This window comes from Streptomyces sp. NPDC034043 (genome assembly GCF_055575675.1).
This window is the reverse complement of record NZ_JBVISF010000002.1, coordinates 625321-681974: the sequence shown is the minus strand read 5'-3', so window position 1 is coordinate 681974 and position 56654 is coordinate 625321. Positions and strand designations below refer to the sequence as shown.

Below are 56654 nucleotides of genomic sequence, written 5' to 3'. Positions count from 1 at the left end.
ACCGCCCAGCCCAGCCTGGTGGATCCCGGCCGGGCACCGGAGGGCAAGCACGTCTTCTGGGCGTACGGCCACGTCCCCTCGGGCTGGGACGGAGACCTCACCGAAGCCGTCGAACGGCAGCTGGAGCGCTTCGCCCCCGGCTTCCGCGACCTGGTGCTGGCCCGCGCCACGGCGGGCCCGCCGCAGCTCGCGGCCCGCAACCCCAACTACGTCGGCGGGGACATCGCCTGCGGCGCCGCCTCCGGCCTCCAGCTCCTGCTCCGGCCCAAGCTCACCCTGTCCCCGTACACCACCGCCCACCCGGCGGTGTTCCTCTGCTCCTCGGCGACCCCGCCGGGCCCGGGCGTGCACGGCATGTCCGGACACAACGCCGCCAAGGCGGTCTGGCGGCACCTGCGAAAGGCCGGCTGATGGTACGCATCACCCTCGTCCAGGGCGACATCACGGCCGAGGAGGCCGACGCGATCGTCAACGCGGCGAACTCCTCGCTGCTCGGCGGCGGGGGAGTGGACGGCGCCATCCACCGGCGCGGCGGCCCCGAGATCCTCGCCGCCTGCCAGGACCTGCGCCGCTCCCACTACGGCAAGGGCCTCCCGACCGGCCAGGCCGTCGCCACCACCGCCGGCCGGCTGCCCGCCGAGCACGTCATCCACACCGTGGGCCCGGTCTGGTCACGGGAGGAGGACCGGTCGCACCTCCTCGCCTCCTGCTACCGGGAATCCCTGCGCGTCGCCGACGGGCTGGGGGCGCGTACGGTGGCCTTCCCGGCGATCTCCACCGGCATCTACGGCTGGCCGATGGACGACGGCGCCCGCATCGCGGTCGAAACCGTCCGGACCGCCCGCACGTCGGTGGAGGAGGTCCGCTTCGTCCTCTTCGACGCCGCCGCCTACGCGGCCTTCGAAGCCGCCACGACCTAGTCGCCGGCTGGTCCGCACGCGCCGGGGCCATCGCGGCCGGCGCGGCCACCATCCGGCCCCGGCATGCGACTGGGAGCCTCCGGCGGCAGCACGATGCACGCCGTGCCGCCGGTCAGGTTGACGCGGGAGCGGCGTGGCGGCGCACCGTCGCTCTCGTCGTCCCGCCTCAGCAGCTCCACCCGCCGCTGCTCCAGCTCGGCCGTCTTGTTCCCGTTCACGACCGCCGTGAACTCGTCGAAGGCGATGCTCGACAGCGACCGGCCCGTGCGCCTGCGTACCCACGGGATCAGGCCCAGCCCCGTGAACCATCGCCACACGCTTTCCACCACGGCGAACACGGCCAGCAGGCATACGAACGCCGGGAGCGACCCGAGCCAGACCGCCATGGATGTCCCCGCTTCCTCATCGTCCTCGGCCAACCCGTGGACCACTGTCCGGGACCCGCGGCGCGCGGGCATCAGACCGGCGCACGATCAGGCTCCCCCGTGCGGGGGAGGGCCGCCGCCCCCCGGCGCCGAGCCGCGCACCCCCGTGCCGCGTCCTTCCGCCCGGCCCGCCCTCAGGGGGTCCGCGCGGCGCCGCCCGGGGTGGGGCGCGGATAGGTGCGGGACCGCTTCACGCTGCCGTACGCGAAGCTCGACTCGATCGACGCGATGCCGGGGATGGCGTGGATGCGGTGGCGCACCAGGGACTCGTACGCCTCCAGGTCCTCGATGACCACCCGGAGCAGGTAGTCGCTGCTGCCCGCCATCAGATAGCAGTCCTGGATGTGCTCGATGACGGCGACGTGCTCCTCGAACAGGGCGACGGCCTCCGCCGTGTGCCGTTCCAGGCGGATGCGCACGAAGACGGTGATCGGGAGCCCGAAGGACACCTGGTCCACCACCGCCGTGTAGCCGCGGATCAGGCCCGCCTCCTCCAGCCGGCGGACGCGGCGCAGGCAGGGGGAGGGGGAGAGGCGGACGCGGTCCGCGAGGTCCTGGTTGGAGAGGCGGCCGTCGGCCTGCAACTCCCGGATGATCTGCAGATCGACCGCGTCCACGGTTGCTCCTGGGGCTTCTCCGCCATTCCTTGGCAGATCCTGCCCCAAACGTATGTCCGAGCGGCAGAACTGGCAATCGGCTGCCCCGGCACAAGCCCTAACGTTGCCATGGAACGGGCCGGACCGGCCCGCTCTCACAGGCTGGAGCAGATTCCTTGGTCGCGACCAACACCACCGGCGCGGCCGCGCCCCACGACACGGCGGTCCCGCCGGCCGGAAACCCTCGCCGGCGCGGACCGTCACCGCAGGCCCGGGGGATGGCCGCGCTGCTGGTGACCGTGGCGATCTGGGCGGCCTTCGCCCTCAGCGCGCGCGGCCTGAGCGCCTCCACCCTCGAGCCCGCCGACGCGGCCCTGCTGCGCTTCGGCGTCCCGCTCCTCGTCCTGCTGCCGGCCCTGTGGCGGCGCAGGCGCCGCATCGCCGCCGTGAAGCCGGCCGCCGCCGTCAAGATCGTCTGCGGGGCGGGGGTGCCGTTCTTCCTCGCCGCCATGCACGGCGGATCCCTGACCTCGGCCGCCTTCGTCGGATCGATCGTCCCCGGCATGGTCCCGCTCTTCGTCGCCGCGCTGATGGCCGCCCGGGGCCACGGACTGCCCAGGGGCACGCAGGTGGCCGGACTCGCGCTGATCGCGGCCGGGGTGGCCGCCCTCGTCTGGCGGTACGTCGTCCCCGTGGACGCCGGCGTCCTGGAGGGAGCGGGCACGCTCCTGGTGGCCAGCGGCCTGTGGGCGCTGTACACGGTGGGGCTGCGGGACGTGGACCTCGACCCCGTCGGGTCGATCGGGCTGCTGTGCCTGCCCTCCTTCGCCGTGATCGGGCTGCTGGTGCTGACCGGAGTCCTCCCGACCGGCCTCGCCCACGCCACGGGCGGCGACATCGTCACCTTCCTCGTGGTGCAGGGGCTCGGGGTCGGGCTGTGCGCGGGCCTGCTGTACGCCTTCGCCATCCGCCGGCTCGGCGCCGAGCGCAGCTCCGTCGTCGGCAGCCTCAGCCCCGTCGCCGTCGTCCTCCTCGCCATTCCCGTCCTCGGCGAGTCCCCGACCCCGGCCGTGCTGGTCGGCGTACCGCTGATCACCGCCGGGGTGGTGCTGGCCAACCGCCGCCGTACACCCGTCCCTCCCCGTCCCCCCGTCCGTCCGCGTCCCCGCCCCGAGGTCCCCGCAGATGCTTGAGCTCCTTCCCCCGCCGCCCACCGACCCGCTGTGGGACCTGACCTACGAGTTCGGCTCCGACGAGCGGGCCGAGCGGCTGAACCTGGTCCTCGGCGTCTACCGCGACCACACCGGCCGCACCCCGGTCATGGCCGCCGTCCGCGAGGCCGAGATACGCCTCGCCGAGCGTTCCGAGTCCAAGGAGTACCGGGGGCTCTCGGGCAACGCCGCCTTCAACCGGGCCCTGCTGGACCTGGTCCTCGGCCCGCAGGGGCCGTCCGACCGCGCCGCGGCCGTGCAGACCGTCGCCGGCTCCGGCGCGCTGCGCCTGCTCGCCGACCTGATCTGCCGGACCCGCCCGGGCACCACCGTGTGGATCAGCGACCCCGCCTACGTCAACCACCGCCCCATCCTGGAGGCCGCGGGCCTGGAGGTCCGTACCTTCGGCTGGTGCGACGCCGAGGGCGGCTTCGACGCCGCCGGGGTCCTGGACGGCCTCGCGGGGGCGCGGCGCGACGACGTCGTCCTGCTCCAGGGGTGCTGCCACAACCCGACCGGGGCCGACCCCGCGCCGCGGGACTGGGCGGCGCTGGCGGAGCTGGCGGCCCGGAACGGCTGGGTCCCCTTCATCGACCTCGCCTACCACGGACTCGGCGACGGGCTGGAGGCCGATCTGGCGGCCACGCGCCTGCTGGCCGAGCGGGTCCCGGAGATGCTCATCGCCGTGAGCTGCTCCAAGAACTTCGGCCTCTACAGCGACCGCACCGGCTGCGCCATCGTCCTCGGCGCGTCCGCGCGGGCGGTGCGGCACGCCGAGACGGCCCTGCAGAACGCCGCCCGGACCCTGTACTCGATGCCGCCCGAGCACGGGGCCGCCGTCGTCACCACGATCCTGGACGACGCGGGGCTGCGGGACCTCTGGCGCGCGGAACTGGACGCGATGCGCGGCCGGATCGAGGCCAACCGGGCGGACCTGACCGCACGCCTGGACGCCATGGGGCACCAGGCGCAGGCGCGTTCACTCGCCCGGCAGCGGGGCATGTTCTCGATGCTGCCGCTGACGGCGCAGGAGATGCTCCGGCTGCGCCGGGAGTACGCGATCTACGGGACCACCGCCGGGCGCATCAACATCGCGGGCATCCCGGCCGACCGGATCCCCTGCCTCGCGCGGGGCATCGGGGGAGTGCTGGCGGGCCGCTGACGCGCCGAGGGGGGCGGCGGGTGCCGGGGAACGGGAGCGCCGGGGGGCACGCGGGCGGCGGAACGCGGAAGTGAGGGAACGCGCAACCCGTTCCGCAGGCACCCCCGACGTGACAGTCCCCGGTCGCCTCGCCGGTGCCATGAGCCATCCGCCGTCGCCGATGGCTCCCGTGGTCCGCGAGGACGGCCGGGGGCCTGGCCAGAGCCTGGACAAGGGTCACGCGGGCCCCGGGACGTCTCCCGAGGGAGGTGCGGCTCTTTCCGGTATTCCGGTGTATCACCGATTTTCCTCCGCGTCATCCCATAGTCAAGGGGAATGGGCGGATGAAATCCAGGAGCGAATGGCCGGATAGAACTGGCCTTGCGCAGGGCTGAGTTGGGGTGTGGCATCATGGCCGCATTGTCCGACCGCTGGGTTCGCCGGAGGACTGAGGGATGAAGTTACCTGGCTCCGCGTTACCGGCGTCGGAGGACAGGCGGCTCAGGCGCCGTCTCAAGAAGGTCCGCCAGACCTGCGAGGGACTGCTCGCGCAGTGGGGCATGGAGCACGGATGCGGCATCGACGAACTCCACGCATATCTCAGCGAGCAGCGCGGACGCCCCATCCATTTGATTCCGACGGCCTTCCCCGAGCGGCATCTCTTCGGCGTATGGCTGAAAACCGATGACTTCGACATCATCGCCTTCGAGAAGGCCGCTTCGGCGTCGCACAAGGAACACATCATTGCCCACGAGCTCGCCCACATCGCCTTCGACCACAACGGATCCGTCCAGCTCGATCAGCTCGGTGGCCCCGGCGCGGCACCAGAGGCCCCGGCGGCCGGCGCCGACGGCTCCGGCGGGCTGTTCTCGGACGTCGACCCGGACGCCGTCCGCGGCGTGCTGATGCGTTCCCGCTACAGCGACGACGAGGAGCAGGAGGCCGAGACCATGGCCTCGCTGATCCTCGCCCGCGCCACCAAGCGCTGGACCGAGCGCGCCTGGGGCGTGCCGGACGAGGCCGCCGAGATCGTGGCCCGGATCGAGAGCGGGCTCGGCAGGCCCGACCAGGGGCCCGCGTGATCTACACCGTCCTCGCGTGGGTCTGCGCCTTCGTGGGCCTCGCGGCCTTCGCCTACCGGCTCCCGGACCTGCTGCGCCGGAGGAACGACATCGCCCTGTGGGCGCTGTGCACCTACTTCCTGTGCTCCGGGATCAGCTTCCTCGTCGACCTGGACCAGCTCAGGCTGCACATTTCCGCCTTCTTCGGCCTGCCCAACATCACCTCCCTGATCACCCAGGCCGCCGTGGTGGTGCTGACCGCCGCGCAGCAGGTCGTCCTCGTGTACTGGTCCTCGCCGCCCGCCGAGGCCCGGCGCATGGCACGCCACCGCGTCCTGTTCTTCGGAGCGGCCCTCGCGGTCCTGGTCGTCAGCTCCTTCGCCGTCGGTCCGGTGGCGCACTCGGAGACGGCCACCTCCACGATCCTGCTCAGCATCCAGCACGGCAGCTACGCCCTCTACATGTCCTTCTACCTGCTGATCTGCGCCGTGGGCCAGTTCGAGACGGTGCGGCTGTCGCTGCGCTTCACGACGATGGCCAACCGGCAGTGGCTCAAGGTCGGCATGCGCACCGTCACCGTCGGCGCCAGCATGATCCTCGTCTACTGCGTCACCCGCGGCATCCAGATCGCCGGGACCCGCCTGGACTACGACGCGGCCGTGCTCGACCCCATCCAGTGGACCTGCGGCAGCGTCGGCGCCCTCCTCCAGATCGCCGGCTGGACCATCCCCTCCTGGGGGATCCGCATCACCCGCGCCCGGGGCTGGGCCCGCAGCTACCGCTCCTACCGGCGGCTGCGGCCCCTGTGGTGGGCGCTGTACGAGGCCACGCCCGACATCGCGCTGGACCCGCCGCGCTCCTGGCTGCGCGACCTGGTGCCGCCCCGGGACCCGCACTACCGCCTCTACCGGCGCGTCATCGAGATACGCGACGGCCAGCTGATCCTGCGCACCTCCCTCTCCCTGGAGGACTTCGTCCGCGTGGCCCGCTCCCTGGACCTCCCCGAGGACCCCACCTCCCCCCTGGGCGAGGCGCTCCAGGTACGCGCCGTCCTCAGCCGCCCGGCCGAGGAGCGGGCGGAGCGCGCCGAGCGGGCCGACACCTCCGACATCCCCGTACGGCCCCCGTACGAGGACTTCCGCGACGAGGTGGACTGGCTCAGCAAGGTGGCCTCCTCCTTCGACGACCTCGGCCGGCGCCGCGTCGGCGGGGTCGACGCCGGCCTGCTGTCATGACGGCGCCGGCCGGCCCGCCGGGCGGCGCCGAGGCCCGTGACGCGGCGGTCCGGCTCGCCGTACGCACCATCGGCCGACTCGTGGCCCTGGACACCGAGCGCGGCGCGACGGCCGCCCTGCCCGCCGTACGCGAGGCCGTGCGGCGGATCCCGGAACTGGCGGCCGGCCCCCCGGCCCTGCGCGCGTACGACCCGGACAGGCTCGCGGCCCTCGCCGAGCTGAGCGAGGTCATCGGCTGGATCCTCTTCGACGCGGGCCGCTACCGGCAGGCCGGCCGCATGAACGCCCGGGCACTGGCCCTGGCGGAGCTCTGCGGCGACCGCTGGACGGCCCGGCTGGTCCTGCTGAACCACAGCATGCTCACCGCCCACACCGGACGGCCGCGCGCCGCTCTGGAGGCCGCGGCCCGGGTGGGCGGGCCACGGCCGCTCCCCGCGAGGGTCGCGAGCCTCGTCCTGATCCGGCAGGCCCACGCGACGGCCCTGCTCGGCGGCCGGAAGGAGCCGCTGGAGCTGGTGTCCCGCGCCCGCAGCAGGTTCCTCGACGGCGTCTCCCGCCGGGATCCCCACTGGGCCTGGTGGATCGACGAGACCGAACTGCTGGGCCACGAGGGCTGGGTGCAGGCCAGGCTGCGCCGCTGGGACCGGGCCGTCCCGCTGCTGCACCGGGCGGCCACCGCCCCGGGCCCCTCCTACCGGCACCTGTTCACGGCGCAGCTGCTCGCGGCCCTCGCGGGCGCCGGGGACTGGCGCGAGGCGGAGGAGCTGATCGCACGGGTCGCTCCGGGCGCCGCCGCCATCGGGTCGGTACGGACCACCGAGACCCTCGGCGGGACGGCGCGCGCCCTCCGCCGTGACGCGGGCGTTCCGGCCCGGCTGCGGGACGCGGCGGCCTTCCTCCAGGAATCGCTGCCCGCATAGAACCCCGCAGGACCGGCAGCCGGACCGCCCGTCGGGCGGGGCCGCGGACCAGCAGGTGCGCGGATCACCGGACAACACACGGACAGACAGGACGACCTCATGCGCCCCTTAAGGATCTCCACGCCCGCCGCCGGCCTGCTGGCGGCGGCCGCGCTCCTCTTCGCCTTCGGCGGACCGGTCTCACAGGCCTCCCTCGGCACCGGCACCGCCTCGGCGGCGTCGGCGGAGGCGGACGCCGCCGCGACGGGGAGTGCGTACATCTCGACGCACCTCTACTTCGGCACGGGCAGGCACAACGGGCACCCGCCCATCACCGAGGAGCAGTTCAACCGGTTCATCGCCGACGTGGTCACGCCGCGCTTTCCTTCCGGGCTGACCCTTCAGGAGGGCCGCGGCCAGTGGCGTGACAAGGAGGGCGACATCAACCGGGAGAGATCGTACGAGCTGACGGTCATGTACCCGGTGCGCGAGGCCCACGCCCGGAACGCCGACATCGAGTACATCCGCAACCTCTACTGCACGATGTGGGAGCTGGAGTCGGTCGGCCGGGCCGATGTGCGGGCGGCGGTCGATTTCTGACGGACGACCGGTCCAGGGCCGTCGGAGGACGACCGCCGTTCCGGCGCGGCCCCGGTCCGCGCACCCGCGGACCGGGGCCGTCCGCCACCCCGCGCCGTGCCGCCCGTCGGCGGTGGCACCGGCCGCTTCCCGCGGCCCGGAAAGCCGGGTACGGTGATCGCCACGACGGGCCGACCCGTGTGCCGCCCGCGGCGCCGACCGACCGGCCGACCGGCCGCGGCGCCGAAGGCCGCCGGCCGCCCGCACCGGGTGCCGGGCGCTCGACGCAGAGCCCCGCGCCGGGCCCTCGGATAGGGTGAATCGGTACGAATCAGGCCCCCCGGGGTGAGGTCGGTGCATTGGACACTTACCAGTCGACGAGCAAGGTGCCCGATCCGCCGACGGCGGCGGTCGGGTACGCCGGCGTACTGCGCGAACTGCTCCCGATCGCCCTGTGGCGTGAGGACGCGGACGGCCGCGTCGTGGAGTGGTCCCTGGCCGCCCAGGACCTGCTGGGCCACCGCCCCGAGGACATCCTCGGCCGCCCCGGCACCGCCGTGCTCGTCCCCGAGGCCAACCGCGAGCTCGCCGACGACCTGACCCGCCGGGTCCAGGCCGGCGAAACCGTCGTCGGCACCCTGCCCGTGCGCCACCGCGACGGCCACCGGGTGGCGATGGAGATGTGGATCGTGCCCGCCGCCGACCCCCAGGGCCGTACGGGCGCCATGCTCATCGCCGTCGAGACCTCCGAGGTCCTGCGCATGCGGGACTCCCTCGCCGCCCTCCAGAGCCTCTTCACCCAGTCACCCATCGGCCTCGCCACCCTCGGCCCCGACCTGCGCTTCCTCCGCGTCAACGACGCCCTCGCCCGGATGAACGGCGTCCCCGCCGCCGAGCACCTCGGCAAACGCCTCACCGAGGTCGTACCCGGCGTCAACGCCACCGCCCTGGAGGCCACGATGCGCCAGGTGCTCGAACGGGGCACCGCCGTCGTCGACGTCCGCCGCACCGGCCGCACCCCCGCCGACCCCGACCAGGACCGCACCTGGTCCTGCTCCTACGCCCCCCTGCTCGACGGCGGCGGCCGCCCCCTCGGCCTGATCGCCTCCCTGATCGACATCACCGAGGGCCAGCGGGCCCAGCAAGAGGCCGAGCGGGCCCGGTCCCGCTTCGCCCTGCTCGCCGAGGCCGGCACCCGCATCGGGACCACCCTCGACCTGCGCCAGACCGCCCAGGAGATCGCCGACCTGCTGGTCCCGCAGCTCGCGGACTCGGCCGACGTACAGCTCCTCGAGGCCGTGCTCGACCCCGACGAGAGCGCCGTCGCCGCCGCCTCCACCCACGGGCTGCTGCGCAGGCTCGCCGCCACCTTCCCCGACCCCTCGGCCCCCACCTCCCGCCTCGCACCGGGCCAGACCTTCCGCATCCCCGCCGGGACCGTGTACGAGCGCGTCATCGCCGACGGCGTGCCCATGAACCTGTACGTCTCCGACATCCCCGCCCTGATCACCGACCCGCGCGCGGACGCCCTGCGCCAATACCTGGCCACCCTCGGATCGGCCCGCATGGTGCCCCTGGTCGCGCGCGGCAAGGTGCTCGGGGCGGTCGCCGTGACCCGGCTGCGCTCCCGCGAGCCCTTCGACGCGCAGGACTGCGTACTCATCGACGAACTCGTCGCCCGGGCCGCCCTCAACATCGACAACGCCCGGATGTACACCAGCCAGCGCCAGGCCGCCCTCACCCTCCAGCGCAGCCTCACCAACAGCGCCCTGCCCGACGTGCCCGGCCTGGAACTCACCGGGCGCTACCTGCCCGCCAGCGAACACGACGTCGGCGGCGACTGGTTCGACGTCATCCAGCTGCCCCGCGGCCGCACCGGACTCGTCATCGGCGACGTCATGGGCCACGGCATCCACGCGGCCGCCGTCATGGGCCAGCTGCGCACCGCCGTGCGCACCCTCGCCCGCCACGACGTACCGCCCGCCCAGCTGCTGCGCTCCCTCGACGCGGTCGTGGCCGACCTCGGCGAGGACGTGATGGCGACCTGCGTCTACGCCGTCCACGACCCGGCCGAGGGAGGCTGCGTCATCGCCCGCGCCGGCCACCCGCCGCCCGCCGTGGCCGGTCCCGACGGGCGGGTCGCCTTCCTCCAGGGCCCGCCCAACACCCCGCTCGGCACCGGCGGGCGGGAATTCCGCACCGAGGAGGTCCCGCTGCCCCCCGGCAGCCTGCTCGCCCTCTACACCGACGGGCTGATCGAGTGCCGTGACCGGGACCTCGACGAGGGGATGGACCGCCTCGCCGGGGTCCTGAGCGGGGCGGGCCGGCCGCTGGAGGAGCTGTGCGACGGCATCCTGGCGCGGCTGCTGCCCGCCGCCCCGCAGGACGACGTGGCCGTACTGCTGGCCCGCACCGCCCGCACCGCCCCCGCCGGGTGACGGCCCGCCGGGGCCGAGCTCACCAGCCCAGGTCCTCCAGGGCGTCCATGTCCAAGCCCAGCGGCAGCGGGGCCTCACCGCCCGACGGTGACAGCTCCGCCCAGATGACCTTGCCGCGCTCCGTGTAGCGGGTGCCCCACCGTTCGGCGTACTGGGCCACCAGGAACAGGCCCCGGCCCCCTTCGTCGGTGGTGGCCGCGTACCGCAGGTGCGGCGAGGTGCTGCTGCCGTCGGCGACCTCGCAGATCAGGTTCCGGTCGCGCAGCAGGCGGACCCGGATCGGTTCGTTCGCGTACCGGATGGCGTTGGTGATCAGCTCGCTGAGGATCAGCTCGGCCGTGAAGGACGCCTCGTCCAGCCCCCAGTCCCGCAGCTGGGCGGCGGCCTCCCGGCGCACCCGCGAGACGGCCGCCGGATCGTCGGGCACGTCCCACTCGGCGATCCGGTCCCGCTCCAGCCGCCGGGCGTCGGCCACCAGCAGCGCGATGTCGTCGCTCGGCGCCGGGAAGAGCATCGCCGCCAGCACGTCCGCGCAGGCCTCCTCGGGGCTGCGGCCGCGCCGCGACAGGGTCTCGCTCAGCAGCGTCAGCCCGCTGTCGAAGTCCCGGCCGCGGTCCTCCACCAGCCCGTCCGTGAACAGCACCAGCCGGCTCCCCTCGGGCAGCACCAGCCCCGCCGTCTCGAAGGGCATGCCGCCCACCCCGAGCGGGAGCCCGGTGGGCAGCTCGGGGAACTCCACCCGCCCGTCGGGGTGCACGAGGGCGGGCCCCGGGTGGCCGGCGCTGGCCATCGTGCACTGCCCCGACACCGGATCGTAGACGGCGTACAGGCAGGTGGCGCCCGTGATCCCGGCGGGCGGCTCCTCGGTCCCCCCGGCGAGGCCCGTGCCCCCGGCGTCGCCCTCGGCGGGCCCGCCGTCCTCCAGCTGGTCGATCCGGTCGGTCAGCTCGTCCAGATGGCCCAGCAGTTCGTCGGGCGGCATGTCCAGCGTGGAGAAGTTGTGCACGGCGGTCCGCAGCCGGCCCATCGTCGCCGCCGCGTGCACCCCGTGGCCGACCACGTCACCCACCACCAGCGCCACCCGCGCCCCCGGCAGCGGGATCACGTCGAACCAGTCCCCGCCCACCCCCGCCTTCGCCGGCAGGTACCGGAAGGCCGTGTCCACCGCGCTCAGCTCCGGCAGCACCCGGGGCAGCAGGCTCCGCTGGAGGGCCACCGCCGTCGCGTGCTCGCGGGTGAACCGGCGGGCGTTGTCGACGGAGACCGCCGCCCGCGCCCCCAGCTCCTCCGCGAAGGACAGGTCCTCCTCGTCGAAGGCCTCCGGGGTGTCCGCCGCCCGCCAGAAGTTGGCCATGCCCAGGACCACGCCCCGCGCCTGGAGCGGTACGGAGATCAGCGAGTGGAGCCCGTAGTCCAGGGCCTGCCTCGTCCCCGCCTCGTCCTGGGCCCGCCAGCCCATCGCCGCGTTCAGGTCGGCGGCCAGCACCGCGTGCCCGTCGGCCAGGGCCGCCGCCATCGGGGCCGTCGGCACCTCGAAGCGGATGATGTCCCCGACCGGCTGGAGCGGCTGGTCGGTGCGCGTGCCGCTCATCGCCGCCCGGCGCATCTCCGTGTGCACCCCCGCCGCCGGCGAGGGCTCGTCCCCGCGCAGCACCGGCTCCAGCAGCTCGACGGTGACGAAGTCCGCGAAACGCGGCACGGCCACCTCCGACAGTTCCTCGGCCGTCCGCACCACGTCCAGGGTGGTGCCGATCCGCACCCCCGCCTCGTACAGCATCTGGAGCCGCTCCCGGGCGACCTCGGCGCGCCCGGACAGTGCCGCGAGCTCGGTGGTGTCGCGCAGGGTGGTGACGCTGCCCGACGGCCGTCCGGCGAAGGGCTCCGTCGGGCGTACGTTGACGGCGAGCAGCCGGTCTCCCGCCAGGTGGACCTCGTCGGTGGCGACCCGCCCCGACAGCAGCAGCTCGGTGGTGCGGGGGTCCAGGCCGAGGTCGCCGACGTGCCGCTGCTCGGCATCGGGCGGCAGGTTCAGCAGCCGCCGGGCCTCGTCGTTGGCCAGCAGCAGCCGGTGATCGGCGCCGACGATCAGCACGCCCTCGCGCACGGCGTGCAGGACCGCCTCGTGGTGCTCGTTCATCCGGGCCATCTCCACGGCGCCCAGGCCGCGGGTCTGGCGCCGCAGCCGCCGGCTGACCAGGGCGGCGCCGCCGGTGCCCAGCAGCAGGGCGCCCGCGGCGGCGCCGACGAGCAGCGGCAGCTGCCCCTCCACCGTCTCGCCGACGTTCTCCACCTCGATGCCGGTGGCGACCAGCCCCACGACGGTGCCCCGGGCGTCCCGTACGGGGACCACCGCGCGGACCGCGTCACTGGGGTCGCCCGTGAACACCTCCGTGAAGGACTCCCCGGCCGCCGCGCGGGCGAGGTCTCCCGTGGCGCGCTGCCCGATCAGCTCGGGCCTGGAGTCCGTGTAGCGGACCCCGTCGGTGGTCATGACGGCGACGAAGTCCACCCCGGAGGCGCGGCGGGCGCCGTCGGCGAGCAGCTGCAGCTCGGCGGTGGGGTCGGGGGACTTGAGGGCCGCGGGCAGGCCCGGGGCGTGGGCGAAGGCCTCGGCGGCGGCCAGGGAACGGTCGCGGGCGTTGCGCTGGCTGTCGTAGCGCGCCTGGAACACCAGGGCCAGCGCGGCCGCGGTGATCAGTACCAGCACGATGACGGCGGTGACGGAGAACACCTGGCCGGCGATGCTGTTCCGGGCCAGCCAGAGGCGCGCGGGCAGGCTCGCCGGCCGCGTCTCCCTGTGCCGACCCGAACGTCCGGTCATGAGCCCTTTCTAACACTGTCGCCGCTCGCCGGAGCGGCGGCCGCGGCCGCCCGGTACGCGCGGGGGCTCAGACCGAAGGCCGCGCCGAAGTGCTGGCGGAAGGTGACCTCGCTGGCGAACCCGGCGCGCCGGGCCACTTCGGGCACCGGATGGTCGGTGCGTTCCAGGAGTTTGCGCGCCTCGTCCAGACGGCGGCTCAGCAGCCATTTGTGGGGTGTGGTGCCGGTGGCGGCGGTGAAGTGCCGGGCGAAGGAACGCGGGGACATGCCCGCCCAGCGGGCCAGTGCGGCCACGTCCAGCGGCTCGTGCAGCCGGCGCAGGGCCTGCTCCCGTACGGCGGCCAGCGCCTCGGCGGTACGGTCCGCCGCCGGGGTGGGCCGGTCGAGGTACTGGGCGTGGTCCCCGGTCCGGAAGGGGCCGGTCACCATCGAGCGGGCGATGGCGGCGGCGGCCTCGGCGCCGTGGGCCTCGCGGACCAGGTGCAGGCACAGGTCGATTCCGGAGGCTACCCCGGCGGAGGTCCACAGCCCGTCGTCCTCCACGAAGAGCGGGGCCTCCTCGACCAGCACCGCCGGGTAGCGGGCCGCGAGCTGAGGGGCCAGCCACCAGTGCGTCACCGCCCGGCGGCCGTCCAGCAGCCCGGCCTCGGCGAGGACGAACGCCCCGGCGCAGAGCGCGGCCACCGGCACCCCGCGGGCGTGCGCGGCGCGCAGGGCGGCGAGGACGGGCTCGGGCGTCGGGTCGGCCGGTTCGGCCAGCGCCGGTACGACGATCAGGTCGGCCCGGCCGAGCCAGTCCAGGCCCCGGTCGGGCATCAGGGTCAGCCCGCCGGGCAGACGGATCGGCCCGTCGTCCAGGGCGCAGCGGCGCAGCTCGAAGGGGGGCACCCCGGAGCGGCTCCGGTCCGGCCCCCAGACCTCCGTGATGACGGCGAGGTCGAAGCTGCGGATCCCGGGCTGGGCGACGATGGCGACGCGCTGCATGCGGCCACTGTGCCAGAGCCGGACGGGAAACGACTGCCAAGCTGGCAGGATCTCATCGTTTCCCGGCCCCGTCGCCCCTGGGGCGGGAGCGGCCGCGGGGACACGATGGAGCCATGACAGAGAACGCGATCGAGATCGCAGCCGACAGTGCCCTCCTCGTCATCGACGTCCAGAAGGGCTTCGACGACGCCTCCTTCTGGGGGCCGCGCGACAACCCGGACGCCGAGGAGAACATCGCCGCCCTCATGGACGCCTGGCGGGAGACCGGCCGTCCCGTGGTGCTGGTCCGGCACGCCTCGCGGCCCGGCTCGGTACTGGCCCCGGACCGCCCGGGACACGCCTTCAAGGAGTTCGTCGAGGAACGGCGCGGACAGGAGGCCCTGCTGGTCACCAAGACCGTCAACTCCGCCTTCTACGGCACTCCGGACCTGGCCGGGTGGCTCGACGGGAACGGTGTCCGCCAGCTGGTCGTCGCCGGGATCCAGACCAACATGTGCGTCGAGACGACGGCCCGGATGGCGGGGAACCTCGGCTACGAGGTGCTGGTCCCGCTGGACGCCACCCACACCTTCGACCTGGAGGGCCCGGACGGCCTGTCCCTCACCGCCGGCGAGCTGGCCGCCGCGACCGCGGTGAACCTCCAGGGCGGCGGCTTCGCCCGCGTGGTGACCACGGCCCGGCTGCTGGAGGCCGCCGCGGCCGTTCGGACCCCGTAGTGGCCTTCGCGCCCCCGTCCCCGGGAGCGGAACGCCCGAGGCCCGGCACCCCCGGGCGGGGGCGCCGGGCCTCGTGGGTCCGGGACGGGGTGCGGAAGGGGCTCAGAGCACGTCGGCGGCGATGTGCTCCGCGACCCGCTCCAGCAGGGGGCCGGCGTTCGGGATGGACTTCGCCGGGTCGGGCTCCAGGTCCGTCAGCGGGTACGCCTTGCGGATGCCCGCCGCCTCCAGCGCCTCCTGGTCCAGCAGCAGCCGGCCGCAGACCGCCACCACCGGCTTGCCCGCGGCGCGCGCCGCGGCGGCGACCCCGGCCGGGGCCTTGCCGTGCAGGGTCTGCTCGTCCAGGGAGCCCTCGCCGGTGATGACCAGCGTGGCCCGCTCCAGCGCGGGGGCGAAGCCCAGCACCTCCAGCATCAGCTCGATGCCGGGCCGGAACGTCGCGCCGAGCAGCAGGGCCCCGTAGCCGATGCCGCCCGCGCCGCCCGCGCCCGGGAGCACCGCGCAGTCCGCGGCCTTCGCGCCGATCGACTTCTCCAGCACCACCGCGAAGTGCGCCAGCGCCGCGTCGAGCGTGGCCACGTCCTCGGGCGAAGCGCCCTTCTGCGGGCCGTACACCGCCGCGCAGCCCTTGGGGCCGGTCAGCGGGTTGTCCACGTCGCTGGCCAGGACGAAGTCCACCTCCGCGAAGCGGGGGTCGACACCGGAGAGGTCCGCCGACGCCAGGGACGCCAGCGCGCCACCGCCCGGGCCGACCGGTTCGCCGTTCGCGTCCAGGAACACGGCGCCCAGCGCGGCCAGCATGCCCGCGCCGCCGTCGGTGGTGGCGCTGCCGCCCACGCCGAAGACGATGGAGCGCGCACCGGCGTCCAGCGCGGCCTTCAGCAGCTCGCCGGAGCCGTACGTGGTCGCCGTCAGCGGGGCGAAGGTACCCGCCGGCAGCAGCTGGAGCCCGGAGGCCTCCGCCATCTCGACCACGGCGGTGCCGTCGCGCAGCGCGAAAGCGGCCGTGACCTGCTCGCCGAGGGGTCCGGTGACCCGTACCTCCCGGCGTTCGAAACCGGCCGCGACGGCGGCCGCGACCGTACCGTCGCCGCCGTCCGCGACGGGGAGGGTCTCGACCTCCACGCCCGGGACGGCCCTGCGAAGGCCGGCCGTCACCCGCTCGGCGACCTGAACGGCCGTGAGCGAACCCTTGAATTTGTCCGCGGCGATGAGCACGCGCGCGGCCTCAGTTACTGCTCCGTCCGTCACCTTGCTATCCCTTGCTATCGAACAGTGCAGTCGCGCCACCATGAGCTTATCCGGAGGATCCTCCTATGCCCACGAGTGGCCTGGGCCACATGCGGCGCGCCATACAGGTAAATAGGGATATATGCCTGCATAGTGTGGCCGCATGAGCGCGGAATCACTGGAACAAGCAGCTCCGGACGCCCCCGCAGCGGGGCCCGGCGGCCCGGCGGACGGCTCCCCCGACCTCGGCGTCGTCACCGTCGGAGTGCTCGCCGTGCTCGCCGTCGTCGCCTGGGCGGCCCTCGGCAAGGAATCCTTCGACACCGCCTCCGGCACCGCGCTCGCCTGGGTGCTGAACAACTTCGCCTGGCTGTTCGTGATCGCCGCCGACGTCTTCCTCGTCATGTGCGTCGTCCTCGCCATCAGCCGCTTCGGCCGGATCCGGCTCGGCGCCGACGACTCCGAACCGGAATTCGGCAACCTCGCGTGGATCGCGATGATGTTCAGCGCGGGCATGGGCATCGGCCTGATGTTCTACGGGGTGGGGGAGCCCCTCACCCACTACCTGAACCCGCCCCCCGCCAGCGGCGCCGCCCCCGGCACCGGCGCCGCCGCCCGCGCCGCCCTGGACTACTCCTTCTTCCACTGGACGCTCACCCCCTGGGCCATCTACGGCATCGCCGGCCTCGCCCTCGCCTACGCCACCTTCCGCAAGGGCCGCGGCAACCGCCTCAGCTCCGCCTTCGTCCCCCTCATCGGCGAGGCCAGGGCCAACGGCGGGCCCGGCCGGGCCATCGACCTGCTCGCCGTCTTCGCCACCGTCTTCGGCACCGCGACCAGCCTCGGCCTCGGCGCCCTCCAGGTCGCCAAGGGCCTCAACATCACCACCGGCATCCAGGACACCACCGGCGTCGAGCTGATCATCATCGCCTCGCTCTCGGCCGCCTTCGTCCTGTCGGCCTTCTCCGGCCTGCACCGGGGCGTGAAATGGCTCAGCACCCTCAACATCGTGCTCGCCGCCGCCCTCATGCTCTTCGTCTTCGTCCTGGGCCCGACCGTCTACGTCCTCGACGTCATCCCGGCCGGCGTCGGCAGCTACCTGCACGAACTGCTGCCCATGGCCTCCCGCACCGGCGCCTTCACCGACAGCGCCTGGCTCGGCGCGTGGACGATCTTCTACTGGGCCTGGTGGCTCTCCTGGGCCCCCTTCGTCGGCACCTTCATCGCCCGCATCTCCCGCGGCCGCACCATCCGGGAGTTCCTCGTCGGCGTCCTGCTCGTCCCGAGCGGAGCCACCGTCGTCTGGTTCTGCGTCATGGGCGGCACCGCCATCCGCCTCGACTCCACCGGCGCCGCGGACCTCGCCTCCAAGGTCAAGGAGGGCGCGGAGGCCTCCCTGTTCGCCATGCTCGACGCGCTTCCGCTCGGCACCCTCACCTCCTGGGTGGCCATGGCCCTGGTCATGACGTACTTCGTCACCAGCGCCGACTCCGCCTCCCTGGTCATGGGCTCCCTCACCAGCCGGGGCTCCCTGCACCCGCCGACCTGGCTCGTCGTCACCTGGGGCGTGCTGATGGCCGCCGTGGCCGCCGTACTGCTCGTCGCGGGCGGCCTGAAATCCCTGCAGACCGCGACCATCCTCGTCGCCCTGCCCTTCGTGATCGTCATGCTGCTGCTGTGCTGGGCCCTGCTGAAGGAACTGCGCGCGGACCCCGGCGCGGGACCGGCCCGCCACCCCGCCCTCCACGGACTGCGGGACGCCGTCAAGGCCGTGGTCGGCGACGCCATCACCGAGCAGGGCCAGACCCGCCACCCCCGGCTGCGCCGCGTCGCCGAATCCCGCGGACGGGACCGCGAGGACGGCGGCGACACCCCTTAGACCCCCTGCGCGGAGATCGGCGCGGGCCCGCCCGGGACGGCGGTTCCGGACGGCGGCTAGGGTGGCCGCGTGACCACCACGGATGACTTCGCCACCTACGTCGCGAGCCTGCCCCGGGTGCTGGCCGGCGCCGCCGCCCTCTACCGCGATGCCGACGGCCGCGTCCTGCTCGTCGAGCCCAACTACCGTGACGGCTGGGCCCTGCCGGGCGGAACCATCGAGTCGGACCGGGGCGAGTCACCCCGGACGGCCGCTCGGCGCGAGAGCGCCGAGGAGATCGGCATCGACGTCCCGCTCGGCCGGCTCCTCGCCGTCGACTGGAGCCTGGGAGCCGGCCGCCCGCCACTGGTCGCCTACCTCTACGACGGCGGCGTGCTCGACGCCGGACAGCTCGCCTCCATCACCCTCCAGGAGGACGAACTGCTCTCCTGGAAGCTCGTCGGACCCGACGAGCTCACCCATTACCTCCTCGGACCGCTCGGCCTGCGCGCCCAAGAGGCGTACCGCGTCCTGGAGTCGGGCGAGGGCACCGTGGAACTGGAGAACGGCCGAAGGCCCGTCAACCGCTGAACCCCGCGCATCCGCACTCCTGCGACCAGGGCAGAATCAACAGATGATCACGATGTACGCCTGGCCGAGCACGGCCGACGGGCCCGACGCCCTTCCCATGGTCCACTTCACCACCGACGAACAGTCGGGCGGCGAGGTCTCCGAAGAGGGAATGCCGGTCTGGCTGTTCGACACCGCGATACGCGAGGGCGGCTGGTCCTCCTTCGAGGACTTCGAGGGCTGGTCCGCGCCCGCCGAGGGCTGGCAGGCCTTCTACCGCCGCGAGGACGACGTCCTCGCCGTCACCGGCCCCGGCACCTGCGAGGGCTGGTACCAGGGCCGGCTCGGCGCCGACGACGACTGGATCAAGGCGGCCGCCACCCAGAACAGCGTGGTCCTGCTCGCCGCCCCCGTCCAGCACCCGTCCCTCTACGCCTACGCCGTCGAAGCCGGCGCCGGCTTCGCGCTGCTCGTCCCGCTGGTGGTGATCTGACCCAGGGCCGCCGCGCCGCTCTCGAACTCCAGCAGCCGCACCTTGCGCTCGATGCCACCGCCGTATCCGGTCATCGAGCCCGAGGCCCCGATCACCCGGTGGCAGGGGATGATGATCCCGACCGGGTTCTTGCCGTTGGCCAGGCCGACCGCGCGCGAGGCGTTCGGCTTGCCGAGCTCCGCCGCGAGCCGCCCGTACGACCACGTCTGCCCGTACGGGATCCGTACGAGCTGCTCCCAGACGCTGCGCTGGAAGTCGGTGCCCTCCAGCCGGACCGGCACGGTGAACTCGGTCAGCCCGCCGGCGAAGTACGCGGCGAGCTGCCGCACCACTTCGGGGAACGGCTCCTCGGCCGCCGAGACCCGCTCGCCGAAGGACTCCTCGGCCGGCCGGTGGCGCTGGCCGGTCATGTAGAGCCCGCTGAGGACCCCGTCCGTGGCGACCAGGGTGAGCGACCCGTAGGGGCTGTCCACGACGGTGTACTGCTTGCTGCCGGTGCTGCTCACGACTGTGCTCCTCGTTCGGGCATGCGGTTGATCGGGTGGGCTTCGGTGGCCCACAGGTACTGGACGGCGTACGCGCGCCAGGGCCGCCAGTGGCCCGCGCGGGCGGTCAGGGCGGCGGGTGTGGACGGCAGCCCCAGCCCCCGGGCCGCCCGGCGGACCCCCAGATCGGCGGGGAGGAAGGCGTCCGGGTCGCCCAGCGCCCGCATCGCGATGATCTCGGTGGTCCACGGCCCGAAGCCGGGCAGCGCGGACAGCCGCGCGCGGGCCGCCTCCCAGTCGCTGTCGATCCCGAGCGGCAGCGAACCGTCGGCCAGGGCGGCGACCAGGGTGGTGAGGGTGGTGCGGCGGCTGCGCGGCATCGACAGGGCCTCCGGGTCGATGGCGGCCAGCGCCGCGGGGGACGGGAACAGGTGGGTCAGCCCGCCGTGCGGGTCCTCGACGGGCTCCCCGTACGCGGTCACCAGCCGGGCCGCGTGCGTACGCGCGGCCGCGGTGGACACCTGCTGCCCCAGGACCGCCCGTACGGCGAACTCCGCCGCGTCGACGGTACGGGGAACCCGGCGCCCGGGGCCCTGGTCCACGAGCGGGGCCAGCAGCGGATCGGTGCGGAGCTGACCGTCGACGGCCTCCGGGTCGGCGTCCAGGTCCAGCATCCACCGGCAGCGGCTGATGGCGATGGTCAGGTCCCGCAGGTCGGTCAGCGCGAGCCGGCAGCCGATGTGATCGGGGCCGGGCGACAGCGCGACCACTCCGGAGCCGTACGGGAGCCTCAGCGTCCGCCGGTAGGCCCCGTCACGCCACTCCTCGACCCCGGGGACGGCGGTCGCGGCGAGGTGCCCGAAGAGGTTGTCGGGGTTGAGCGGGGCCCGGTACGGCAGCCGCAGGCTGATCGTCCCGGGGATCCGCGGCTCCCGCCGCCCCGCCCGCGCGGCACGCAGCCGCAGCTCGCCGGGGGTCAGCGCGAAGACCTCCCGTACGGTCTCGTTGAAGTTCCGGATGGAGGAGAAGCCGGCCGCGAAGGCGACGTCGCCCATCGGCAGCTCGGATGTCTCGATGAGCAGCCGGGCGGTCTGCGCGCGCTGCGCCCGGGCCAGGGCCAGCGGCCCGGCCCCGAGCTCGGCGTTGAGCTGCCGTTCCACCTGCCGGGTCGAGTACCCGAGCCGCACGGCCAGGCCCGGGACCCCCTCGCGGTCGACCACCCCGTCCCGGATCAGACGCATGGCGCGGGCGACGGCGTCGGCGCGCGCGTTCCACTCGGGGGACCCCGGGCTGGTGTCGGGCCGGCACCGCTTGCAGGCCCGGTACCCGGCCTGCTGGCAGGCGGCAGCGCTGGGCAGGAAGCTCATGTTCTCGACCTTGGGCGGAACGGCCGGGCAGCTGGGCCGGCAGTAGATGCCGGTCGTCCGGACCGCGGTGAAGAACCACCCGTCGAACCGGGCGTCCTTCGACTGCACGGCCCTGACGCAGCGGTCGGTGTCGGTGTACATGGCTCCAGCATCCCGTCCGCCCCCGGCCGGGGCTGGCGGTTTTCCGACATCAAGACTACGCCCGCCGTACCGTCAGGCCTGTGTCACCATTGCTCGATCCCGGCAACGGTCTGCGAGATCACCTCCACCACCTGGTTGACCCCGGCCACGTCGAGGGTGACGTTGTCCACGGTGAGGAAGCACTGGTAGGCGCCCTTGTTCCCCGCGCTGCGCCGTACTCCCGGCAGCTTGCTCACGATCCGGTCAAGGCGCAGATTTATCGACTGGCGGGCGGACTTGCCCGAGGTGAGCGAGGGGACGGGGATCCCGGAGGTGACCGAGAGCTCGATTTCGAGTGACGCGCGTCCCAGACTGGTGAAGTTCTTGATCCGTACGACGATTTCCACCTGACGGGACCGGCTGTTCATCCGGCACTCGCCCTCGCTGGCGGCGTATTCGTTCATGCCGGCGTACAGGTGCCCGATCCGCCGGCACAGGTCCTGCTCCGGGACGGCGTCCGTGCCGCTGGCCATCTGGATGATGGACTCTGCCTCGCGCAGTACGCTGACGAAGAGCCCGACGTTCTCCGGACGCTGGCCGGGGTTCTTGTCCGTAGCTTGTCGGTAGAGGCCGATCAAGGCGTCGGCGGCCCGGTCGTCGATCCATTCGCCCAGGTCGCGGGTGAGGATCTCGATGTTCTTCGTGAAGTTCTCTCCGCTCGGGTCCCGGCCGGTGACCACGAAGAACATCAGCTGGGCCAGGCTGAAAACGTCCACGGTTTCGCTACGGGCGGTTTTGGCATTGGGTTCGAACAACTGTTCTGGTGCGGCGTAATTGATCACTCCGCCGACACCGATGTTGGTGGTGACGGTCCTGTTGGTCTCGTGATAGGCGAGGTCGAAGTCGGTCAGATACGGCTGGAGCCGTCCGGTTTCGCCGTCGTACGTGGCGATGATGTTCTCAGGTTTGATGTCCCGGTGACGGACCTGCTGCGAGTGGGCGTGCCTGACCGTTTCGCAGATGTCGATCATCAGCTGGAGAACCACTTCGGGTTCCTCACGGTTGATGTAGGCCTTGCGCAGGTTGTCGCCGGGGATGGCGTCCATCAGGAAGCCGTACGGTGCCGAGATCATCTCGTGCACCCGCACGATGTGCGGGTGGGCCAGCTTGCGCATGTTGTGGTAGCCGTTGGCGAAGCGGCGGACCTTCACCTCGTCGTCGAGTTCGTTGCCGTGGAAGACTTTCAATGCGTAGGCCTTGCCATCCTGGTCCTCAAGCAGCCACACGTGGCCGTAGCCGCCGTGGCCGAGAGGTCGGACCACCCGCCCGAACCTGGTCTCCTCACCCACGCTGAGGTCCCCGAGATTCTTGCGGAACTCCCGTACGCGGGCTGTCAGGGACTGCCAGTCGGGGTTCCGCTTGACGTCCGGCAGCGCCTTTTCGGTGTCGTCGAACCACTTGACCAGGGAGACCAGCTGGGCCGAACAGTGTTTGGCGCCGTATTTGAGCCGTACGTTGCGTTCTGACAGCTCGCTCAGCTGAAGGTAGTGGTACTCATCGACCAGGGAGTGGGCTTTGGCGAGATTGTGCGCGAGCTCGTCCTTGCCGATGGGCGGCCCCTCCCTGGGCGGGAAGCCTCGCCCGAGGACGACGGTGCCGGCGATGTCGCCCTTGAAGACAGGCGTCTGAATGTCTTCCGCCACGACCCCGGCCACGTAGTCGTAGACGCCCAGGAGGGTGACTTCGCCGCTCCAGTTCACGGCCGACCCCATTAGGGCCTCGGTCAGGGCAGTGGTGAAGACGCCGCGTCCGGAGAGCTCCAGCGCCGTCTGTTCGGGGCGGCAGGCAGCGAGGATGCAGCGGCTTTCATTGACGGCCGGTACCTCGCGCTCGATGTCCCCGGCTTGGAGCGGCCGGCTGCTGGTCCAGGTGAAGGCCGAACCTGAGTGACAGCAGTCGAGGACGGTGACGACGTGCTTGTATCGGTGACTCGCCGACTCCATCAGCTGACCGAGGTGGCTCAGCGAGATGCCGAGGTCGAATGCCTCCCCGTCGTAGGTGACCAGATGTCCTGCCTGCCCGAGCACCGCGCCGTGTCCGGCGAAGTAGAAGAGCAGGGTCTCACCCTCTTCCTCGCCGTAGGCGAGCTCGGACAGGGCGCGGACGATGTTGCCGCGAGTGGCCTGCGAATCGACCAGCAGCTTGCAGTCGAAGTCGAACTCGGGGAAGGACAGGCAGGTCGCCATGTCCCTCGCGTCGTTGACGCACCCCGCCAAGGGGGCCTCCCCGTAACGGTCGATCCCTACGATCACGGCTCTGTTCACGTGACTTCCCCCGGGGCAGGACGAGTGCTTCGTTGTGCTGCGAATGCTAAACAACCCACCGCCGAGCGCTAGCCCCGCGGACAGGAGTATCCATTCGGCAGCACGCAAAGTTTGCCGTGCTGCTGTGCCGCGCGGTCCTGGAGGTCTGATGGGTGCTGCGCTCCGCTGTGGTTGGAGTGTGTCCTGATACGACGAGGGCCCCCGACGCCTCATGGCGTCCGGGGCCCTCGTGTGTACAGCTCGGCGCGGCGTTACGGCAGCTGCGCCGCGCGTGCCTCGCGCCGGTTGTGGCGGAACGTGTTCGCGCGACGGGTCGTCGCGAACAGCGGGATGGTCGCCGCGAGGGCGATCTGCAGGGCGCAGCCGGTCTGGAGGAGCAGCTGGCCGCCCGGGGCGTCGAACGCCCAGGCCGCCAGGAGGCCCATCGCCCCGACGATCCAGCTCAGCATCGCCGCCGCGAGGACACCCCGCGGCTTGGGGTACTCGACCCGGCTCACCATCAGCCACGCCACCCCGATGATCGCCAGCAGCGTCGGGATGAACGGGAGCTCCAGCAGCACGATGGAGACCACCGTCAGCGCGCCGAAGGGGCTCGGCATGCCCTGGAACATGCCGTCCTTCATCGTCACGCAGCTGAATCTCGCGAGCCTGAGGACGACCGCCAGCAGGACCACGATCGCCGCGAGCGCCGACATCTTCTGGTGCGCGTCGTCGGCGACCATGCCGTAGACCAGCACGAAGTACGCGGGCGCCAGCCCGAAGCTGATCAGGTCGGAGAGATTGTCCAGCTCCGCGCCCATCGGCGAGCTGCGCAGCTTGCGGGCGACGATGCCGTCGAAGAGGTCGAAGACCGCCGCGAGCAGCATCAGTATCACCGCGGTCGCCGCGCTGTGCCGGGCCATGCCCGACTCGCCGCTGCCGGTGAGGTGCGGGATGAGGATTCCGGTGGTGGTGAAGTACACCGCCATGAATCCGCACGTGGCGTTACCGAGGGTGAGGGTGTCCGCTATCGACAGCCGCAGCGAGAGCGGCATGTCGTCCTCGGCGGACTCCTCCTCCGCGGATTCGGGCACCCAGCTGGTGGCAGGAGTCTCGGGGTCAGTCACGGTCAATTCGGGTCACCCCCGCGGTGGTGGCCTGACCGACCTCGACCGCGACCTCGACGCCCTCCGGGAGGTAGATGTCGACGCGGGAGCCGAAGCGGATCAGACCGATGCGTTCGCCCTGCTCCACCTTGGTTCCGGCCGGCAGGTACGGGACGATGCGGCGCGCGACGGCGCCGGCGATCTGCACCATCTCGATGTCGCCGAGCTCGGTGTCGAAGTGCCAGACAACGCGCTCGTTGTTCTCGCTCTCCTTGTTGAACGCCGGGACGAACCCGCCGGGGATGTGCTCCACGGACGTCACCGTGCCCGCCAGGGGCGCGCGGTTGACGTGGACGTTCAGCGGGCTCATGAAGATCGCGACGCGGGTGCGCCCGTCCTTCCACGGCATGATGCTCTGCACCACACCGTCGGCGGGCGAGATGACACGGCCCTGGGCGATCTCGCGCTCGGGGTCGCGGAAGAACCACAGCATGCCCGCCGCGAGAGCGGTGACGGGCACGGCCGCCGCGGCCCAGCGTCCGGACTTGCGGGCCCGGGTGAGGCTGAGCGCCGCGGTGGCGACGGTCGGCAGAAGCCACGGCGATGCTCCGCGCGCGAGGCGTACGCCGGTAAGGCTGTCGCGGTGTGCAGAGGTTTGGCTGTGGGGCATGGATGACCTTCGTAGCGGGTGATTGCCGCGCCGCAAACGGGGGGACGGGACGGCGGCTTTACTGGAATGCTATCGGTTGCGCGCAACAACTGGGCAAGCCAGAAGCCGAGTCGATGGCCGTCGGCCAGTGACTGCTGGTGACTCTTCTGCGGTGGATCATCGGATGATCCACCGCAAAAGGGACATTCAGCCCTGGAGTCGGTACTCCTCGAGCAGGCGTCGCCCGATGATCATTTTCTGGATCTCGGCGGTTCCTTCACCGATCAGGAGCATCGGTGCTTCGCGGTAGAGGCGCTCGATCTCGTACTCCTTCGAGAACCCGTACCCGCCGTGGATACGGAAGGCGTCCTCGACGACCTCCTTGCAGTATTCGGAGGCGAGGTACTTCGCCATCCCGGCTTCGAGGTCGTTTCGTTCCCCGGAGTCCTTTTTGCGTGCCGCGTTCACCATCATGGCATGGGCGGCCTCGACCTTGGTAGCCATCTCGGCCAGCTTGAACTGGATGGCCTGGTGCTCGGCGATCGCCTTGCCGAAAGTGTGACGTTGCTGGGCATACGAGACACCCAGCTCAAAGGCACGCTGTGCGACGCCGCAGCCACGGGCCGCCACGTTGACCCGGCCGACCTCGACGCCGTCCATCATTTGGTAAAACCCTCGGCCCGTCCGGCCGCCGAGGACCCGATTGGCCGGAATGCGCAGTCCGTCCATGATGAGCTCGGTCGTGTCGACGCCCTTGTAGCCCATCTTGTCGATCTTGCCCGGGATGGTCAGGCCCGGACGGACCTCACCGAAGCCCGGCTCCTTCTCGACGAGGAAGGTGGTCATCGACTTGTGGGGCGCCGTGCCCTCGGGGTGTCCTTCGTCACTCCGGACCAGAACGGCCACGAGGGTCGAGGAGCCGCCGTTCGTCAGCCACATCTTCTGGCCGTTCAGGACGTACTCGTCGCCGTCCTTCACCGCCTTGGACGTGATGGCCGACACGTCCGAGCCCAGCCCGGGCTCCGACATCGAGAAGGCGCCGCGCACCTCGCCCAGGGCCATGCGCGGCAGGAAGTGGTCCTTCTGCTCCTGCGTGCCGTGCTGCTTGAGCATGTACGCGACGATGAAGTGGGTGTTGATGATGCCGGAGACGGACATCCAGCCCCGCGCTATCTCCTCGACGCACAGCGCGTAGGTGAGCAGCGACTCACCCAGGCCGCCGTACTCCTCGGGGATCATCAGGCCGAAGAGGCCGAGCTCCTTGAGGCCGTCGACGATCTGCTGCGGGTACTCGTCGCGGTGCTCCAGCTCGGTCGCGACCGGGATGATCTCCTTGTCGACGAACTCCCGGACGGTCTTGAGGATCTCCTGCTGGACGTCCGTGAGCCCGGCGGTCTGGGCGAGTCGTGCCATGGCTACTTCCCCTGTTCCTTCAGCTGAGGCCGGCCGGGCTGCTCGCCGCCGCGCGCCGTGATGTACGTCTCGGTCGGGACCATCACCTTGCGCCGGAAGACGCAGACGAGGGTGCCGTCCTGCTTGTAGCCCTTGGTCTCCACGTAGACGATGCCGCGGTCGTCCTTGGACTTCGACGGGGTCTTGTCCAGGACCGTGGTCTCGCCGTAGATCGTGTCGCCGTGGAAGGTCGGCGCCACGTGCCGCAGGGACTCGATCTCCAGGTTGGCGATGGCCTTCCCGGAGACGTCCGGCACGGACATGCCGAGCAGCAGCGAGTAGATGTAGTTGCCCACGACCACGTTCTTGCCGAAGTCGGTCGTGTTCTCGGCGTAATTGCTGTCCATGTGCAGCGGGTGGTGGTTCATGGTCAGCAGACAGAAGAGGTGGTCGTCGTACTCCGTGACCGTCTTCCCGGGCCAGTGCTTGTAGACCGCCCCGACCTCGAACTCCTCGTACGTGCGTCCGAACTGCATGGGATCAGCCCTCCGGGATCTCGAACTTGCTGGTGCGCTGCATCCCCGCCGCCCGGCCCTTGCCGGCGATGACCAGGGCCATCTTGCGGCTGGCCTCGTCGATCATCTCGTCGCCGAGCATCGCGGACCCCTTCTTGCCGCCCGCCTCGGAGGTGCACCAGTCGTACGCGTCGAGGATCAGCTCGGCGTGGTCGTAGTCCTCCTGGGAGGGGGAGAAGACCTCGTTGGCCGCGTCGACCTGACCCGGGTGCAGCACCCACTTGCCGTCGAAGCCGAGGGCCGCGGCGCGCCCGGCGACCTCGCGGTAGGCGTCCACGTCGCGGATCTGCAGGAAGGGGCCGTCGATGGCCTGGAGGTTGTGCGTACGGGCCGCCATCAGGATCCGCATCAGGATGTAGTGGTAGGCGTCCGCCGGGTAGCCGGGCGGCTGCATGCCCACGACCAGGGACTTCATGTTGATCGAGGCCATGAAGTCGGCCGGGCCGAAGATGATCGTCTCCAGGCGCGGAGAGGCGGCGGCGATCTCGTCGACGTTCACCAGGCCCTTGGCGTTCTCGATCTGCGCCTCGATGCCGATCTTGCCGACCTCGAAGCCCATGGTCTTCTCGATCTGCGTCAGCAGCAGGTCCAGGGCGACGACCTGCTGGGCGTCCTGCACCTTGGGCAGCATGATGCAGTCGAGGTTCTGGCCGGCGCCCTCGACGACGGTGATGACATCGCGGTACGTCCAGTGGGTGGTCCAGTCGTTGACGCGGACCACGCGGGTCTTGCCGGTCCAGTCGCCGTTGTTCAGCGCGTCCACGATCGTGTGGCGGGCGCCTTCCTTGGCGAGCGGGGCGCAGGCGTCCTCCAGGTCGAGGAAGACCTGGTCGGCCGGCAGGCCCTGGGCCTTCTCCAGGAACCGCGGGTTCGAGCCCGGGACCGCGAGGCAGGAGCGGCGCGGACGCAGCCGGTTCACGGGGGAGAGGGGCGTGGTCATGCGGGGACCTCCGTGCTTTCAGCGATGGTGAGGGGGTGGAGCTTGTTGGCCTTGCGGATCTCGTCGACGATACGTCCGATGATCTCCGTGATGCCGAAGTCCTTGGGGGTGAACACGGCGGCCACCCCGGCGGCCTTCAGCGTGACGGCGTCGGCGTTCGGAATGATGCCCCCGACGATGACGGGGATGTCGCCCGCCCCCGCCGCCCGCAGGCGTTCCAGGACGTCCGGGACGAGAGCGCTGTGCGAACCGGACAGGATGGACAGTCCCACGCAGTGCACGTCCTCGGCCAGCGCCGCCGAGGAGATCTCCTCGGGGGTCAGCCGGATGCCCTGGTAGACCACCTCGAAGCCGGCGTCGCGGGCCCGCACGGCGATCTGCTCGGCGCCGTTGGAGTGCCCGTCGAGGCCGGGCTTGCCGACCAGCAGGCGCAGCCGGCCGGAGCCGAGCTCGTCCGCCGTCCGGGCGACCTTCTCGCGGACCAGGGCCAGCGGGGTGCCCTCCTCGGCGGTGACCGCGACGGGGGCCGAGGAGACCCCGGTCGGGGCGCGGAACTCGCCGAAGACCTCCCGCAGGGCACCGGCCCACTCGCCGGTGGTGACACCGGCGCGGGCGCACTCCAGGGTGGCCTCCATCAGGTTCTCGGTACCGGCGGCGGCCTCCTTCAGCCGGTCCAGGGCCTGCCCGGCGGTCGGGAAGACGAACGGGTCGCCGCCGCCCTGCCGGTCGGAGGACTCCTGGCGCTCGGCCCGCCAGCGGACGATGCGTTCGACGGTGAGCGCCTCCACCGCGGGGTCGACGGTCATGATGGCGCCGTCGAGGTCGGCGGTGAGCGGGTTCTCCTCCGTCTGCTGGAAGCAGTTCACCCCGACGATCTTGTCCTGGCCCGCCTCGATCCGGGCGCGGCGCTCGGCGTGGGAGGAGACCAGCTGCGACTTCAGGTACCCGGACTCGACGGCGGCCATCGCGCCGCCCATCTCCTGGATCCGGTCGATCTCGGCCAGGCAGTCGGCGACCAGGGAGTCGACTTTGGCCTCGATGACGTGGGAGCCGGCGAAGATGTCCTCGTACTCCAGCAGGTCGCTCTCGTGGGCCAGGACCTGCTGGATGCGCAGCGACCACTGCTGGTCCCAGGGCCGGGGCAGGCCCAGCGCCTCGTTCCAGGCGGGCAGCTGCACCGCGCGCGCCCGGGCGTCCTTCGAGAGGGTGACCGCGAGCATCTCCAGCACGATCCGCTGGACGTTGTTCTCGGGCTGCGCCTCGGTCAGGCCGAGGGAGTTCACCTGGACGCCGTAGCGGAACCGGCGCTGCTTGGCGTCCTCGATGCCGTAGCGCTCCTTGGTGACCTTGTCCCAGATGCGGCCGAAGGCGCGCATCTTGCACATCTCCTCGATGAAGCGGACGCCCGCGTTCACGAAGAAGGAGATGCGCGCGACCACCTCGCCGAAGCGCTCTTCGGGCACCTGGCCGGAGTCGCGGACCGAGTCGAGCACGGCGATCGCGGTGGACATCGCGTACGAGATCTCCTGGACCGGGGTGGCCCCGGCCTCCTGGAGGTGGTACGAGCAGATGTTGATCGGGTTCCACTTCGGGATGTGGTTGACCGTGTACGCGATCATGTCCGTCGTCAGGCGGAGCGAGGGCCCGGGCGGGAAGACGTGCGTCCCGCGCGAGAGGTACTCCTTGACGATGTCGTTCTGGGTGGTGCCCTGGAGCTGGGAGATGTCGGCGCCCTGCTCCTCGGCGGCCACCTGGTAGAGCGCCAGCAGCCACATGGCCGTGGCGTTGATCGTCATCGAGGTGTTCATCTGCTCCAGGGGTATGTCCTGGAACAGCCGCCGCATGTCGCCCAGGTGGGAGACCGGGACCCCGACCCGGCCCACCTCGCCGCGGGCGAGGATGTGGTCGGGGTCGTAGCCGGTCTGCGTCGGGAGGTCGAACGCGACCGACAGGCCGGTCTGGCCCTTGGCGAGGTTGCGGCGGTACAGCTCGTTGGACGCCTCGGCCGTGGAGTGGCCGGCGTACGTCCGCATGAGCCACGGACGGTCCTTCTGGCGCTCTGTCATCTCAGGCGATCCTTATGGCCTTTGAGCGGACTCAGACGTTACGGAAGCGGTTGATGGCGTCGAGGTGCTCGGCCCGCATCTCGTGGTCGCGGACGCCGAGGCCCTCCTCGGGGGCGAGCGCGAGGACGCCGACCTTGCCCTGGTGGAGGTTGCGGTGGACGTCGTAGGCCGCCTGGCCGGTCTCCTCCAGGGAGTAGACCTTGGACAGGGTGGGGTGGATCTTGCCCTTGGCGATCAGGCGGTTGGCCTCCCACGCCTCGCGGTAGTTGGCGAAGTGCGAGCCGATGATGCGCTTGAGGGACATCCACAGGTAGCGGTTGTCGTACTCGTGCATGTAGCCCGAGGTGGAGGCGCAGGTGGTGATCGTGCCGCCCTTGCGGGTGACGTAGACCGAGGCGCCGAAGGTCTCGCGGCCCGGGTGCTCGAAGACGATGTCGATGTCCTCGCCGCCGGTCAGCTCGCGGATCTTCGATCCGAAGCGCTTCCACTCGCGCGGGTCCTGGGTCCGCTCGTCCTTCCAGAACTTGTAGCCCTCGGCGTTGCGGTCGATGACCGCCGTGGCGCCCATCTTGCGGCAGATCTCCGCCTTCTCCGGGGAAGAGACGACACAGATGGGGTTGGCGCCGCCGGCCAGCGCGAACTGGGTGGCGTACGAGCCGAGGCCGCCGCTGGCGCCCCAGATCAGGACGTTGTCGCCCTGCTTCATGCCGGCGCCGTTGCGGGAGACCAGCTGACGGTACGCGGTCGAGTTGACCAGGCCGGGGGAGGCGGCCTCCTCCCAGCTGAGGTGGCCCGGCTTCGGCATCAGCTGGTTCGACTTGACCAGGGCGATCTCGGCGAGGCCGCCGAAGTTGGTCTCGAAGCCCCAGATCCGCTGCTCGGGGTCGAGCATCGTGTCGTTGTGGCCGTCGGAGGACTCCAGCTCCACCGACAGGCAGTGCGCGACGACCTCGTCGCCCGGCTTCCAGGAGTTGACGCCGGGGCCGGTGCGCAGCACGACGCCCGCGAGGTCGGAGCCGATGACGTGGTACGGGAGGTCGTGGCGCTTGGTGAGCTCCGACAGGCGGCCGTAGCGCTCCAGGAAGCTGAAGGTGGACACCGGCTCGAAGATCGACGTCCACACCGAGTTGTAGTTGACCGAGGAGGCCATGACGGCGACCAGGGCCTCGCCCGGACCGAGCTCCGGAACCGGGACCTGGTCCAGGTGCAGGGACTTGCGCGGGTCCTTCTCGCGGGTGGCGAGCCCCGCGAACATCTCCGCCTCGTCCTTGTGCACGGTGACCGCGCGGTACGAGTCGGGGAGCGGCAGCGCGGCGAAGTCTGCGGCGGTGGCGGACTGCGACTGAATCGCGTCCAGGATGTCCTTCACGGTATTGCCTCCTGAGGGTCTCCCCGGACGGAGTTGGGGGAGGGCGCTGATGAGGGTGCGCTGAGGGATACGCGGGTGCGTGTGTGACGGGTGTTGCGGGTGCCGTCGGTCCTGGGGTCCCCGGCCGAGGACCGGGGGAGGAGCTGTGGTGCTGGCGCGCCTGTGGTGGGGCGGGCGGGGGCCTGGTGACGCAGGCATCCGGGGCGCGTTCCTTGCCGAGTGGGCGCGGGCCGCGGGGACATCCGGACGGGACTCAACGTATGGCACCCCGTGTCACTCGGCAAGGCACTGCGTGCCAAAAATTTCTCTCACTTGCCGATTGACCTGCGCAGATGAGCGATGATCGATCAGAGTTACCGGCGAGTAGGGGCAACTCGGACAAACGAAAACGGCCGCCCCCGGAACGGGAGCGGCCGCTGTGACGAGGGTCGCCCGGTGGTGCTCCGGGGGCGACCGCCTACTTGTTCTTGAGCGCCTCTTCGATGGCCCGCATGACCTCGTCGAGCGGAGCGTCCGTACGCGCCACCGCGACGAGCACCTCGCCCTCCGTGCGCACCGCCGCGCTCGGCACCCCGGCACCCGCGCCCGGCGTGCGTCCGGCGCCGATCCCGGAGCCGAAGGTCTTGCGGACGATCGCGAAGGCGTGGTCCAGCTGCGTCTCCACGTCCCCCTGGCCCCCCGCCCGCAGCCAGCGCCGCAGCACGTGGTTGTGGGCGGTCACCACCGCCGAGGCGGCCACCTCGGCCAGCAGCGGGTCGTCGTTGCCGTCGTGGTGGTCGGTCTCGTCGAAGTGGGCCAGCAGATAGCGGGTGAAGAGCCGCTCGTAGCGGGCCACCGAGGCGATCTCCCGCTCCCGCAGCGCCGGCACCTCGCGGGTCAGCCGGTAGCGCTCCACCGACACCGCCGGCGAGGCGGCGTACATCTTCATGACTTCCTTGATCCCCCGGCACACCGTGTCGAGCGGGTGCTCGTGCGCCGGGGCCACGTCCAGAACGGCCTCGGCACGGGTCAGGGTGTCGTCGTGGTCCGGGAAGATCGCCTCTTCCTTCGAGCGGAAGTGCCGGAAGAAGGTCCGGCGCGCCACCCCGGCGGTCGCGGCGATCTCGTCGACCGTCGTGGCCTCGTACCCCTTGGTCGCGAAGAGCTCCATGGCCGCGGCCGCGAGCTCGCGGCGCATCTTGAGCCGCTGGGCGGCCGCCCGGGTGCCGGCGGCGCTCTCCTGGGAGTCGCCGGCCGAGGCGGCGCGGGGTGAGGTCTTGGCGGGCTGGGACATAGAGCGAAAGTACTTCATTCGGGCAGGCGCGCGCGCCGGAGGGGGGTGAGAGGGGGGTGGATGCGGGGGAGGGCCCGCACTGGGCTCGGGAGGGTGTGTCCGCCGTGAGGGTCCGGCGGACCCGAGCAGCCCTCCCCACGCATCCTGCTCAGGGCCCGGCCGGGGGTTACCGGCGGGCGTACTCACGGAATCCGCGGCCGGTCTTCCGGCCCAGGCAGCCCGCCGCCACCAGGTGCTCCAGCAGCGGCGACGGTGCCAGGCCCGGGTCGCGGAACTCCTGGTGGAGGACCTTCTCGATGGCGAGCGACACGTCCAGGCCGACCACGTCGAGGAGCTCGAAGGGCCCCATCGGGTAGCCGCCGCCCAGCTTCATCGCGGCGTCGATGTCGTCGATCCCCGCATAGTGCTGCTCGACCATCTTGATCGCGTTGTTCAAGTACGGGAACAGCAGCGCGTTCACGATGAAGCCGGCCCGGTCCCCGCAGTCCACCGGGTGCTTGCGCACCTTGGCGCAGACCTCGCGGACCGTGGCGTGCACGTCGTCGGCGGTCAGGACGGTCCGGACCACCTCGACCAGCTTCATGGCCGGCGCCGGGTTGAAGAAGTGCATGCCGATCACGTCCTGCGGACGCGAGGTGGCCCGCGCGACGGCGATCACCGGCAGCGAGGAGGTGGTGGTGGCCAGCACCGCACCGGGCTTGCAGACCTTGTCCAGGCCCGCGAAGAGCTGCTGCTTGACCTCCAGGTCCTCGGCGACCGCCTCGACAGCCAGGTCCACGTCGGCGAAGGCCTCCAGCGACCCGGCCGGGGTGATCCGCTCCAGGGTCCGCGCCGCGGCCTCCTCGGTCAGGCGGCCCCTGGACACCGCACGGTCCAGGGACTTCCCGATCGCGGCCTTCGCGGCCCCGGCCTTCTCCTCGCTGCGGGCGGCCAGCACCACGTCGTAGCCGGCCTGGGCGAAGACCTGGGCGATGCCGCTCGCCATGGTCCCGGAGCCCGCGACGCCGACCGAAGAGACCGGACGGCCCGCGCCGAGCAGGGACCCGTCCAGCGGGGTCTGCAGGTCGCGGACGACCACCGGGCTGCCCGGAGCCTCGTACGTGTAGAAGCCGCGCCCGGCCTTCTGCCCGGTCAGGCCCGCCTCGACGAGCTGGCCCAGGATCGGCGCCGGGGCGTGCAGCCGGTCGCCGGAGGAGGCGTACATGGCCTCCAGCACGGTGCGCGCGGTGTCGACGCCGACCAGGTCGAGCAGGGCGAGCGGGCCCATCGGCAGACCGCAGCCGAGCTTCATCGCCGCGTCGATGTCCTCGCGGGAGGCGTACTTGGCCTCGTACATCGCGGCGGCCTGGTTGAGGTAGCCGAAGAGCAGGCCGTCGGCGACGAAGCCCGGCCGGTCGCCGACGGCGACGGGCTGCTTGCCGAGCTCCAGCGCCAGCCCGGTGACGGCCTCCACGGCGGTCGGCGCGGTCAGCACGCTGGAAACGATCTCGACGAGCTTCATCGCCGGGGCCGGGTTGAAGAAGTGCATGCCGAGCACCCGCTCGGGGTGCAGGGACTCGGCGGCGAGCCGGGTCACCGACAGCGCGTTGGTGCCGGTGGCCAGCACGGCGTCCGGCCGGACGATCGCGTCGAGCTCGCCGATCACCCGGCGCTTGAGGTCGTAGTCCTCCGGGACCACCTCGATGACGAGGTCGGCCTCGGCGGCCGCCCCGAGGTCCGTGAAGGCGCGGAAGCGGGCCAGGACCGCCTCGCGCTCCTCCTCGGTGAGCTTCTGCTTGGCCACCGAGCGGGCCGTGGCGGCCGCGAGGGACCCGGCGGCGCGGCGGGTGGCGGCCTCGCTGACGTCGATGCCGATGACCTCGCGGCCGGCCCGGGCGAGGACCTCGGCGATGCCGGTGCCCATCGTGCCGAGGCCGACGACGGCGACGGTGCGGAGGGAGGAATGACTGGACGTGGACGGAAGGTCCATCGCGGGACTCCAGTGGAAGAGGGTGACGACTGGGGAGCGCGCGGCGCACAGCGCGCGCGGATGCCGTACGGAAGAGCCGTGCGGAGCACGCCCGGCGGTGCGCCCGGAGAGGGAGAGGGGGCGCGGCGGGCGGAACGGCGGAACCCTGTCCCGGGGTCCAGCCGTAGCGGTGGAACGGACGAGCGGACGAACCGACTGGTACGGGGCGGCTGCGTCACCAGGCCGGCTCCGTACGTGTGGAGTGACATTAACCCGGTGGTAACTGGTCCGCCAGAGCGCGGAGATGTGACCTGTACCGCCCAAATGTACCGATCATCGATCATCGATCAACGAGGTCCGCAGAAGGCGGCCTGCCGGGGCCCGCGTACCCCTAGGGTGGCGGCGTGAACGACGTCCTGGAACGCCTGCGGGCGGAGGCCGGCGGATCGGCGGCGTACGCGGAACTGTGCGCGGCGGAGCCGGACGCGCTGGCCGCCTCCCTGACCTCCGCCGGGCTGCCCCTGTGGGCCCGCGAACTGGCCGCCTACCGACTGGGGATGGGCGGCGACCGGCGGGCCTTCGAGCCCCTGGTCCTGCTCCTCAACCACCGGGACCCGGCCCGCTGCGCCGCCGCCGCGCAGGCGCTCGGCGTCCTCGGGGACCCGCGCACCGCCCGCGCGGCGGCCGCCCTGGCGACGAACTCCCTGCGCACGGCCTACGCCCTGCACCCGGTCAGGCTGCTCACCGCGCTGCGGGCTCCCGAGTCGGCCCCGGCCCTGATCAAGACCCTGTCGCGGCTGCTCGCCCCGCACGACCCGTACTGGCGGGTGGCCCTGGCCTGCGTCGAGGGCCTGGGCACCCTGGCCGACGCCCGGGCCCGCGACGTCCTGGTCCGCGCCCAGGCCCACCCCCGGCTCGCCCTGGCGGCGACGGACGCCCTGAACCGGCTGACGGTCCGGCACCCGGACGCGTAGGTCGGACGCAGGGACCTACCCGGCCGCCGGCACCACGGCGAAGGCCTCGACCTCCAGCAGGAGCTCCGGGCGGAACAGGGCGGCGACCTGGACCGCCGAGGAGGCCGGCAGCCGGTCCGGGGCGATGACCTCGTCCCGGGCCGCCCGGACCGCCGGCAGGTGGGCCACGTCCGTGACGAAGTACGTCAGCTTCACCACGTCATCGAAGCCCGCCCCCGCCGCCGCCAGGCACCGCCGCAGGTTCTCGAACACCTGCCGGGCCTGCGCGGCGGGGTCGCCCTCACCGACCACCTCGCCCTTCTCGTCGAAGGCGCACTGCCCCGAGACGGCCACGAACCGCCCGGTGCCCCAGACGACGTGGCTGTACCCGGTGCCGGGGCTGACGCCCTCGGGCGCGGCGATACGGGTGAGGTGGCTGTTGCCGCTGTTACCACTGTTGCTGCTCTGTTCGAACGAGGTCATGCGGACGATCTTGCCCGCCAGGTGTCAGCCGCGGAAGCCGAGCAGGCCGTGGAGGGCCGCACCGCCCGCCGAGGGCGGCACCGCGCGCGTCGCCGTGGTCGGCTTCGGGGCCGGCGGCGCCGGGCACGTCGCGTCCGCCGCCCGGCCCGTCCTCAGGTACGCCGCCAGCTTCTCGTCGAGGCACTTGTTGCCGCTCAGGGCGATGCCGTGGTTGCCGCCGCCCTCCTCCACCACCAGCGCCGAGCCCGCCAGCTTGGTCCGCATGCTCACCGCGCCCTCGTAGGGTGTGGCCGCGTCCTCCGTCGCCTGGAACAGCAGCGCCTGGGGCAGCTCGGTGTTCGTCACGTCCGTGGCCTGGAGCGGCTGCGCCGGCCAGAACGCGCACGGCGCGTTGTACCAGGCGTTGTTCCAGGTCATGAAGGGCGCCTTCGCGTGCGTGCGCCACATGTCGGCCCGCCAGCGGTTCCAGTCCCTCGGCCAGGCCGAGTCCCGGCACTGCACCGCCGTGTACACGCTGTAACTGTTGCCCGCCGCCGGGTCCACCGCGCCCAGCCGCTCGTACGCCGCCACCAGCGGCTTGGCGTCCCGCTTCACCGCGTACGCCGAGAAGGCCTCGGCCAGCGACGGCCAGTAGCCGTTGTAGTAGGCGCCCGGCATGTACGTGTCCTCCAGCTCGGCCGGGCCCACCTTCCCGCCCGCCGGGGCGGTGCGCAGCGCGTCCCGCATCTCGTACCAGCGCGCCTCGACCCGGGCCGGGTCGGTGCCCAGGTGGTACGTGGAGTCGTACTGGGCCACCCAGGCCAGGAACGCCTTGTGGCGGGCGTCGAAGGCCAGGTCCTGCGCGAGGTTGTCCTCGTACCAGACGCCGCCCGGGTCGACCACGGAGTCCAGCACCAGCCGGTGCACCCGCTCCGGGTGCAGCTTGGCGTACACGGCGCCCAGGTAGGTGCCGTAGGAGTAGCCGAAGTAGCTGAGCTTCGCCGCGCCCAGGGCGGTGCGCAGCACCTCGATGTCGCGGGCCGCGGAGACGGTGCCGACGTGCGGGAGCACGTCCGCGTGCTTCTCCTGGCAGGACACCGCGAAGGAGCGCACCCGCACCAGGTTGGCCCGCTCGGTCGCCCCGTCCCTGGGCACGGAGTCCGGCCGTACCGGTGTGAAGTGGCCGGGCCCGCAGTCCAGCGCGGGCTCGCTCTTGCCCACGCCCCGCGGATCGAAGCCGATCACGTCGTACTGGGCGGCGACGTCCTTGGGCAGCGCGGAGGCGACGAACCCCGCCAGGGCGCGGCCGCTGCCGCCCGGGCCGCCGGGGTTCACCAGCAGCGGCCCCTGGGAGGTGGCCGCGGTGTGCGGGACGCGGGTCAGGGCCAGGGAGATCTGCCGCCCGGCGGGCTGCCCGTGGTCGAGCGGGACCTTGAGGGAGGCGCACTGCAGGGTCGGGTAACGCGGGGTCGCGCAGCCGGTCCAGTTCAGCCCGGCGGCGGCCGCCGGGGCGGGCGCGGCGGCGGGTGCCGCGGCGGTGACGGGGGTCGCGAGGGCGGCGGCGACGGTGGAGATCGCCAGCAGGACGGCGGCGCGCTTCTTCGCGGGGCGCAGCTTCGAGGGGTGGAGCATGGGGCCTCCCAGCCGAGGGTTCTGGGCGGAATCGTCCCGGAAACCCTGGCGGGAAGACGGGATTGGGCCGCTCATTGGCCCGATGTGATGACCCGTCGGGAGGCGTCCGGGTCAGGGCGCGGCGCGCGGCGCGCTCACATCAGCGTCAGCTGCGTCGGTCCGGCGGGGGCCGGGCCGGCCGTCCGCTCCCGGGCGGCGGCGGCCCGTGCCGCCCCGCGCCGGGCGGGGCCGATGCCGAATTCGGCGGCGAGCTCGTGGACTTGGCGGGTGATCCGGCGCTGGTACCAGGTGGGGGCGTACGACCCGCCCGCGTACATCCGTTCGTACCGTCCGGTCAGGTGCGGGTGGTGCCGGCCGAGCCAGGCGGTGAACCACTCGCGCGCTCCGGGCCGCAGATGGAGTACCAGGGGTGTCACGGACGTCGCCCCCGACGCGGCGATCGCCCGGACGGTCGCCCGCAGCTGCTCGGGGGAGTCGCCCAGGAAGGGGATCACCGGCGCCATCAGCACCCCGCACTCCAGCCCGGCGTCGGTCAGGGCCCGTACGGCGGCCAGCCGGGCGGCGGGGGAGGGGGTGCCGGGCTCCACGGTCCGCCACAGGCCGGTGTCGGTGAACCCGACGGAGACGCAGACGCCGACCTCGGTGACCTCGGCGGCCTGCCGCAGCAGGGGGAGGTCGCGCAGGATCAGCGTGCCCTTGGTGAGGATGGAGAAGGGGTTGGCGCGCTCGCGCAGCGCCCCGATGATCCCGGGCATCAGCCGGTAGCGGCCCTCGGCGCGCTGGTAGCAGTCGACGTTGGTGCCCATCGCGATGTGCGCGCCGGTCCAGCGCGGCGCGGCCAGCTCGCGGCGCAGCAGCTCCGGGGCGTTGACCTTGACGACGATCTGGGAGTCGAAGCCGGTCCCGGTGTCCAGGTCGAGGTAGCCGTGGGTCTTGCGGGCGAAACAGTAGACGCAGGCGTGACTGCAGCCGCGGTAGGGGTTGACCGTCCATTCGAACGGCATCCGCGAGGCGCCGGGCACCCGGTTGAGGACCGAGCGCGCCCGCACCTCGTGGAAGGTGATCCCGCGGAACTCGGGGGTGTCGAAGGTGCGGGTGACGACGGAGCCGGCCCCGAACAGGGCCGCCGGACCGCTGCCCGGTGTCCCGGTCAGATTCTCCCAGCGCATGATGCCTCCTCGGTGACGGGCTCCCGAGAATAGAACAAATGTTCCCATGATCGTGCGGGAGGCTTCGCCCAGGGGCGGCGGGGGCGGAGGCCGGGCCCGGATCCGGGGCAGGGGCCCGTACGGCCGGGCGGGACGCCGCCCCCGGATTTGGGCGGCCGCCCCGGAGGTGGTTGGCTTGCCGCGACGCACGATCCCAACTGCTGGAGGAACAGGTATGGCGCAGGTCGAGGCCACCACGGAGCGCATCATCGAGGCCGACGCGGACACCGTGTTCGACGCGCTGGCCGACTACACCGGCACCCGGGGCAAGCTGCTCCCCGAGCACTTCAGCGAGTACGAGGTGCGCGAGGGCGGCGACGGCGAGGGCACCCTCGTCCACTGGAAGCTCCAGGCCACCAGCAAGCGCGTCCGGGACTGCCTGCTCGAGGTCACCGAGCCCACGGACGGCCAGCTCGTGGAGAAGGACCGCAACTCCTCCATGGTCACCACCTGGACCGTCACCCCCGCCGGCGAGGGCCGCTCCCGGGCCGTGGTCAGCACCGTGTGGAACGGCGCCGGCGGCATCGGCGGCTTCTTCGAGCGCACCTTCGCCCCCAAGGGCCTCGGCCGCATCTACGACACCGTGCTCGAGAACCTCGCCGAGGAAGTCAAGGGCTGACCGGCGGGACCCGGCGCGGGCCGGGGCCGACGGCGGCACAACCCCCGGGGACGGCTCACCGGTTCGGGTGGAATTCCCGCCCGCAGTGAGCCGCCCCCGAACCGGCGCCCGCCACCGCCCGGCCCGGGCGTGGCCCAGGGCCCGCGGGGCGCCGGGGGGCTAGGGTGGGGCTCCGCGACCCGACCCACCGGGGGGCCCGTTGAAGATCCTCGTCTCCGCCGACATGGAAGGCGCCACGGGCGTCACCTGGCCCGCCGACGTGCTGCCCGGGACCCCCCAATGGGAGCGTTGCCGGGGCATGTTCACCTCCGACGTCAACGCCGCCGTGCTCGGCTTCTACGACGGCGGCGCCGACCGGGTCCTCGTCAACGAGGCCCACTGGACCATGCGCAACCTCCTCCTGGAGAAGCTCGACGCCCGCGCCGAGATGATCACCGGCCGCCACAAGTCCCTCTCCATGGTCGAGGGGGTCCAGCACGGCGACGTCGACGGCATCGCCTTCGTCGGCTACCACACCGGCGCCGGCAGCGAAGGGGTCCTCGCCCACACCTACCTCGCCAACTCCATCACCGGCGTCTGGCTGAACGGCCTGCGCGCGAGCGAGGGCGTCCTCAACGCCCACGTCGTCGCCGAGTACGGGGTACCCGTCATCCTGGTCACCGGGGACGACCTCACCTGCGCCGACGCCGCCGGATACGCCCCGGACGCCCGTACCGTCGCCGTCAAGGACCACGTCTCGCGCTACGCGGCCGTCTGCCGCACCCCGGCCCGCACCGCCGCGGACATCCGCGCCGCCGCCACCGAGGCGGTCAAGCTCGCGGTACGGCACGAGCCGGTGCGCGGCGGCCCCTTCGCGATGGAGGTGGAGTTCGACGCCGAACACCTGTCGATGGCCGCGACCGTCGTCCCGGGCGTCGAACGCTCCGCGGAGCGCAGGGTCGCGTACACCAGCGGGACGATGTACGAGGGGATCCGGACCTTCAAAGCGGTCACGACGGTCGTCTCGGCGGCCGTGGAGGAGCAGTATGGCTGACATGCAGCGGGTGGAAGGCGCCCCCCGGGAGGTCGCCCACGCGGAACACGGAGGAACGGCACCGCGGGACGGCGGCCCCGGCGGCGGCCTCGACGCCGCCGCCCTCGACGAGGTGGTCGAGTTCACCTCCGGCCTCATCCGGATCGACACCAGCAACCGCGGCGGCGGCGACTGCCGGGAGCGGCCCGCCGCCGAGTACGCCGCCGAGCGCCTCGCCGGGGCCGGACTGGAACCCGTACTGCTGGAACGCACCCCGGGCCGCACCAACGTGGTGGCCCGGATCGAGGGCACCGACCCCTCCGCGCCCGCCCTCCTCGTCCACGGACACCTGGACGTGGTCCCCGCCGAGGCCGCCGACTGGAGCGTCGCCCCCTTCTCCGGAGAGGTCCGCGACGGGGTGGTCTGGGGCCGCGGGGCCGTCGACATGAAGAACATGGACGCGATGGTGCTGGCCGTCGTACGCGCCTGGGCGCGCCGGGGGGTGAGGCCGCGCCGGGACGTCGTCATCGCCTTCACCGCCGACGAGGAGGACAGCGCGGTCGACGGGTCTGGCTACCTCGCCGACGAGCACCCGCACCTCTTCGAAGGCTGCACGGAGGGCCTCGGCGAGTCCGGGGCCTTCACCGTGCACCCCCGGCCCGGCCAGGCCCTCTACCCGATCGCCGCGGGCGAACGCGGCACCGCCTGGCTCAAGCTGACCGCCCACGGCACCGCCGGGCACGGCTCCAAGCCCAACCGGGACAACGCCGTCAGCCGGCTCGCCGCCGCCGTGGCCCGCATCGGCGCCCACGACTGGCCGGTCCGCCTCACCGACACCGTCACCGCCTGCATCACCGAACTCGCCGCCCTCCAGGGCCTCACCGTCGACCCGCGCGCCCCGGGCACCGACCTCGACGACCTCCTCGGCAAGCTCGGCCCGGCCGCCGCCCTCGTCGCGCCGACCATCCGCAACAGCTCCAACCCCACGATGTTCAGCGCCGGTTACAAGATCAACGTCATCCCGGGCCACGCCACCGCCCACGTCGACGGACGCACGGTGCCCGGCGGCGAGGCGGAGTTCACCGCCACCCTCGACGAGCTCACCGGCCCCGGCGTGCACTGGGAGTTCGAGCATCGCGAGGTGGCCCTCCAGGCCCCGGTCGACGGGCGGACGTACGAGGTCCTGCGCGAGTGCGTCGAACACTTCGACCCCGACGGGCACGTGGTCCCCTTCTGCATGGCCGGCGGCACCGACGCCAAGCAGTTCTCCCGGCTCGGCATCACCGGCTACGGCTACTCCCCGCTCAAGCTGCCGCCGGGCTTCGACTACTGGTCCCTCTTCCACGGCGTGGACGAACGCGTCCCCGTCGACGCCCTGCACTTCGGGGTCCGCGTCCTCGACCGCGCACTGCGGGCCCTGTGATGGGGCCCCGGTGAGGGCGGCGGCCGGCGTCGCGGGCCCCTACGGCAGCTGGCCCTCCCCGATCGCCGCCGCGCACGCCGCCGCGCACGACGGCCGGCCCGAGTACGTGGGCACCGTCGGGGCCGAGGTGTGGTGGACCGAGCCCCGCCCCGCGGAGGGCGGCCGCCGCACCCTGGTGCGCCGGCCCGCCGGCGGCGCGGCCCCCCGGTCGGTGCTGCCCGCGCCGTGGAACGTGCGCAGCCGCCTCACCGAGTACGGCGGCCTGCCCTGGGCGGGCACCGAACGCGCCGAAGGCGGCCCACTGGTGGTGTTCGTCCACCACGCCGACCAACGGCTGTACGCGTACGAACCCGACGCGCCCGGCACCCCCCGGCCGCGCCCGCTCACCCCCGTCCCGGCGGTCGGCGGCGGGCTGCGCTGGGCCGACCCGGTGCTGCGCGGCGGCGAGGTCTGGTGCGTACTGGAGGAGTTCACCGGCCCCGCCCCCACCGACGTACGGCGGGTGGCGGCCGCCGTCCCGCTGGACGGCTCCGCCGCCGGGGACCGGGCCGCCGTACGGGAGCTCACCGACGACCGGCACCGCTTCCGCACCGGGCCGAAGCTCTCCCCCGACGGGCGCAGCGCGGCCTGGCTGGTGTGGGACCACCCCCGGATGCCCTGGGACGGCACGGAACTCCAGCTGGCCGCGGTACGCCCCGACGGCACGCTCGGCACGCCCCGCACCGTGCTGGGCGGGCCGGCCGAGGCCGTGGCCCAGGTGGCGTGGGCGGCCGACGGGACCCTGCTCGCGGTGAGCGACCGCAGCGGCTGGTGGAACCCGTACCGGGTGGACCCCGACAGCGGGGAGGCGGTCAACCTGTGCCCCCGCGAGGAGGAGTTCGGCGGCCCGCTGTGGAAGCCGGGGCTCAGCTGGCTGGCCCCGCTGCCCGAAGGGCCGGTGGCCGTCCTGCACGGGCTGGGCGCCCCGGTGCTCGGCGTCCTCGACCCCGGCACCGGCGACCTCGTCGACGCGGCCGGGCCCTGGACGGCCTGGCAGCCGGCCCTGGCCGTCAGCGGCACCCGCGTCTACGGGGTCGCCGCCAGCCCGCGCAGCGCCTACGAGGTCGTCGAGCTGGACACCGCCACCGGCCACGCCCGGGCCGTCGGAGCCCGCGCGGCCGACCCGGTGGACCCGGCGTACTACCCGGAGCCGCAGAGCCGCACCTTCCCCGGCCCCGGCGGCCGGGACATCCACGCCCACGTCTACCCGCCGCACCACCCCTTCCTGCGGCCGCCCGCCGACGAGCTGCCCCCGTACGTGGTGTGGGCGCACGGGGGCCCCACCGACCACGTGCCGCCCGTACTCGACCTGCACATCGCCTACTTCACCTCACGCGGGATCGGCGTCGTCGAGGTCAACTACGGCGGGTCCACCGGCTACGGCCGCGCCTACCGCGAGCGGCTGCGCGAACAGTGGGGCGTGGTGGACGTGGAGGACTGCGCGGCCGTGGCGCGGGCACTGGCCGCCGAGGGCACCGCCGACCCCGCCCGGCTCGCGATCCGCGGCGGCAGCGCGGGCGGCTGGACGGCGGCGGCCTCCCTGGCCGCCACCGACCTGTACGCCTGCGCGGCGGTCATCTACCCGGTGCTCGACCTGCGGGGCTTCGCCGCCGAGACCCACGACCTGGAGTCCCACTACGCCGACGGCCTGGCGGGACCGCCGGGCACCCTGGCGGTCCGCTGCCGGGAACGCTCCCCGGTGGCCCGCGCCGACCGCATCACCGCCCCCTTCATCCTGCTCCAGGGGCTGGACGACCCCGTCTGCCCGCCCGCGCAGGCCGAACGCCTGCTGGCCGCCCTGCGCGGCCGCGAGCCGGCGGTCCCGCACGCGTACCTCACCTTCGAGGGCGAGGGCCACGGCTTCCGCCGCGCGGACACGATGGTGCGGGCCCTGGAGGCGGAGCTGTCGCTGTACGCGCAGGTCTTCGGCATCGAGCGCGATGACGTGCCCCGGCTGGAGCTGCGTACGGAGTGAGTTCGGAAACGGCCTAGGACAGGAACCGTTCGAGGGCCTCCCGGGCGCGCGCGTTCGAGGCCGCGGCGTCCGCCAGGGCCCCGGCCAGGGCGCCGATCCACTCGTCCAGGCCCACCGGACGCCGCGAGAGGACGATCCCCCGCACCTCGTGGCAGACCTCGCCGATGGTCCGGCCCCGGTCCGTGCGCAGGGTCAGCCGCTGCTCCCCGAGCACGACGTCCAGTCCCTCGACCGGCCCCTCCCGCCCCGCCAGCCGCCGCGCCACGGAACGCCTGCGGCTGACCCGGACGGCGCCGGGCGGCAGCGAGTCGGCGAGGGTCGCCGACAGCACGCCGGCATAGAGTTCCAGGTCGGCGCTGTCCCGGCGCAGCGCCGCGGCCAGCAGTCCCACGTCCACCCGGGCCGTCCCCTTCCCGTCAGTCATCGAGGCCCAGCACCATGGCCGGCCGGTCGATGACGTGGTCCTCGCGCAGCGGCCGCACAGCCGTCCCGACGGCGAAGAACTCGGTGGTGTGCGACCCCCAGCCGTGCGAGTGCTGCTTCAGCCGCACCGCCACGATCCCCTCGGCCCCCAGGGCCTTCCCCTCCGCCCGCATCCGGCTCATCGCCAGCTCGCGGGCCTCGTAGAGGGCCTGGGTGAACGGCTCGATCTCGACGTTGCGACCCGTGTTGCCCAGCGCCTGCACGAAGCCCTGGTGCGCCACGTGGTAGACGCAGGAACCCATGACCAGGTCCAGCGGGGCGTACCCGGCGCGGACCAGCGTCCAGAACTCCTGGCCGGAGAGGTCCGAGGTGAACGGCTTGCCCTTGTTGTTGAGCCAGGTGCCGGCCGGCCCCGGGTCGGCGCCCGCCGCCTTGACGGCCGTGCCCACCGCGATGAACTCGGCGAGGTCCGAACCGAATTCCTTGAACTCGATGTCCAGCCGGACGCCGACGATCCCGTCCGCCCCCAGCGCGCTCGCCTCGGCCTCCATCCGGCTCATCGCGAGCTCGCGGGCGTCGTACATGGCCTGGGACAGCTTGGTCAGCTCCTGGTTCTTCGACCAGCGGCCGACCTGGAAGCCGACGTGGTAGACGGAGCAGCCGAGGACCAGGCCGAGGGGGCGGAAGCCGGCCTCCCGCACCAGCAGGAACTCGTTCACCGTGAGGTCCGAGGTGAACATGGGGCCGCTGTCGTCGTCCGGCCGGAGCTGCGCCAGGCGCCGCATCGCGTCCTCGGACAGGTCTCGCCCGTCCGGTATCCGTTCCGTTTCCCCGGTCGTGTTCTGCCCGGTCATGTCAGTGCTCGCGCTCCAGTCTCATGATGGTCAGCGGCCCTGCCGCGGCGGGCCGCCGGGACCGGCCGAACCGGGTGATGGAAGTGCCGACGAAGACGGCTTCCGCGATGACGTCCCGCGCGCCCCCGCCCTCGGAGCCCAGGCACTCGGTCCTCCGCAGCCGGAGGCCGACTTCGTCCACGACGACCCCGTCGCCGGCGCCGCCGCCGTGCTTGCGGGCGTCGAGGGCGAGGCGGGCACGGGCGTCCTGGCGGACGTGGTCGGTCAGCCGGGTGTAGCCGTCGACCTCCTGGTTCCCCACGAACCGGCGGCCGGCCAGCCGGGAGGCGCGCCAGTCGTCGTGCCGGATCGCGAGTGAAACGCCGAACGCGAGGCCGGTGGGGACCCAGCCGCCGTGCAGCAGCCGGGCGAGGTCCTGTCCGCCGAGGTGCGAGGTGAAGGGCTGCCGCGGGCGGACGCGGGAGCGCGCCCGGACGGCGGTGCCGATGACGGTGAACTCCGTTGCGTCACCCAGGTGTTCGCGCGACACCAGCCGTACCGCGACGATCCCGTCGCCGCCCAGCGCGCGGCATTCGGCCACCGCGCGGCTCAGCGCCAGCCTGCGCGCCGCGGAGACGGCCCTCGTCAACGGCGCCAGGGAGGGGCTCGAGGGCGAGGACGGCCCCGAGGGGCCGCTGGCAGCCGTCCACGCGCCGGGACATCCCCAGGCACCGGTGTCGCCCAGGTGGAAGACGGCCGTGCCCATCACCTGCCCGACCGGTGCGAACCCGACGCCGGTGACCGCGGCGAACTCCCGGGCCGACAGGGTCGAGTCCCAGGTGCCATCCGGCTGTTGGTACGTCGTCGTCCGGAAGCGTATACGAGAGGCGAACGGATACGCCTAGTCGGTGTGCAGCCAGACCCGCAGCTGGCCGAGTGGGGTGAACCCGGCGCGTACGGCCGTGTTGAGGTCCTCGCCGTGCTCGTAGCCCACGACCGGCAGTTCCGGCCAGTGGCGGGCGGCCGCGTCGAGGGCGGCAGTCCAGGCGGCGCCGGTGTCCGCGTCGTCGTGGGCGAACACGTTGGAGACGCCGACGGCCCCGCCGCCGGTGCTGACGACGGCCCCGGCGGTGATCCGGGCCCCGTCGCGGCCCGCGAGGAAGACGATCCCCTCCCGCAGCAGCCCCTCGTGGAACAGGCCCGTGCTCCCCTCGCCGTCCCAGGCGGCCTCCCAGGCCGACAGCTCCGCAGGGCTCTCCACCTCGTCCCACTCCAGCCGGCCGCCCCGCGCCGCCTCGGGAACGGCGGCTCCCGCCGGGCGGTGGATCCACTGGGCCTCGAACAGCACCTCGAAGCCGGCCGGGGCCAGGTCGAGCGCGGCGAAGCTGTCCTTCACCGAGCAGCCGGGGGCGGCGGTGTCGACACCGGCCAGCACGTCGGCGGCCGTGGCGTCGGGGGCGAGGGTGACGGCGTCGGGGTAGAGCGGCGGGGTACGCCTCGGGCTGCACCAGAGGGAGTCGCGGAAGTGGCCGGCGCGGGAAACGGCCGCGCACCACTCGGCGTTGTTGCGGGCGGCCGCGCGCAGCAGCCCGCCGGTGCTCGGGATGATGGTCACTCCGGGATGCTGTCACAGTGCTTAACCTGGGGCGATGCCTTATTCCACCGAGTACGTCCGCACGGGCCGGCGGGTCGGCCTGCGGCCCCTGTCGCCCGCCGACGGCCCCGAGTTCACGGCCCGTGCGCGGGAGAGCCGTGCGCTGCACCGGCCCTGGCTGTTCCCGCCGCAGACCCCCGAGGAGTACGGGCCGTACGCGGCCCGGCTGACCGGCGGCGACGGGAGCCGGGCCGGGTTCCTCGTCTGCGAGCTCGCCACCGGGGCCGCCGCCGGCTTCGTCAACGTCAACAACATCGTCCGCGGAGCCTTCCAGTGCGGGGCGCTCGGCTACGGGGCCTTCGCGCACGCCGCGGGGTGCGGACTGTTCGGCGAGGGCTTCGACCTGCTGCTGGCGCACGCCTTCGCCGAGCCGGGGGCGGGTCTCGGCCTGCACCGCCTGGAGGCGAACATCCAGCCGGGCAACGACGCGTCCATCGGCCTGGTCCGGGGCCGGGGCTTCCGCCTGGAGGGCCTCTCCCCGGAGTTCCTGTACGTCGACGGCGCCTGGCGCGACCACGAACGCTGGGCATTGACGGCGCCGGCGGGGTGAGGGCGGCGCCGGGGGCCGCGCCGGTGGGGTGGGGGCCGCGCCGGCGAGGCGGGGCCGTGCCGCGCCGCGATGCCGCCGGGCCTCCCCTCCCGCCCGGCCTCCGGCCTGCTTCCGCCTCGGGCGGGATCCGGCCGCCCCGACGGCCCGGCCGCGCGGGCCTTTGCGTAATCCTGACCGGTGGTGATGTGCGGAACCCCTGTGCACGGGGCCGCACGCGAGTGTTCCATTCCCCCATGGCCACCACAGTCCGACGTGCCCAGCTGACCCTCCCCGCCGCCCCCTTGGGCCCCGACAACCCGCTCCCCGCGCTGCGCGCCCCCGACGGGGTGCACGAACTGGACGAGCGCTCGCGCCACGGGCTGCCGCGCGACATGGCGCGCCAGATCGGCTACGAACCGCTGCGCTCCCTGCTGCCCGTCCGGCTCCGCGACGGATATGGACGGCGGCGCGAGGAGCGGGAGTTCGAGGCGGTCGTCATCGAGAACGGGCGGCTGCGGGTGACCGTCCTGCCCGGCCTCGGCGGCCGGATCCACTCCCTCGTCCACCTCCCCACCGGGCGCGAACTCCTCTACCGCAACCCGGTGTTCCAGCCGGCCCACTTCGCGCTCAACGGAGCCTGGTACTCCGGCGGCGTGGAATGGAACATCGGCGCCACCGGACACACCGCCCTGTCCTGCGCCCCGCTGCACGCCGCGCTCGTGCCGGCGCCCGACGGGGGCGTGATGGTGCGGCTGTGGGAGTGGGAGCGGCTGCGCGACCTGCCCTTCCAGGTGGACCTGTGGCTGCCGGCGGACTCGGACTTCCTGTACGTCGGCGTCCGCGTGCGCAATCCGCACGAACGGCCCGCCCCCCTCTACTGGTGGTCGAACACCGCCGTCCCCGAGGACGCCGGCACCCGCGTCCTGGCCCCCGCCGAGGAGGCCTGGCACTTCGGCTACGAGCGCACGCTGCGCCGCGTCCCCGTGCCGCACTGGCAGGACGCCGACCGTACGTACCCGCTGAACAGCACCTACCCCGCCGACTTCTTCTACGAGGTCCTGGCCGAGGACGCGGACCGCCCCTGGATCGCCTCCCTCGACGCCGACGGGCACGGCCTGGTGCAGGCCTCCACCGCACGGCTGCGCGGGCGCAAGCTGTTCGTGTGGGGCGCGGGACCGGGCGGCCGGCGCTGGCAGGAGTGGCTGACGGAGCCCGGCACGGGCGGCTACGCCGAGATCCAGGCCGGGCTGGCACGGACCCAGCTGGAGCACGTACGGCTGGAGGCCGGCTCGGAGGTCAGCTGGCTGGAGGCGTACGGGCCGCTGTCGGCGGAGCCCTCGGCGGTGCACGGCGCCGACTGGACGGCGGCGCGCGGGGCCGCGTCCGCGGCGCTCGACGCCGCCCTGCCGGCCGGGGCCCTGGACGCGGCGCACAAGGCGTGGCGCGGGCAGGCCGACACCGAACCGGGGGAGCGGCTGGCGGACGGCTCGGGCTGGGGCGCGCTGGAGGTGCTGTGCGGGGGCTTCGACCTGCCCGGCACCCCCTTCCCGGAGTCCACCCTGGAGGAGGACCAGCAGCCCTGGCTGGAGCTGTGGCGCACCGGCGTCCTCCCGGCGCCGCGCGCGGCCGCCCCGCCCGGTCCCGGCCTGGTGGCCCCGCACTGGCGCGACATGCTGGAGACCGCCCCGGCGGACCCGCTGACCGAGTACCACCTCGGGGTGGCCCAGTGGCACGCCGGTGACGTGGCCCAGGCGGTACGCAGCTGGGAGCGCGGGCTGGCGCAGGCGCCCTCGCGCTGGCCGCTGCTGCGCTGTCTGGCGGCGGCCGACGCCCTGGCCGGGAACGCGGAGCGGGCCGCCGACCGGTACGCGGCGGCCTTCGAGGGCCTGGCGGGGGAGAGCCGGGGCGGCGGGGCCTGGACGGCCGCCGAGGCCGCGCTGGGGCGGGAGGCCATGACCGCCCTGCTCGGCGCCGGACGCCTCGCGGCGGCGCGGGCCGTCTGGGACCGGCTGCGCCCGTCGCTGCGCGAGCAGGGCCGCTTCCGGCTGCTCGCCGCCCGGCTGCTGGCGGCCGAGGGCCACGTAGGGGCGGCCCGGCGCGTCTTCGAGGACGGCTTCGAGATCGCCGACCTGCGGGAGGGCGAGGAGACCCTGTCCGAGGTGTGGGCCGCCCTGACGGACCGGCCGCTGCCGCCTGAGTACGACTTCCGGATGCGCCCGCCGCGAGAATGACGGGCCGGGCCGCCGGTGTGGGCGGGGCTGCGGGGGCTGCGCAGGCGGCCGGTGCGTGCGGGGCGCCTGAGCCAGTCGGGGCGCCTGAGGCGGTCGGGATGGGCGGAGCAGCCGGGATGGGCGGGGCCGCCGGGATGGGCGGAGCAGCCGGGGCGGGCGGGGCCGCCGAAGCGGTCAGACGGTCAGGCGCGGCACAGCAGTTCGCCGTGCAGGACCGAGAACCACGCGTCCGGCGCCGCACCCCAGGCGTGCCAGGCCCGGGCGGCGGCGGCCAGGGCCTCCGGGGTGGCGTGGCCGCCGTCCGTGGTGGCGGCCGCGTAGGAGGAGGCGGTGGTGCGGTCCGCCCACAGGGAGGACCACCAGGCGACCTCCTCCGGCGTCGCGTAGCACCAGGCCGTCGCCGACGCCCGTACGTCGGTGAACCCGGCCGCCCGCGCCCAGGACAGCAGCCTGCGCCCGGCGTCCGGTTCGCCGCCGTTGGCCCGGGCGACGCGCCGGTAAAGGTCCAGCCACTCCTCCAGGCCCGGCGTCGCCGGGTACCAGGTCATCGCCGCGTAGTCGGCGTCCCGTACCGCGACGATCCCGCCCGGCCGGCACACCCGGCGCATCTCGCGCAGGGCCCGCACGGGATCGCCGACGTGCTGGAGCACCTGGTGCGCGTGGACCACGTCGAAGGAGCCGTCGGGGAACTCCAGCGCGTGCACGTCCGCCGTGGCGAAGTCGACCGCCCCGGACAGCCCCCGCTCCGCCGCGTGGGCGCTCGCCTGGTCCAGTACGCCGGCCGCCGCGTCGACGGCGGTGACGTGGCCGCCCGGCGCGACCAGCTCCGCCAGGTCGGCCGTGATGGTGCCCGGGCCGCAGCCCACGTCCAGCACGCGCATGCCGGGGCGCAGTTCGCCGATCAGGTACGCGGCCGAGTTGGCGGCGGTGCGCCAGCGGTGCGAACGCAGGACCGACTCGTGGTGGCCGTGGGTGTAGACGGCGGTCTCGTGGGGTTCGCGGGCTCCGTGCGTGCCGTGGGCGGCGGTGCTCATGGCTCACTCCTCGTCGTCGTGGCGGATCGCCGGGCGTGGTGATCACCGTAGGGGATCGGCCCGGCCCGTGAGATATGCGTTTCGACATGTGGACACCACCGGTGTGGCGCAAGGGGATTGGCCGGGTCGGTGGCAGGGCAGAGGAGGGGCGAGGACAGTGGGCCCCGGGGGCGGCGCACCCCGAGGCGAAGGACGGTGAGACCCATGCCGAAGATGTTGCTGGAATGGCACGCCGCGGCGCTGAGGCTCTTCGGCGATCGGGTGCGGGCGGTCACGGCCTCCCAGTGGGGCGCGGCCACCCCCTGCACCGAGTGGACCGTGCGGGACCTGGTCAACCACGTCACCGGGGAGCAGCTCTGGATCCCGCCGCTGGTCACCGAGGGGCGCACGGTGGCGGACGTCGGCGACGAGCTCTCCGGCGACCTGCTGGGCGAGGACCCGCCGGCCGCCTGGGAGCGGGCGGCGGCAGCCGGGCACGCCGCCTTCGCCGCGCCCGGCGCGCTGGAGCGGACGGTCACGCTCTCGTACGGGCCCACGCGCGTGTCGGCGTACTGCTCGGAGCTGACGGCGGACTGCGTCGTGCACGCCTGGGACCTCTCGCGGGCCATCGGAGCCGACGACCGGCTGCCCGACGACCTGGTCGAGTTCTCCATCAAGGAGGTCATGCCGTACGCGGACGGACTCGCCGCCGGCGGGATGTACGCGGAGCCGCTGGAGGTTCCGCCCGGCGCCGACGCGCAGACCCGGCTGCTCGCCCTCCTGGGCAGGAAGGGCTGAGCGGCGAAAGGCCGCGGGGACGCCAGGGCAAGGCGACACGGTTAACGGGCGTATCCGTGTAAATAATCGTATAAAGGGCAGATCGGTTGGTGGCGGAGAACGGGAGGCGGGGCACGTGTCGGGGATGGCCGAGGGCATGACGGAAGGGCTCGCCGGGCTCTGGCACCGCCCGGCCCCGGAGGGGCGCGGCCCCGTCAGGTACGGTCCGCCCGCCCCCGAACCGGGACTCCCGGTCCTGCCCGAGCTGACCTCCGTACTCGCCGCCGCCGCGGACAGGCCCGCTCCGGAACCCCCCGGCGGCGGACAGCCCCTGCGCGAGTCCGCCTGCCGCCACTGGGCCCGGCGCGGGCTCCCCACCGCCCCCGAGAACGTGGCCGCCGGCCCCGGCGCGCCCGCCCTGCTGCTGGCGCTCCTCGGCGCGTACGGCGGCGACGTGCTGCTGCCCAGACCCTGTCCCGCCTGGTGGACCCCGCAGGTCCGGCTGCTGGGACGGCGGGCCTACCACGTACCCACCCCGGCGGAGTGCGGCGGCGTCCCCGACCCGTACGCCCTGCTGGAGACCGTACGGCGGATCCGCGCCGAGGGCGGCGACCCGCGCGTCCTGCTGCTCTCGGTGGCCGACGACCCGACCGCGAGCGTGCCGCCGCCCGAAATGCTGCGCGAGGCCTGCGAGGCGGCCGAGGCCGCCGGCCTGTTCGTCGTCAGCGACGAGAGCTGGCGCGACACCGTGCACCGGCCGCACGACACGCTCGTGCTGAGCCCCGCCGAGATGCTCCCCGACCGGGCGGCCGTACTCGTGGACCTCGCCGGAGCGCTGCTCCCGGCCGGCTGGCCCGCCGCCGTGGTCCGCTTCCCCGGCACCCCGAGCGGCACCTGGCTGAGGGCCCGCACCCTCGACGTCCTCACCGCCACCGGCGCCCTGGTCGCGGGCCCCGTCGCGGTGGCCGCCGCACACGCCCTCGACGAAACCGACGCCGTCGCCGGGCGCGCCTACGCGGCGGCCGCCCTGCACGGCGCGGTGGCCGCCGCCGCCCACCGGGAACTGCTGGCCGCGGGCGCCCTCGCCCGGCCCCCGCAGGCCGGCCGGCACCTGTACGCCGACCTCACCCCGCTGCGCGCGGGACTCGCCCGGCACGGCGTGGGCGACGCCATGGAACTGGAGGACTGGCTCGGCGCCCGGCTGGGGACGCCGACACCCGGCGGGCAGCGCTTCGCCGACGAACTGGGCGCCCTGCGGGTACGGCTGTCGACCGGACCGCTGCTGGGGGCCACCCCGCAGGAGCGGCTCGCCGCTCTCGGCGCCCGCGATCCGCTGACGCTGCCGCAGGTCCGGGGCGCGCTCGACCGGCTCCGGTCGGCGCTCGCCGGACTGGCCGACTGACGTGCGGCCCGCGCCAGCCGGCCGCCGCCGAACGGAGACTTCGCGATGAGGGACCAGCCGGACGCCCCCGTGACGACCGCTCCGCCGGCCGGCGGCCCCGGCGACGCCGTCCCCGCGCTGCCGGGCCACCCGCCCAGGCACCCGCCGGCCCCCGCCGCGCCCTCCGCACCCCCGCCCGGCCCCCCGGCCGCCCCGTCCGCACCCCGCCCGCTCGGCGAACACCGGCTCTGGCCCCGCTCTTTCGCGGACCGGCTGACCACCCCGCTGCCCGGGCTGCGCGCCTTCGCCCGGCTGGCGCGCGAGGGCGCGTTCCGGCCCGGCGCGGAGGGGCTGAGCGGTATCCCCGACCTGCCGTACGAGCCCGCGCCGCTGCCGGAGGCGCCGCCGGGCACGCTGTCCGTGACCTGGGCCGGGCACGCCAGCTGGGTGCTGCGGACCGGCGGCCTGACGGTGCTCACGGACCCGGTCTGGTCCCGGCGAATCCTGGGGACCCCTGCGCGGATGACACCCGTCGGGGTGCCGTGGGAGGAACTGCCGCCCGTGGACGCCGTGGTGATCAGCCACAACCACTACGACCACCTCGACGCCCCCACCCTGCGGCGGCTGCCCCGGGACACCGCGCTCTTCGTCCCGGCCGGACTCGCCCGGTGGTGCCGCCGCCGGGGCTTCACGAGCGTGACGGAGCTCGACTGGTGGGAGTACGCCGAACTGGGCGGCGTACGCTTCGAGTTCGTCCCGGCACACCACTGGTCCAAGCGCTCCCTGCTGGACACCTGCCGCACCCTGTGGGGCGGCTGGGTGCTCACCGACACGGCCGCCGGGCGCACGGTCTACTTCGCGGGGGACACCGGCTACGGCCACTGGTTCGGCGAGATCGGCCGCCGCCACCCCGGCATCGACCTCGCGCTCCTGCCGATCGGCGCCTACGCCCCGCGCTGGTGGCTGCGCGACGTGCACGCCGACCCGGAGGAAGCGGTGCGGGCCTGTCTGGACCTCGGGGCCCGCAGGATGGCCCCGATGCACTGGGCCACCTTCGTCCTGTCGGCGGAACCCGTCACGGAGCCCCTGCACCGCACCCGCGCCGCCTGGACCCGCGCGGGCCTGCCCCGCGAGGACCTCTGGGACCTCCCGATCGGCGCCTCCCGAACCCTCTGAACACGACCGGACGACCGAGGTCGTTTCGGGCCGTCACGTGAGGGTGAAGCGCCAGGTGTTGCTGGCGTGATGCCGGCCCGGCGGGTACTCGTGCACCGTTTCGCCGATGAGGGTGAAGCCGACCGCCCGGCAGACCGCGTTCGAGGCCGAGTTCGCCACACGGGGAAAGGCGTGCACCGCCGGCCGGCGGTGCGCCGCGGGGAGGGCGGCCAGATGGTCGAGGAGGGCCCGGACGGAGGCTGTCGCCCAGCCTTGGCGCTGGTACTCGGGGAGGACGCCCCAGCCCACTTCGAAGATCGGCTCTCCCCCGTACTCCTTCGGCGTGAAGGACACCGTACCCACCGTGTCCCCCGCCGGAGACTCAACCCGGAACACCCGCCCCTCGTGTGCGGCGTTCGAGCTCATGACCGTCCAGCGGCGGTGACGGGCGAGGAGTGCGGCGTCGGCCTCGGGGCCGCCGAGGTGAGCCGTCATCTCCGCGGTATTGCGCCGCCGCAGCAGCCAGAGGTCGTCGTCCGCCCAAGGTCGGAGACGCACGAGTCTCGTCGTGTTCATGAGGCGAGGAAACATTCTGGAGCCGGTGGCCCGCACCCGCTTTTCCTCGACCCGTCTCCGGCTCAGTTCACTGCCGGGCCGGCTTCGGTTTCGGCTTCGCCACCACGTGCATGCGCTCGCCCTGCCGGCCGAACAGGCTGAGGATCTCCACGGGCCGGCCGTCGGCGCTGCCGAACCAGTGCGGGGTCCGGGTGTCCCACTCGGCGGCCTCGCCCGGGCCGAGGACCAGGTCGTGCCCGGCCAGGACCAGGCGCAGGCGGCCGTTCAGGACGTACAGCCACTCGTAGCCCTCGTGCGTGCGCAGGTCCGGCTCGGTGCCCCGGTCCGGGATGACCATCTTGTACGCCTGGAGCGGGCCCAGGCCCTGGGTCAGTGCCACCGACGTACCGCCGTCCCGCATCGCGCGGGGCGTCAGCCGCACGCGGGGATCGCCCACCGGGGGCGCCCCGACCAGGTCGTCCAGGGCCACCCGGTAGGCACGGGCGAGCGGCAGCAGCAGTTCCAGGCTCGGCCGGCGCTGTCCCGACTCCAGCCGGGACAGGGTGCTCTTGGAGATGCCGGTCTCCTCCGACAGCGCCGCCAGGGTCAGACCGTGCCGGTCCCGCAGCCGCCTGAGGCGGGGGCCGACCTCGTCGAGGACGGCGCGGTGGGACGGCGGTCCGTCCGGGCGGGCGTGCGTGTGGGCATCCGGGCGCGCATCCATGCGGGCATTCCATCCGACCGTCCCGAAAACGGCAACACGGGGCCGCCGGGCGCCCGCCCGGCGGGTTCAGGGCGCGCGCTCCGGCAGGAAACGGGCCGCCTTCAGGGCCAGCTGGTCCCCGAAGTAGGCCGCCGCGTCGGGCCGCATCCGGGCCAGCGCCACCATGCCGGTGATGATGACGTCGCACACCTCGTCGTGCACGTCGTCCCAGCTGTGCGAGTACCCCTTGCGCGGGTTGCTCCCCGTGGCGCCGATCACCGCCTGCGCCGCCTCGCCGAACTCCTCGCCGATCTTCAGCACTTGGAGGAGGTGGCTCTGCGGAGGATGCACCCCGCGAGCGGCCGCGGCCACCTCGAAGCGGTCTGCGAGAGCGCGGACGGTGTCCCAGGAGGTGGAGTTCACGGCCCGACCCTGCCCCGCCGCAGCCGCCGCCACACCCCCGGAGCCACGCCGATCAGCAACGTCAGGGCCACCGCCAGCACCACGCCCTTCCACGGCTCGGAGAAGAGCGAGCCGCCCAGGATCCCGATCAGCCCGTACGTCGCGGCCCACGCCAGGCAGGCGGGCGCGTCACCCCGGGCGAACCGGCGCAGCGGCAGCCCGCCCAGCAGGCAGGCCAGCATCACCGGGATCCGGCCCGCCGGTACCAGCCGCGACAGCACCAGCACCAGCACCCCGTGCTCGTCCAGCTTCAGCCGCGCACGCTCCAGCCGCTCCGGCGGGGTCCGCCCCCGCAGGGACTCCAGCCACCGCGAGCCGCCCCGCGAACGCACCCCGCGCGACCCGAGCCAGTACAGCGCGACATCGCCGGCGAAGGCGGCCAGCGCGGCCACCACGATGACGAGCATCACGCCGAAGGACAACGACCGCTGATGGAGCGCCACCACCGCCGCCGAACTCACCAGCGCCCCCGTCGGGATCACCGGCACCAGCGCCCCCAGCGCCACCAGCACGAACAACGCCGGGTAGCCGACCGCCTGCTGGGTCGTCTCCGGCGGCACCCGCCCCACCACGTCCGCCGCCACCCGCCACGGCGTCACGGCAGCCGCACCCGCTCCCCGTGCGCGGGGACCCGTACGGCCACCTTCGGCGCGAGCAGCCCCGCCCGCCGGGCGAACTCCCCGCCCGGCGCGTGGAACTCGTACGGCCGCACCGCGTCCATGCCGATCGGCCAGTACGTCCCGTAGTGCACCGGCACCGCCGCCGCCGGAGCCAGCTCCGCCACCGCCCTCGCCGCGCGCTCCGCGTCCAGGTGCCCCGGACCCAGGTACGGGCCCCAGCCGCCGA

General features: G+C 73.3%; 53 protein-coding genes (2 of these 53 only partly in view). 23 read left to right on the top strand and 30 right to left on the bottom strand.

Going from position 1 to position 56654, the window contains the following annotated elements; translation table 11 throughout:
- Positions 1-411 carry the 3' end of a phytoene desaturase family protein gene (locus tag ACZ51S_RS07755; protein ID WP_468960089.1) on the top strand. Its footprint begins 1008 nt before the window's first position, so the window shows 411 of its 1419 coding nt (coding positions 1009-1419); its start codon lies off the left edge, out of view; it ends in the stop codon at positions 409-411.
- Positions 411-920 (top strand): O-acetyl-ADP-ribose deacetylase, encoded by a 510-nt coding sequence (locus tag ACZ51S_RS07750; protein ID WP_468479916.1) that lies wholly within the window; start codon positions 411-413, stop codon positions 918-920. Before ACZ51S_RS07755 ends, ACZ51S_RS07750 begins: the two co-directional genes overlap by 1 nt.
- On the opposite strand, the gene ACZ51S_RS07745 is transcribed toward ACZ51S_RS07750, so the two are convergent.
- Both ACZ51S_RS07745 and ACZ51S_RS07740 read right to left on the bottom strand, forming a co-directional pair.
- Positions 917-1306 (bottom strand): DUF6191 domain-containing protein, encoded by a 390-nt coding sequence (locus ACZ51S_RS07745; RefSeq protein WP_468479915.1) that lies wholly within the window; start codon positions 1304-1306, stop codon positions 917-919. The genes ACZ51S_RS07750 and ACZ51S_RS07745 overlap by 4 nt on opposite strands.
- A 173-nt stretch (positions 1307-1479) precedes the next feature.
- Positions 1480-1962, bottom strand: a complete 483-nt coding sequence (locus ACZ51S_RS07740; RefSeq protein ID WP_468479914.1) for an Lrp/AsnC family transcriptional regulator — start codon at positions 1960-1962, stop codon at positions 1480-1482.
- 155 nt (positions 1963-2117) lie between these two features.
- Between ACZ51S_RS07740 and ACZ51S_RS07735 the strand changes: the two genes are divergently transcribed.
- The 7 genes from ACZ51S_RS07735 to ACZ51S_RS07705 all read left to right on the top strand — a co-directional run bounded on the left by ACZ51S_RS07735 (position 2118) and on the right by ACZ51S_RS07705 (position 10505).
- The gene (locus ACZ51S_RS07735; protein ID WP_468479913.1) at positions 2118-3134 is read left to right on the top strand and encodes a DMT family transporter; all 1017 of its coding nucleotides are present in this window, start codon (positions 2118-2120) and stop codon (positions 3132-3134) included.
- Complete coding sequence (locus tag ACZ51S_RS07730; protein ID WP_468479912.1) at positions 3127-4314, top strand: amino acid aminotransferase; 1188 nt, start codon at positions 3127-3129, stop codon at positions 4312-4314. The genes ACZ51S_RS07735 and ACZ51S_RS07730 overlap by 8 nt, the downstream gene beginning before the upstream one ends.
- Positions 4315-4748: 434 nt before the next feature.
- Entirely contained in the window at positions 4749-5375 is a 627-nt protein-coding gene (locus tag ACZ51S_RS07725; RefSeq protein ID WP_468479911.1) for a hypothetical protein, read from the top strand.
- A complete protein-coding gene (locus ACZ51S_RS07720; protein WP_468802415.1) occupies positions 5372-6589 on the top strand; it encodes an MAB_1171c family putative transporter in 1218 nt (405 codons plus the stop codon). Before ACZ51S_RS07725 ends, ACZ51S_RS07720 begins: the two co-directional genes overlap by 4 nt.
- Entirely contained in the window at positions 6586-7509 is a 924-nt protein-coding gene (locus ACZ51S_RS07715; RefSeq protein ID WP_468802416.1) for a DNA-binding protein, read from the top strand. Before ACZ51S_RS07720 ends, ACZ51S_RS07715 begins: the two co-directional genes overlap by 4 nt.
- Positions 7510-7608: 99 nt before the next feature.
- On the top strand, positions 7609-8088 hold the full coding sequence (locus tag ACZ51S_RS07710) for a DUF3574 domain-containing protein (RefSeq protein ID WP_468479687.1): 480 nt from the start codon (positions 7609-7611) through the stop codon (positions 8086-8088).
- Positions 8089-8426: 338 nt separating this feature from the next.
- Positions 8427-10505: a SpoIIE family protein phosphatase gene (locus tag ACZ51S_RS07705; RefSeq protein ID WP_468479686.1), complete on the top strand. Its 2079-nt coding sequence runs from the start codon at positions 8427-8429 to the stop codon at positions 10503-10505.
- A gap of 19 nt (positions 10506-10524) precedes the next feature.
- Here ACZ51S_RS07705 and ACZ51S_RS07700 read toward each other — a convergent pair whose 3' ends face one another.
- A complete protein-coding gene (locus ACZ51S_RS07700; RefSeq protein ID WP_468960084.1) occupies positions 10525-13326 on the bottom strand; it encodes a SpoIIE family protein phosphatase in 2802 nt (933 codons plus the stop codon).
- Entirely contained in the window at positions 13323-14309 is a 987-nt protein-coding gene (locus ACZ51S_RS07695; protein WP_468479684.1) for a GlxA family transcriptional regulator, read from the bottom strand. Before ACZ51S_RS07695 ends, ACZ51S_RS07700 begins: the two co-directional genes overlap by 4 nt.
- Positions 14310-14422: 113 nt before the next feature.
- Here ACZ51S_RS07695 and ACZ51S_RS07690 point away from each other — a divergent pair, with 113 nt between their 5' ends.
- The gene (locus ACZ51S_RS07690; RefSeq protein ID WP_468802418.1) at positions 14423-15025 is read left to right on the top strand and encodes a cysteine hydrolase family protein; all 603 of its coding nucleotides are present in this window, start codon (positions 14423-14425) and stop codon (positions 15023-15025) included.
- Positions 15026-15127: 102 nt separating this feature from the next.
- On the opposite strand, the gene ACZ51S_RS07685 is transcribed toward ACZ51S_RS07690, so the two are convergent.
- Positions 15128-16276: a glycerate kinase gene (locus tag ACZ51S_RS07685; protein WP_468802419.1), complete on the bottom strand. Its 1149-nt coding sequence runs from the start codon at positions 16274-16276 to the stop codon at positions 15128-15130.
- A gap of 142 nt (positions 16277-16418) precedes the next feature.
- On the opposite strand from ACZ51S_RS07685, the gene ACZ51S_RS07680 reads away from it, so the two are divergent.
- From ACZ51S_RS07680 to ACZ51S_RS07670, 3 genes are all read left to right on the top strand, one after another.
- Positions 16419-18134: a BCCT family transporter gene (locus ACZ51S_RS07680; protein ID WP_468479682.1), complete on the top strand. Its 1716-nt coding sequence runs from the start codon at positions 16419-16421 to the stop codon at positions 18132-18134.
- A gap of 69 nt (positions 18135-18203) precedes the next feature.
- A complete protein-coding gene (locus ACZ51S_RS07675) occupies positions 18204-18704 on the top strand; it encodes an NUDIX domain-containing protein (protein WP_468479681.1) in 501 nt (166 codons plus the stop codon).
- 43 nt (positions 18705-18747) lie between these two features.
- Positions 18748-19176, top strand: a complete 429-nt coding sequence (locus ACZ51S_RS07670) for a hypothetical protein (protein WP_468479680.1) — start codon at positions 18748-18750, stop codon at positions 19174-19176.
- Here ACZ51S_RS07670 and ACZ51S_RS07665 read toward each other — a convergent pair.
- The 12 genes from ACZ51S_RS07665 to ACZ51S_RS07610 form a co-directional block, all read right to left on the bottom strand.
- On the bottom strand, positions 19119-19682 hold the full coding sequence (locus tag ACZ51S_RS07665) for a methylated-DNA--[protein]-cysteine S-methyltransferase (protein ID WP_468479679.1): 564 nt from the start codon (positions 19680-19682) through the stop codon (positions 19119-19121). The genes ACZ51S_RS07670 and ACZ51S_RS07665 overlap by 58 nt on opposite strands.
- Entirely contained in the window at positions 19679-21169 is a 1491-nt protein-coding gene (locus ACZ51S_RS07660) for an AlkA N-terminal domain-containing protein (RefSeq protein WP_468479678.1), read from the bottom strand. Before ACZ51S_RS07660 ends, ACZ51S_RS07665 begins: the two co-directional genes overlap by 4 nt.
- Positions 21170-21252: 83 nt before the next feature.
- Positions 21253-23685, bottom strand: coding sequence for a protein kinase domain-containing protein (locus ACZ51S_RS07655; protein ID WP_468960079.1), 2433 nt, complete (start codon positions 23683-23685; stop codon positions 21253-21255).
- 38 nt (positions 23686-23723) lie between these two features.
- The gene (gene pssA / locus ACZ51S_RS07650) at positions 23724-24584 is read right to left on the bottom strand and encodes a CDP-diacylglycerol--serine O-phosphatidyltransferase (protein WP_468960076.1); all 861 of its coding nucleotides are present in this window, start codon (positions 24582-24584) and stop codon (positions 23724-23726) included.
- Positions 24571-25227 carry a phosphatidylserine decarboxylase gene (locus tag ACZ51S_RS07645; protein WP_388942687.1) on the bottom strand — a complete coding sequence of 219 codons (657 nt, stop codon included), beginning with the start codon at positions 25225-25227 and terminating at the stop codon, positions 24571-24573. The genes pssA and ACZ51S_RS07645 overlap by 14 nt, the downstream gene beginning before the upstream one ends.
- 186 nt (positions 25228-25413) lie before the next feature.
- On the bottom strand, positions 25414-26619 hold the full coding sequence (locus ACZ51S_RS07640) for an acyl-CoA dehydrogenase family protein (RefSeq protein ID WP_467887036.1): 1206 nt from the start codon (positions 26617-26619) through the stop codon (positions 25414-25416).
- Positions 26620-26621: 2 nt separating this feature from the next.
- Positions 26622-27134 carry a MaoC family dehydratase gene (locus ACZ51S_RS07635; RefSeq protein ID WP_468479675.1) on the bottom strand — a complete coding sequence of 171 codons (513 nt, stop codon included), beginning with the start codon at positions 27132-27134 and terminating at the stop codon, positions 26622-26624.
- Between the two features lie 4 nt (positions 27135-27138).
- Positions 27139-28113, bottom strand: a complete 975-nt coding sequence (locus ACZ51S_RS07630) for an HpcH/HpaI aldolase/citrate lyase family protein (RefSeq protein WP_388942678.1) — start codon at positions 28111-28113, stop codon at positions 27139-27141.
- Complete coding sequence (locus ACZ51S_RS07625; RefSeq protein WP_388942675.1) at positions 28110-30179, bottom strand: protein meaA; 2070 nt, start codon at positions 30177-30179, stop codon at positions 28110-28112. The genes ACZ51S_RS07630 and ACZ51S_RS07625 overlap by 4 nt, the downstream gene beginning before the upstream one ends.
- Positions 30180-30210: 31 nt before the next feature.
- Entirely contained in the window at positions 30211-31548 is a 1338-nt protein-coding gene (gene ccrA, locus ACZ51S_RS07620) for a crotonyl-CoA carboxylase/reductase (protein WP_468479674.1), read from the bottom strand.
- Positions 31549-32005: 457 nt separating this feature from the next.
- A complete protein-coding gene (locus tag ACZ51S_RS07615; RefSeq protein ID WP_468479673.1) occupies positions 32006-32821 on the bottom strand; it encodes a TetR family transcriptional regulator in 816 nt (271 codons plus the stop codon).
- Between the two features lie 166 nt (positions 32822-32987).
- The gene (locus ACZ51S_RS07610; RefSeq protein WP_388942668.1) at positions 32988-34790 is read right to left on the bottom strand and encodes a 3-hydroxyacyl-CoA dehydrogenase family protein; all 1803 of its coding nucleotides are present in this window, start codon (positions 34788-34790) and stop codon (positions 32988-32990) included.
- A gap of 383 nt (positions 34791-35173) precedes the next feature.
- On the opposite strand from ACZ51S_RS07610, the gene ACZ51S_RS07605 reads away from it, so the two are divergent.
- On the top strand, positions 35174-35743 hold the full coding sequence (locus ACZ51S_RS07605; protein ID WP_388942666.1) for a HEAT repeat domain-containing protein: 570 nt from the start codon (positions 35174-35176) through the stop codon (positions 35741-35743).
- 15 nt (positions 35744-35758) lie between these two features.
- Here the strand turns inward: ACZ51S_RS07605 and ACZ51S_RS07600 are convergent, their stop codons facing one another.
- From ACZ51S_RS07600 to ACZ51S_RS07590, 3 genes are all read right to left on the bottom strand, one after another.
- Entirely contained in the window at positions 35759-36205 is a 447-nt protein-coding gene (locus ACZ51S_RS07600) for a RidA family protein (protein ID WP_468960074.1), read from the bottom strand.
- Between the two features lie 24 nt (positions 36206-36229).
- Positions 36230-37816: an alpha/beta hydrolase gene (locus ACZ51S_RS07595; RefSeq protein ID WP_468886276.1), complete on the bottom strand. Its 1587-nt coding sequence runs from the start codon at positions 37814-37816 to the stop codon at positions 36230-36232.
- 134 nt (positions 37817-37950) lie between these two features.
- Positions 37951-38985 carry an Rv2578c family radical SAM protein gene (locus tag ACZ51S_RS07590; RefSeq protein ID WP_468479251.1) on the bottom strand — a complete coding sequence of 345 codons (1035 nt, stop codon included), beginning with the start codon at positions 38983-38985 and terminating at the stop codon, positions 37951-37953.
- 214 nt (positions 38986-39199) lie between these two features.
- On the opposite strand from ACZ51S_RS07590, the gene ACZ51S_RS07585 reads away from it, so the two are divergent.
- The 4 genes from ACZ51S_RS07585 (at position 39200) to ACZ51S_RS07570 (ending at position 44092) form a co-directional block, all read left to right on the top strand.
- On the top strand, positions 39200-39643 hold the full coding sequence (locus tag ACZ51S_RS07585; RefSeq protein ID WP_388942654.1) for an SRPBCC family protein: 444 nt from the start codon (positions 39200-39202) through the stop codon (positions 39641-39643).
- A gap of 199 nt (positions 39644-39842) precedes the next feature.
- Positions 39843-40676, top strand: a complete 834-nt coding sequence (locus tag ACZ51S_RS07580) for a M55 family metallopeptidase (protein ID WP_468479250.1) — start codon at positions 39843-39845, stop codon at positions 40674-40676.
- A gap of 1 nt (position 40677) precedes the next feature.
- Positions 40678-42078: a M20/M25/M40 family metallo-hydrolase gene (locus tag ACZ51S_RS07575; protein WP_468802523.1), complete on the top strand. Its 1401-nt coding sequence runs from the start codon at positions 40678-40680 to the stop codon at positions 42076-42078.
- A gap of 10 nt (positions 42079-42088) precedes the next feature.
- Positions 42089-44092 (top strand): prolyl oligopeptidase family serine peptidase, encoded by a 2004-nt coding sequence (locus ACZ51S_RS07570; protein ID WP_468479249.1) that lies wholly within the window; start codon positions 42089-42091, stop codon positions 44090-44092.
- Between the two features lie 13 nt (positions 44093-44105).
- Here the strand turns inward: ACZ51S_RS07570 and ACZ51S_RS07565 are convergent, their stop codons facing one another.
- The 4 genes from ACZ51S_RS07565 to ACZ51S_RS07550 form a co-directional block, all read right to left on the bottom strand.
- Positions 44106-44516 (bottom strand): hypothetical protein, encoded by a 411-nt coding sequence (locus tag ACZ51S_RS07565; RefSeq protein WP_468479248.1) that lies wholly within the window; start codon positions 44514-44516, stop codon positions 44106-44108.
- On the bottom strand, positions 44509-45369 hold the full coding sequence (locus ACZ51S_RS07560) for a heavy metal-binding domain-containing protein (protein WP_468479247.1): 861 nt from the start codon (positions 45367-45369) through the stop codon (positions 44509-44511). The genes ACZ51S_RS07565 and ACZ51S_RS07560 overlap by 8 nt, the downstream gene beginning before the upstream one ends.
- 1 nt (position 45370) lies before the next feature.
- Positions 45371-45997, bottom strand: a complete 627-nt coding sequence (locus ACZ51S_RS07555) for a heavy metal-binding domain-containing protein (protein ID WP_468960071.1) — start codon at positions 45995-45997, stop codon at positions 45371-45373.
- A 252-nt stretch (positions 45998-46249) separates the two neighbouring features.
- Positions 46250-46963 carry a hypothetical protein gene (locus ACZ51S_RS07550; RefSeq protein ID WP_468479245.1) on the bottom strand — a complete coding sequence of 238 codons (714 nt, stop codon included), beginning with the start codon at positions 46961-46963 and terminating at the stop codon, positions 46250-46252.
- A gap of 34 nt (positions 46964-46997) precedes the next feature.
- On the opposite strand from ACZ51S_RS07550, the gene ACZ51S_RS07545 reads away from it, so the two are divergent.
- Together ACZ51S_RS07545 and ACZ51S_RS07540 are read left to right on the top strand one after the other, a co-directional pair.
- Positions 46998-47552, top strand: a complete 555-nt coding sequence (locus ACZ51S_RS07545; RefSeq protein ID WP_468479244.1) for a GNAT family N-acetyltransferase — start codon at positions 46998-47000, stop codon at positions 47550-47552.
- 233 nt (positions 47553-47785) lie between these two features.
- The gene (locus ACZ51S_RS07540) at positions 47786-49762 is read left to right on the top strand and encodes a DUF5107 domain-containing protein (RefSeq protein ID WP_468479243.1); all 1977 of its coding nucleotides are present in this window, start codon (positions 47786-47788) and stop codon (positions 49760-49762) included.
- Between the two features lie 182 nt (positions 49763-49944).
- On the opposite strand, the gene ACZ51S_RS07535 is transcribed toward ACZ51S_RS07540, so the two are convergent.
- Entirely contained in the window at positions 49945-50796 is an 852-nt protein-coding gene (locus tag ACZ51S_RS07535; RefSeq protein ID WP_468802426.1) for a methyltransferase domain-containing protein, read from the bottom strand.
- Between the two features lie 204 nt (positions 50797-51000).
- Here ACZ51S_RS07535 and ACZ51S_RS07530 point away from each other — a divergent pair, with 204 nt between their 5' ends.
- The 3 genes from ACZ51S_RS07530 (at position 51001) to ACZ51S_RS07520 (ending at position 54109) form a co-directional block, all read left to right on the top strand.
- Positions 51001-51573: a TIGR03086 family metal-binding protein gene (locus tag ACZ51S_RS07530; protein WP_468960069.1), complete on the top strand. Its 573-nt coding sequence runs from the start codon at positions 51001-51003 to the stop codon at positions 51571-51573.
- Between the two features lie 136 nt (positions 51574-51709).
- Positions 51710-52954, top strand: coding sequence for an aminotransferase class I/II-fold pyridoxal phosphate-dependent enzyme (locus ACZ51S_RS07525; RefSeq protein ID WP_468960067.1), 1245 nt, complete (start codon positions 51710-51712; stop codon positions 52952-52954).
- 45 nt (positions 52955-52999) lie between these two features.
- Complete coding sequence (locus ACZ51S_RS07520; protein ID WP_468802429.1) at positions 53000-54109, top strand: MBL fold metallo-hydrolase; 1110 nt, start codon at positions 53000-53002, stop codon at positions 54107-54109.
- A 33-nt stretch (positions 54110-54142) separates the two neighbouring features.
- On the opposite strand, the gene ACZ51S_RS07515 is transcribed toward ACZ51S_RS07520, so the two are convergent.
- From ACZ51S_RS07515 to ACZ51S_RS07495, 5 genes are all read right to left on the bottom strand, one after another.
- Positions 54143-54664: a GNAT family N-acetyltransferase gene (locus ACZ51S_RS07515; protein WP_468479239.1), complete on the bottom strand. Its 522-nt coding sequence runs from the start codon at positions 54662-54664 to the stop codon at positions 54143-54145.
- Between the two features lie 67 nt (positions 54665-54731).
- Positions 54732-55367 (bottom strand): helix-turn-helix domain-containing protein, encoded by a 636-nt coding sequence (locus tag ACZ51S_RS07510; protein WP_468886289.1) that lies wholly within the window; start codon positions 55365-55367, stop codon positions 54732-54734.
- A 66-nt stretch (positions 55368-55433) separates the two neighbouring features.
- Positions 55434-55769: a MazG-like family protein gene (locus ACZ51S_RS07505; RefSeq protein ID WP_388942611.1), complete on the bottom strand. Its 336-nt coding sequence runs from the start codon at positions 55767-55769 to the stop codon at positions 55434-55436.
- Entirely contained in the window at positions 55766-56407 is a 642-nt protein-coding gene (locus ACZ51S_RS07500; RefSeq protein WP_468960065.1) for a DedA family protein, read from the bottom strand. Before ACZ51S_RS07500 ends, ACZ51S_RS07505 begins: the two co-directional genes overlap by 4 nt.
- On the bottom strand, positions 56404-56654 hold the 3' end of the coding sequence (locus ACZ51S_RS07495; RefSeq protein WP_468802431.1) for an MBL fold metallo-hydrolase. The gene runs 526 nt beyond the window's last position; 251 of the gene's 777 nt are visible here — the last part of the coding sequence; its start codon lies beyond the right edge, outside the window; it ends in the stop codon at positions 56404-56406. The genes ACZ51S_RS07500 and ACZ51S_RS07495 overlap by 4 nt, the downstream gene beginning before the upstream one ends.

Bases quoted from the DNA above. Each gene is read 5' to 3' on its own strand.
- ACZ51S_RS07745 (WP_468479915.1), bottom strand. From the start codon at position 1,306: ATGGCGGTCTGGCTCGGGTCGCTCCCGGCGTTCGTATGCCTGCTGGCC.
- ACZ51S_RS07690 (WP_468802418.1), top strand. From the start codon at position 14,423: ATGACAGAGAACGCGATCGAGATCGCAGCCGACAGTGCCCTCCTCGTC.
- ACZ51S_RS07585 (WP_388942654.1), top strand. From the start codon at position 39,200: ATGGCGCAGGTCGAGGCCACCACGGAGCGCATCATCGAGGCCGACGCG.
- ACZ51S_RS07695 (WP_468479684.1), bottom strand. From the start codon at position 14,309: ATGCAGCGCGTCGCCATCGTCGCCCAGCCCGGGATCCGCAGCTTCGAC.
- ACZ51S_RS07625 (WP_388942675.1), bottom strand. From the start codon at position 30,179: ATGACAGAGCGCCAGAAGGACCGTCCGTGGCTCATGCGGACGTACGCC.
- ACZ51S_RS07635 (WP_468479675.1), bottom strand. From the start codon at position 27,134: ATGCAGTTCGGACGCACGTACGAGGAGTTCGAGGTCGGGGCGGTCTAC.
- ACZ51S_RS07725 (WP_468479911.1), top strand. From the start codon at position 4,749: ATGAAGTTACCTGGCTCCGCGTTACCGGCGTCGGAGGACAGGCGGCTC.
- ACZ51S_RS07610 (WP_388942668.1), bottom strand. From the start codon at position 34,790: ATGGACCTTCCGTCCACGTCCAGTCATTCCTCCCTCCGCACCGTCGCC.
- ACZ51S_RS07535 (WP_468802426.1), bottom strand. From the start codon at position 50,796: ATGAGCACCGCCGCCCACGGCACGCACGGAGCCCGCGAACCCCACGAG.
- ACZ51S_RS07525 (WP_468960067.1), top strand. From the start codon at position 51,710: ATGACGGAAGGGCTCGCCGGGCTCTGGCACCGCCCGGCCCCGGAGGGG.
- ACZ51S_RS07630 (WP_388942678.1), bottom strand. From the start codon at position 28,113: ATGACCACGCCCCTCTCCCCCGTGAACCGGCTGCGTCCGCGCCGCTCC.
- ACZ51S_RS07645 (WP_388942687.1), bottom strand. From the start codon at position 25,227: ATGCCCCACAGCCAAACCTCTGCACACCGCGACAGCCTTACCGGCGTA.
- ACZ51S_RS07575 (WP_468802523.1), top strand. From the start codon at position 40,678: ATGCAGCGGGTGGAAGGCGCCCCCCGGGAGGTCGCCCACGCGGAACAC.
- ACZ51S_RS07600 (WP_468960074.1), bottom strand. From the start codon at position 36,205: ATGACCTCGTTCGAACAGAGCAGCAACAGTGGTAACAGCGGCAACAGC.
- ACZ51S_RS07590 (WP_468479251.1), bottom strand. From the start codon at position 38,985: ATGCGCTGGGAGAATCTGACCGGGACACCGGGCAGCGGTCCGGCGGCC.
- ACZ51S_RS07615 (WP_468479673.1), bottom strand. From the start codon at position 32,821: ATGTCCCAGCCCGCCAAGACCTCACCCCGCGCCGCCTCGGCCGGCGAC.
- ACZ51S_RS07680 (WP_468479682.1), top strand. From the start codon at position 16,419: ATGAGCGCGGAATCACTGGAACAAGCAGCTCCGGACGCCCCCGCAGCG.
- ACZ51S_RS07510 (WP_468886289.1), bottom strand. From the start codon at position 55,367: ATGGATGCGCGCCCGGATGCCCACACGCACGCCCGCCCGGACGGACCG.
- ACZ51S_RS07515 (WP_468479239.1), bottom strand. From the start codon at position 54,664: ATGAACACGACGAGACTCGTGCGTCTCCGACCTTGGGCGGACGACGAC.
- ACZ51S_RS07520 (WP_468802429.1), top strand. From the start codon at position 53,000: ATGAGGGACCAGCCGGACGCCCCCGTGACGACCGCTCCGCCGGCCGGC.
- ACZ51S_RS07560 (WP_468479247.1), bottom strand. From the start codon at position 45,369: ATGACCGGGCAGAACACGACCGGGGAAACGGAACGGATACCGGACGGG.
- ACZ51S_RS07595 (WP_468886276.1), bottom strand. From the start codon at position 37,816: ATGCTCCACCCCTCGAAGCTGCGCCCCGCGAAGAAGCGCGCCGCCGTC.
- ACZ51S_RS07530 (WP_468960069.1), top strand. From the start codon at position 51,001: ATGCCGAAGATGTTGCTGGAATGGCACGCCGCGGCGCTGAGGCTCTTC.
- ACZ51S_RS07640 (WP_467887036.1), bottom strand. From the start codon at position 26,619: ATGGCACGACTCGCCCAGACCGCCGGGCTCACGGACGTCCAGCAGGAG.
- ACZ51S_RS07540 (WP_468479243.1), top strand. From the start codon at position 47,786: ATGGCCACCACAGTCCGACGTGCCCAGCTGACCCTCCCCGCCGCCCCC.
- ACZ51S_RS07730 (WP_468479912.1), top strand. From the start codon at position 3,127: ATGCTTGAGCTCCTTCCCCCGCCGCCCACCGACCCGCTGTGGGACCTG.
- ACZ51S_RS07565 (WP_468479248.1), bottom strand. From the start codon at position 44,516: ATGACTGACGGGAAGGGGACGGCCCGGGTGGACGTGGGACTGCTGGCC.
- ACZ51S_RS07750 (WP_468479916.1), top strand. From the start codon at position 411: ATGGTACGCATCACCCTCGTCCAGGGCGACATCACGGCCGAGGAGGCC.
- ACZ51S_RS07655 (WP_468960079.1), bottom strand. From the start codon at position 23,685: ATGAGGCGTCGGGGGCCCTCGTCGTATCAGGACACACTCCAACCACAG.
- ACZ51S_RS07670 (WP_468479680.1), top strand. From the start codon at position 18,748: ATGATCACGATGTACGCCTGGCCGAGCACGGCCGACGGGCCCGACGCC.
- ACZ51S_RS07700 (WP_468960084.1), bottom strand. From the start codon at position 13,326: ATGACCGGACGTTCGGGTCGGCACAGGGAGACGCGGCCGGCGAGCCTG.
- ACZ51S_RS07545 (WP_468479244.1), top strand. From the start codon at position 46,998: ATGCCTTATTCCACCGAGTACGTCCGCACGGGCCGGCGGGTCGGCCTG.
- ACZ51S_RS07715 (WP_468802416.1), top strand. From the start codon at position 6,586: ATGACGGCGCCGGCCGGCCCGCCGGGCGGCGCCGAGGCCCGTGACGCG.
- ACZ51S_RS07710 (WP_468479687.1), top strand. From the start codon at position 7,609: ATGCGCCCCTTAAGGATCTCCACGCCCGCCGCCGGCCTGCTGGCGGCG.
- ACZ51S_RS07660 (WP_468479678.1), bottom strand. From the start codon at position 21,169: ATGTACACCGACACCGACCGCTGCGTCAGGGCCGTGCAGTCGAAGGAC.